The sequence below is a fragment of the Synechococcus sp. RC10B2 genome (assembly GCF_047502635.1).
Genome location: NZ_JANSHO010000068.1, coordinates 1 through 55749, shown reverse-complemented (window position 1 = coordinate 55749; position 55749 = coordinate 1). Strand labels below are relative to the sequence as shown.

Sequence of the window (55749 nt, the reverse complement as noted above, 5' to 3'; positions counted from 1 at the left end):
GTAGCCTTGCCATGGCCTTTGTTCCCTTGCACTTGCACAGCGAGTACAGCCTCTTGGATGGCGCCAGCCAATTGCCGCTTCTGATTGAGCAGGTGGTGGCGATGGGTTTGCCGGGGCTGGCCCTGACGGATCACGGCGTTATGTACGGGGCCATCGAGCTGGTGAAACTGTGTAAAAGCAAAGGGATCAAGCCGATCATCGGCAATGAGATGTATGTTATCAACGGCGATATTCGAGACAAAAGCCGCAAGTACCCCAAGTATCACCAAGTGGTTTTGGCCAAAAATACCCAGGGCTACAAAAACTTGGTCAAGCTGACCACCATTTCCCATCTCCAAGGCGTTCAAGGCAAGGGGATCTTCGCTCGGCCCTGTATCAACAAAGAGTATTTGGCGCAATACAAAGAGGGGTTGATCGTTACCAGCGGCTGCCTGGCCGGGGAGGTGCCCCAGGCCATTTTGCAGGGGCGGCCAGAAATTGCCCGCCAAGTTGCCGCCTGGTATCAGGAACAGTTTGGAGATGATTACTACATCGAGATTCAGGATCACGGCTATCGAGAAGACCGCTTTGTCAATGTGCAATTGGTGCGCATTGCTCGCGAATTAGGGATCCCGATCATCCTCACCAACGATAGCCACTTCATCTCCTGTTGGGATGTGGAGGCTCATGATGCTTTGCTCTGCATCCAAACAGGCAAATCCCTCACCGAAAAAAACCGCCTTCGCTACAGCGGCACAGAGTACTTGAAAAGCCCGGAGGAGATGCGCCGCCTCTGCCGCGATCACCTGGAGCAGGAGGTGATCGACGAAGCCATTGCCAACACTCTCAAGGTGCTGGAAAAGATCGAGGGCTATGACCTATTTGGGGAAACGCGCATGCCCGACTATCCGGTTCCGCCGGGCCATTCTGCCGATAGCTATCTCACCGAATTGGCCTGGCAGGGCCTGGCGAAACGCTGCGGCGTCGCCTATCCAGATCAGATTCCGGAAAACTATCAGGAGCGCCTGCGCTTTGAGCTGAATATCATCCAACAAAAGGGCTTCTCCAGCTATTTCCTGGTGGTCTGGGACTACGTTCGCTATGCTCGCGAACATGGGATCCCGGTGGGCCCGGGCCGCGGTTCGGCAGCCGGATCCCTGGTGGCCTATGCTTTGCAGATTACCAACATCGATCCCGTCAAATATGGGTTGCTCTTCGAGCGCTTTCTCAACCCAGAACGGCAATCGATGCCGGATATCGATACCGATTTCTGTATCGAGCGGCGGGGAGAGCTGATCGACTATGTAACCCGCAAATACGGCCAGGAGCGAGTGGCCCAGATCATCACCTTCAACCGCATGACTTCTAAGGCCATTCTCAAAGATGTCGGTCGGGTGCTGGATATTCCCTATGCCGAAGCCGACAAAATGGCAAAGCTGATCCCGATCTCGCGGGGCAAACCGGCAAAATTGGAGGAGATGATCGGCGAGAACACGCCGGCTCCAGAGTTCAAAGAAAAATACGAGAAAGACCCAACCACTCACCGCTGGATCGAGCTGGCCCGCCTGTTGGAAGGCACCAACAAAACCTTTGGGGTTCACGCTGCCGGCGTGGTCATCTCCAAAGATCCTCTAGATGAGATCGTGCCCTTGCAATACAACAACGAAGGCCAAATTATTACTCAGTACTCGATGGAAGATATCGAGTCTCTGGGCCTGTTGAAGATGGACTTTTTGGGGCTGCGCAACCTGACGATGATCCAGCGGGCCGTGGAGCTGATTCGAGAGCACAGAGGGGTCACTATCGACCTGGATAACCTGCCATTGGACGACGAGAAAACTTACCAACTTTTGGAAAAAGGAGAGCTGGAAGGGATCTTCCAACTGGAGTCTTCCGGCATGAAGCAGGTGGTGCGAGAGCTCAAGCCTTCCAACTTGGAAGATATTTCCTCGGTCTTAGCTCTTTACCGGCCAGGGCCATTGGATACGGGCATGATCCCGGACTTTATCGATCGCAAGCATGGCCGCAAGCCGGTAACCTACGCCCACGATCTCCTCAAGCCAATCCTTCAAGATACCTATGGCGCCATTCTCTACCAAGAACAGATCATGCGCATTGCCCAGGACATGGCCGGCTATACCCTGGGCCAGGCTGATCTATTGCGGCGGGCGATGGGAAAAAAGAAAGTTTCCGAGATGGAGAAACACCGGGAGCAATTCGTCCGAGGGGCAGTAGAGCGAGGTGTGGCCAAGGAAGTGGCTACGGAGCTATTTGACCAAATGGTTGCTTTTGCCGAGTATTGCTTCAACAAATCCCACTCTACGGCCTATGGACTGATTACTTTCCAGACAGCCTATCTCAAGGCCAATTATCCAACAGAATACATGGCGGCGCTGCTTTCTTCTGTGGGAGGGGATCAAGACAAGGTCCAGCGCTACATCACCTATTGCCTGTCGATCGGGATCCAAATTGAGCCGCCGGATATCAACCGTTCTGGCCTGGACTTTACCCCTCAGGGATCCAGCATTTTGTTTGGTCTAGGAGCAGTGAAGAATGTGGGCGAGGGGGCGATTCAAAACATTCTGGCTGCCCGCCAGGCCGGAGGCCCCTTCACCTCTTTGGCCGATTTTTGCCAGCGGGTGGATCTGCGCGTGGTCAACCGCCGCGCCATCGAGTCGTTGATCTGTGCGGGCGCTTTTGATGGTATTTCCGGCAACCGCAAACAGCTAATGGCGGATCTGGATCCCATCCTCAATTGGGCAGCGGAGCAGGCTAAGTCCAAAGCCATTGGCCAAGCCAGCCTGTTTGATTTGTTGGGCAACGACCAGGGATTTATTGAAGCTCCGCGGGGGCCTGCAACTGAAGATTTTCCACCGCAAGAAAAGTTAAGGCTAGAACGGGAGCTGTTGGGCTTTTATGTTTCGGATCACCCGCTGCGGCGGATTCAAGAGCAGGCGCGGCTGTTGGCTCCTGTTAACCTCTCCGATTTGAGCGGCTACGCAGCCGATACTTCTGTAGGCATTCTGGCCCTGCTGACCGCCATTAAAACGGTAACCACCAAGAGAGGGGATCGCATGGCCATTTTGCAACTGGAAGATCTCACCGGCAGTTGCGAAGCGGTGATCTTCCCCAAAACTTACGAACGTTTGCGCCATCGTCTGGAGGTGGATCAACGGCTTTTTATCTGGGCCAAGGTGGATCAGCGGGATGAACAGGTGCAATTGATTGTCGAGGACTTACAGCCGATTGAATCGGTGAGTTGGGTTACGGTGGAACTCCCTCTGGACTCGGCTGGGACATTGGAGGATCGATACCGTTTGCAAACATTGCTTGCCCGCCAACGTTCGGAAGCCAAGGAAGAAAATCGCATCCCTGTTGTGGCGGCCATCGTCGCCCCTCCCCACACGCTCTGGGTGAGGCTGGGATCCCAATTTTGGGTTAAAGATGCCGAGGCCACCGTGGCAGCTTTGCGCCAAGCTGGCTATACCGCCCGCAGCGAAGCGCTAGCCTCCCGATAGGCAACCCAACTGTTGTCCCAGCCAGGCGCGCAACTGCGCCGCCGTCAGCCGCGGCGAGGGGCGAGGCAAAAGCCGTTCGGGATCCCCGGCCACCTTCAGCACGGGAACCTCCAGGTGGTAGCGCTCCCACCAGGCGGGGTTGGCGGTGATGTCGCGGATTTCCAGCTCGCCGATTTCGGGGATCTGCCGCAATTTCTCCGCTAGGCCCTCGCAGAGGTGGCATCCGGGCTTGCTGTAGAGAATCAGCGGCGGCCAAGGCATAGGGGATCCCTAGGGAGTAACGGCACAGGCCAGCCGGCGGTGTTGCAGCGAGGGCATCTGCCGCCGGATAAGCTGTAGCCGCTCTGGGGCGATCTCGGCAATGGCCACTCCTGGTTTTTCGCCGCCGGCATCCGCCAGGATCGTCCCCCAGGGATCCACGATCATGGCGTGGCCATGACATTGTCGCCGCTCGTAGTGGGTGCCCACCTGGGCGGGGGCGATCACGTAGCAGGTGTTTTCAATGGCCCGACACTGCAGCAAAACCTGCCAGTGATCCCGACCCGTGTAGGCGGTAAAGGCGGCGGGGATCAACAACACTTCTGCCCCTCGATCCACCAAGGAGCGATATAGCTCAGGAAAGCGCACGTCGTAACAGACCGACAAACCAAGGGTGCCTAGCCGCTCCTCCTGGCAGACAACCACCTCGTTGCCGCTCACCACCGTGTTCGACTCGCGGTAGGTGTTGCCGTCGGGCAGGTTGACGTCGAAGAGGTGGATCTTGCGGTAGCGGGCCAGCTCCTTGCCCTCGGGGCTGTAGAGGGCCGCCGTGTTGTACACCTTGCCCTGTCCATCCGGCACCGGGTATCCCCCGCCCAGCACAAACACCTGGTAGCGCTGGGCCATCTTGGCCAAAAACTCTTCGGCCCGCTGCGCAATCTCCGGCGCAAGGCGGGCTTTTTCTTCCTCCGGCCCCATGAAGGCAAAGTTTTCCGGCAAGGTCACCAGCTCACAGCCCCGGCGCGCCGCAAAGTCAATCCACTCCTCTGCCTGTTGCAAGTTGCCGGCCAGATCGGGGGTGCTGGTCATCTGCAGGGCGGCTGCCAAGTAGGATCGCATAGGAAAACTCCAAGGAGACTCAAGGGATCCAGCCGGCTAGCCCACCAGGTGCCACCAGCCCAGGGCAGGCCCCACAAATCGCACCACCACCCAGACAATGGCCAGGAGAATAATGCCGGCCCAAGCGCCTCGAGTTGTCCAATTGTAGATCGTGCGGGCTTGGGCTTTGGTGAGAGGAATGTCTTTGAGCTGGGGAAAGAGCAGCTCTTGGTCGGGAGTCGGTCTGTTTCGGGTTTTGCGGCGCTTGGCTTCGCCCATAGGGTGGCCTCCAAGTTGGCTTTTGCTGTGCCGGGGTAGTGACCATCATCTTAATGCTGTTACGCTTCCGGTGCGCCCACAACTTTTCCCAACGGCAGGGTGGCTCGGGATCCCTGTTTTGCCGATCCACATCGGCGAGAGTGCTCCGCCAGTCGCTTAAGCAGAGGGATCCTGGCTAGATCCATGCCTTGCCTCCGCCGACGAACCTATGTTGGTTGGCCACTGCTCCCGCTAGCCGGAAATCCACAGAGGGGATCCCTGGTGCTCTTGGGGCCGGCTGCCGTCTTCTTCGGTAATGGCCACTGCCCGCACCCATTCTGTGGATGCGAACACCGGTGGCAAGCGCAGCTCCTGTTCTTGGTTTCCCGCCGCATCCACCCGGAAAGCTGTGGTGAGGATCGCCCCCGCCCTATCTTTGGTGAAGGGCGCTTCCGGCTCCAGCACCACCCAGAGCGCATAGACGCGGCCTTCCGGCAGCGGCGGCAAACCGCGGGCTACCAGCCTCCCCTGCAAGCGCTGCGGATCCACCTCCACCGTAACCGAGCCAGTCACGTTTTCTGCCGTCGGTTGCAATTCATATGTCACCACCTCGACCGGGATCCCTTGCGTCTGGGCCAGTTGCAGCCTGCGCCACAGGTAGAGATTCCCCAGTCCCAAAGCCACGATTAACCCTGCTGCCAATGCCGCCAGGCCCCGCCAGCGAGGGGATCCCTGAATTGTCGTGGAGAGGGGTTTGGGCGCCGGCTCTGTGTAGGCTTGCAGCAGAGAAGCCCGCAGCGCGGGGGGAGGTTGCTTCTCTTCGACGCCGTAGGCCCTTTCCAGGGTCTGTTGCAGGGCTTGCAGCTCCTGCTGCAGCTCCGGGCGCAGCTTGAGCACCGCTTCCAGGCGGTCGGCCTCTTCCGGGGAGAGATCCCCCAGCACGTAGCCGGCCAGCCACAGTTGCAGTTCTTCGGGAGACACAGACTCGGCTTTCATGGGGCGCCTCCCAGCAACTCGCGCAGCCGCAGCAAGCCTCGGCGGGCTCTGGCTTTAACCGTTCCCAAAGGCAGATTCAATTGCTTGGCAATTTCTGTTTGGCTCATGCCTTCGTAATAGGCCATTTTGAGGATTTGGCGTTGATGTTCAGATAGCTGGGCCAAAGCCGTTTGCACCTCGACCGCCTGCTCTGCCCCGGCCAACTGCTCCAGGGCCGGATCCTCGGCGGCATCGCCCTGTAATTCCACTCTGCCCCGTTCCAGGGATCGCTGTCGATTGCGCCAAGAGCGCAGCCGATCCAAACAGCGGGAGCGGGCCAAAATGCCCAGGTAAGTGCGCAGGGATCCCCGCTTGGGATCGAAGGAAGAACGGGCCAAACTCAAAAAAATGTCCTGCGTCAGATCTTCGGCCTCGGCAGAGTTGCCCAGCATCTTGCAGGCGATTCCGTATACCAAACCGGCGTGGCGGTCGTAGAGGATAGCCAAAGCTTGCGACTGGCCTGCCTTGAGGGCTGAAAATACCTCTGCATCGCTTCTCTCCTGCAGAGATCCCTCGGCTTTGTCATCCTCGATCTTCATGGGGGGAAGGAGAAAACAAAACGGCGACGAGAAAGCACTTAGTAAGAAGCAGGCCTTGCCTAAGGCAAGCCAGAAAGGACAGCGGCTCCCATAATCTATCGCCTGCATAGATGGAGGTCAACCCTACTTGAAGAAGTACAGAAGGCCCAATCCCGAGCTGGAATCGGGCCGAAACAAAACAGCAACAATTGGCCAGAAAAATGACTGGAATTGTAACAACCTGGCCGATCTAGAAGGCAGCCAAGCCAAAGAACGGCCCACCCGGCAGCGTGCCCACAGAGGTGGCGCGACCTGTATTCAGGTCAATTCGATACAGGGTGGAGCCGCCGATGGCAAAGCCGGTATCCACCCCGCCGACCGTGCGGATGTCAAACCCGCCCACCGGGCCGAAGTTCACGCCCAGGGGGCCAATCGGCATTTGCACCCCCTCGTTGGGCGGATTCTGGAACAGCAGCAGGTTGCGCTCGCCGTCGATGTTCAACAGCCGTGTGGATTGGGTGCCGGCCACGTTGTTGGTGTAGGCGGCGGCGGTAACAGCCGGTCGGGATCCCTGCAGTTCCATTGGGCCAAAGGCCAAAGGTCTATCTTGGATCACTTCGCCCGTGTCCACATTGATGCGGAAGTTCTGGCCGTTGGCTCCCACCAGGCGCAGCCGATCCGGAACGGGGTTGAAATCCATGCCGGACAGCGTACCCGCCGTAAAGGGAACCGACAGGGTACTGGCCACCGTAGCGGCGCCGGTCTGCAAGTTAAGGGTGTAGAGGATGTTGGCGTCGGTGAGGCCGTAGAGCAGGCGATTGGCAGGACGCACATCAATACCGATCAAACTACCACTCACCCCCGTCACCGTCAGGGATCCCTGTACCGAGGCATCGGTGGAGCGGATGAAGGTGAGGCGGTTGCCGCTGCCCAGGGCCACCAAATCTGCTTGGGAGGGGATCATCGCCATCGGAGAAGCATTGCTGTTGCTGCAGCCCAGCAGAGCTAAGCTACCGGCTGCCACAGATACGGCCACACACTGCAGGTGCTTGCGCATGGAAAATGCTCCTTAAAAAATTGACAAATTGTCTCAGTCGGTGTCAGGATTGTTGACAACAAAACACCCCTCTGCGCCACAAGACAGGTGGCTGCAGATTGCTGCGGCAAGCAGCACTCTCTTTTGCCGCTAGAAAGGCAGGCTAGAGGGATCCCATCCCCCAGCCGAGAATCCGCTTTTGCCCTTTCATTGAGGGGGAAGGCCAATTGTTCTTCCCAAAGGGGATCGCGTGGGGCGCTTCTGTAGCAATTACTCCCATCCTCCCTGCTTGGATGCTCAGGATGGAGAGGTTTGGACGGAGATTTTAACTAGAGGCGCTGGTGTAAAAGCGCAGGGCAAAGCGCCAGAACAAATGGGATCCCCACAGCAGCCCCGCCGCCAGCAGGGCGGATCCCACAAGCCAGGGCCACTGGATCCGACCCAGCAAGGCTTCTGCCGGCACGGTGGTCAAGAAAGCCACCGGCACGACGAAGGTAAAAAACAACCGATAGGCCACCGGATAGGCCACCAGCGGGAATCGCCCCGCCTCCACCAAGCCCCGCAACACCTCGGTGACGTTGTAGATCTTGACAAACCAGATGCTGGTGGCCCCCAGCATAAACCAGAGGCTGTAGAGGATGACCAACCCCAGCAAAAGGGGCACTAGACCCAGAACATAGGCCCAGGCCGGCAGCCGCAACTGGATCCCGGCGTAGAGAATCAACAACAGGCCACAGCCAATATCCACCAGGCCCCAGGGAGAAAACACCCGAGTTGACAGCCAAAACTGACTGCTGATGGGCTTGAGCAACACAAAATCCAGGGTGCCTTCCTGAACTTGTTGCACGATGCGGTTTAAGTTGACGTTAAAAAGGCTGGCCGACACCCCCTGCAAAATGGTGAACACCCCCAAGACGATGAGCGCCTCCGGCCAGCTCCAGCCCCCCAGGCGGTGCCCCTGCTGGTAGAACAGCGACAGCCCAAACAAAGCTGACCCCAGGCCGCCCAAGCTGCTGAGGCTGGCAAAGACAAAATTGGCCCGGTACTCCATTTCTGCAGCTACAGAAGTGCTCCAAAACAACCACAACACCTGCAAATAGCGCAGCACTTGGGTTTTCTCCCATCTCAGCGTTCATTCCACTTGCGGTAGCAGCGGGCAGTAATCAAATAGGGGTGAAACACTTCTAAGAAATGGCTTTGTAACACCTGAAAGAACTCCTCGATCCGCTGTGAATCGTCGAGATGAAAGGGAAATTCGCCGTTAAACCCCTTGAAAAAATACCAGTTAATCAAGAGCTTACCTGCCGGCTGGAGCCAGTCGTCAAATTGCCGCAACTGCGCCGCCGGATCCGGCAAATGTTCCACCACATCGAAGCAGATGACGGTGTCAAAACGGATCCCTTCCGGGAAGGTGTCTGGACAGTGGATGCGTTCGCTTAGGCCCAGCTTTTCCGCCCGCAGTTGCACAAACTGCCGATGGATGGGGTTGATATCCCAGAAGATCACCTGCTCCACCGCCGGGCAGAGGGCCGCCCCAATGGCGTGGGTGCCGATGCCGCCGCCAAAATCCAACACCCGCCCACGGGCATGGTCGGCCACCAGGCGCAGGGTATCGCCGATGTAGTCGGTGCTGCTCAGGTGCCAAGCTGCCAAGTCCAGCAAATAGGCGGATCCCACCCGATCCCGGTAAAAGATCTCCGCCTGATCCCAGATGAAGTCGCGCCGGCCCAGCTCTGCCAACTGTTGCTGGCCAAGCCGCAGCTTCTCCCGCAGCTCGGCGGCCTTGAGGCCGAGAAAGGATCCCAAGTGAGCTTCCAGGTCGAAGCCATTTTGCCAGTAGCCGCTCAGGGCAGGGGGAGTGGGAGTCACGGGAACCCAAAACTCGGCAGGGGGTTGGATTGAAAACCATTCACGCCATCAAGCGGCGGTGAAGTCGTCGTTCTCTCTGGGCGTCTCTTTCAAGGTTTCTCTCTGGGATCCGGTTGGGGTTACATTGTCGCCGAGGGCCGGCGGCCTCAACAGGGCTGCCAGCGTCTCCGGGCTGAGGCGGTCGGTGCTCTCCACGATGGCGGTTACATTGGGCCCAAACCCTATCTTGTCCAAAAGCTGTAGCCGATGAGACAAAACCCGCTTGCCGTTGACGAACAAACCATTGGTGCTGCGGCGGGATGCGGAACTGCCGTCAAAGATCATATAGCCGTACCCAGCCCGGTTCTCTTCCGGGATGCGGATGATCAGGGCGTGTTCGCGGGAAACACAAGAGTCGTAGAGGCGGATGTGGTTGCTGGCTGCCCGGCCCACCGAGTAGTAAATCTTGTCTAAGACAACGCCGCGCCGACCCATCCGATTCGTGAAGATCAAGACCAAGTGAGGAGGGCTGGGTTGGGCAGCAGGAGCGCTCATGCTCATCTGTGGATACGCCCGGAGCTGAGGTGGTCAGAAAGGGCAGACTGGGAACAGTCAGGCAATCAAGCCGCAAAATGCGGATCCCCCTCTCTTCTCACCCGCTATAGGCTTGAATCATACACTATCCTAGGTCAACCCATACCGACAGCGCCTCCTACCCCCTCTTTTTCTCAAGGGCAAACAGGCTGAGAAAATGGGTTCGTTGCAAAAACAACAACTGACCCAGAACAACTCGGTCTGACTTCTAATCTGGTTGGGGAACTCTCAAGAAGCGAGAAAGAGCGGGACAATGCCCAGCGCCTGCCGGATGTCGTCATCCAAGCCCTTGGCAAGGGTCAGAATCAAGCGCAGGAGGGATCCGGTTGCAGGTTTGCCCCAGACAGGAGATCATAGAGTCCTATCAAAGCAAAAAGCTCCCATTGACAGCGTGACGGTGGAACCTAAGCAGACTCAGCTAGACCCTCGGCCCGCCGGCCTCACCACAGCTACCGGAACCATCAAAGCCCAGTTGGATTTGCTGTTGCTGGGGCTGGAGTCCCTGAGCGGAGAAATTTCCGAGGCGGTTCTGGCTGCAGCCAAAGCCCTGAACTTGGAAAAGCAGATCGGCGATCGGGTGGCTCTCTGGCGGCTGCGCAACGCCAACCCTCTGCGCCGCAGCAGCGGTGGGCGAAAAGAAGTCGATATCGAAGAGGCGCGCGCCCTGGTGCTGGTGATTGCTCATCTGGCTGCTCAGCAGCAGGCCCGTATCCGCAGCACCTTGGAGCAACTGGAAGCTGCTGTTGAACAGGAGCTCAGCCCTTTCCGTCAGCCACTGGTGGGCGACTATCTAGATGAGTTTATCTCCCACTACCGCAGCCGCATGGTGGATGGGGATGTGCGTGACGAGAACAGCCTCGCCGAGCTGGCTCTGCGCATCTTGATCGAGCTGATGTTTTACAGCAGCCCAAGAGGGGCCCAGCGTCTATGGAAAGCCCTGCTCAACCGCCCTGAGATGGATCTGCCCGCCGGCAGCGACGAAGAAGGGGAGGTAGCCCATAGCTCCGGATCGGATGCTTTGCCCTCTTCCTGAAATAGGCTCCTTGCTTGTGTTGTTTGCCCGCCAGTTGCCATGCCCAGTCTCACCCTTATCAGTCATACCTATCAACAGCCCACCTCGACCCTCACGGTGCGGGGAGAGGCACCTGGCCTGCCCGAAGCTGCCGAGGGTTCCTCAACGCCGCCCCTGCGAGCCATCCAGCAGAACTTCGAGTGTCAGTTGGAAATTCGCCAGGGGGAGACCACCAAAACTCTGCAGGGGGACAGTGTTTGGCTCAGCGATTTGATCGCGGTGATCGACCGCTACGTCGGATCCCAGCTCAGCGGCGCGCCCAAGGGAACCTTCAGCGGTACTGTGGCCATCCGTCCGCTGGATTTTATTTTTCATCGCCTCACGGTGCGCCAAGGGGAGAATCAGATTGCCCAAGTGGATCTGTCGATGACCCAGTTGTACGACCTGTTGGAGAACCTCTCTCAGGTGGCCGATGACATTCCCCAACTGGCCAGCCTGGGAACGCCGGTAACGCGGGCTTGGTATCGACAGCCTGCCGGGATCGCTGCCCTGCTGGTGGGAGGGATCGCCCTGGTGGCCGGGGTCGGGATCTGGGCCAGCCGCACCCCGGAGAAGAGGGCTCCCACTGCTTTCAACTCGGCCCAGGAGCAGCTCACCGCGCCGGAAGCCTCTGGAGATCCTCTGCTGCGGCTGCAAAACACCCTGGCCCAGCAATGGCAGTCTCCTCCCGATTTGCAGGAGAGCTTGATCTATCGAGTAACGGTGGATGCGGCGGGATCCCTGCTGGCTGCCGAGCCGGAGAATGAGCTGGCCCGGGAACGCCGCGCCGAAACTCCTCTTGCCGACCTGCCGGAGTTGCCGCCGGATCCCTTGCCGACGGGTGCCAAACAGTTCCGCATCAGCCTAGGGCCAGAGAGCCGGGTAGAAGTGACCCAGATAGAGCCCCTCTGAAATCCGGGCTGAGGAGAACGTCACTCCAGACAGATGACCGGCCCCTCTGTGCCACACTGCTCGCCGTGCAGCCACTCTTCCTGGGGATCCGATTGAGCCAAAGACATAGCCGCCAGCAGAGCCAAAGCAGCGACTACCCCCGCGAGCCAGATGCTGCGCATGGTTTTCTCCCCATCTGCGATGAGTTCAATCTCTCGCTTTTCCGCCCGTGTCTTGGTGACCGGATGAGAGGTTCGAAGGCGATCCAAATCACAGTCAACGGCTGGCCGCTCGCCCTCTCCCCTTGCCGTCGCGGTAGAGTTTGGCAGTGATCTTAATCTGCAGGGATCCCCACTTTGCCCTCTTTCAGCGCAGATCCCGGCCAAAAGGCAACAAAGACAGGATGACCAGCTTCAGGTGCTGTTTGGCAAAGGGGATCCCAACGACGGTGACGGCCAGGATCACAGCCCAGAAGAGGTGGTTGAGCACCAGGGGCCAGCCGAAGAGCAACAGCCAGATCACGTTGAAGATCAGCAGCAGCGGGCTGTTGGCATCGGGATACTCCACCACTTCTTTGCCGAAGGGGGCAAGCACTGCAAACCCCAGTTTGAGGCTCTGCCAGCCAAAAGGAATGCCGATGATGGTCAGGCAAAGGCTTAGCCCCCCCAAGATATAGCCCAGACTGGTCAGCAACCCCCCGAAGATCAGCCAAATGATGTTGCCAATTAAGCTCATGATTCAGAACCTCTAGCGCTGAGCCCGGACTGCAGGGCAGGTTTCCGCTCCCCGCCCCCTGGACAAGCAGACGGGGCGGACCCCTTTTTATTGTTCCCATCGCCAAAGCACGTTCCCTTGAGCCTCGCCGAACTGCAATACTTCGTCAAGGTTTGCAACGCTTTTGGGGAGCTGTGGTAGGATGCCTGCTGTCTGACGAGCCGATCTACTTGCAGCGAGGAGAGCGCCTTGAGCCTGAGAGTTGCTGTTGTTGGGGGTGGCCCAGCCGGAGCCTCTGCCGCCGAAGTTCTAGCCCAAGCCGGAATCGAGACCTTTTTGTTTGAGCGGAAGCTAGACAACGCCAAGCCCTGCGGGGGCGCTATTCCCCTCTGTATGGTCTCAGAGTTCGACCTCCCTGAGGAGATTATCGACCGCAAAGTGCGCAAGATGAAGATGATCTCCCCTTCCAACTACGAGGTGGATATCGCCCTCGAAAAGGAAAATGAGTATATCGGCATGTGCCGCCGCGAGATCCTGGATGCCTTCTTGCGCAACCGCGCTCGCCAAAAAGGGGCGGAGCTGATCCACGGCAAGGTGATGCATCTGGAAATCCCCCAAAATGGCCGGGATCCCTACATCCTGCACTACAGCGATTTTTCCGACGGCTCAAATCGGGGAGTACCCCGTTCGCTGGCGGTGGATCTGGTGATCGGGGCAGATGGCTTTCACTCCAAGGTGGCAGAAGCCATCGGTGCCGGCGACTACAACTATGCTCTGGCCTTTCAGGAGCGGATTCGGCTCCCGGACGACAAAATGGCCTACTACGAGGAGCGGGCAGAGATGTACGTGGGGGACGATGTTTCTCCGGACTTCTATGCCTGGGTGTTCCCCAAGTGCGACCACGTGGCGGTGGGCACCGGCACCATGAAGGCCAACCAAGCCCAGATCCAAAAGTTGCAGGCCGGGATCCGCGCCCGCGCTGCCGAGCGGATTCGGGGCGGCCAGGTGATCAAGGTGGAAGCCCATCCGATCCCAGAGCATCCGCGTCCGCGCCGTGTGGTGGGTCGGGCAGCCCTGGTGGGAGATGCGGCAGGCTATGTAACCAAGTCCAGCGGCGAGGGGATCTATTTTGCCGCCAAGTCGGGCCGCATGTGCGCCGAGACCATCGTCGAGACCTCCGAGGGCGGGAAGCGCATCCCCAGCGAAGAAGATCTCAAGCTGTACCTCAAGCGCTGGGATCGCCAATACGGCCTAACCTACAAGGTTTTGGACATTTTGCAACGGGTGTTCTACCGTTCCAACGCCACCCGCGAGGCCTTTGTGGAGATGTGCGCTGACCGGGATGTGCAGCGGATGACCTTTGACAGCTACCTCTACAAGACGGTGGTGCCCATGAACCCTTGGGTGCAGTTCAAGATCACGGTTAAGACTCTAGGCAGCCTGCTGCGAGGGAACGCCCTGGCACCTTAGGGATCCCTACTGCCACTGGAAGGTGACGGTGACCCGATCCCAATTGGCATCGGTTTTCAGAACCCTAGCAGAGGCGCGTTGTCCCGGCGGCACGTCGCTGGGTTCAAACGCGACCACCCGCGTCTCCACCACCTCCTCTCCCCGGTAGAACGTGAAGCGAGCACGAGCGTTGAGGACGGTGCGGGTGCTGCGGTTGATCGCCTCTACGCTCAGGCGGCTGCCAGCCCCCACCCGTTCTTCCTGAATCGAGCCCACGATCACGAAATCTCCCGGGTTGGGTGCAGATTCGGCGGCAGCAGTCGGCGTTGGGCTGGCCGTCGGTGGGGCCGTCTCGGCCTGGCCGGGATCGGGCTGCTTCAAGAGCGCCAAGACGCGGGCCAGCTCCTGCTGAAAGAAGACAAAGGCTTCCCGCGATTGGTTGGCCACCTGGGCCAAGATCAGCCGATCCGACTCTTCCAGGGGGATCTCCAGGAGGGGGGCCGGCCCTTTGAGGGCGACCCGAATGCTGGCGACTTCTTGGTTGATGAATTTATCCAAGTAGGGAAAGATGTTGAGAATGCAGTCTTGAAAGGATCCCATTGGCATAACGCGATTGTTCGTCAGCACTAAGTCGGCTCGCTCACAGCTAGTTCGATCCTCCATATCGATTTCCAGCGGCACCCGAAAAGATCCCAGGCTGGTGTTGGTGATGGTGACGTTAATGCCGTCCACTTCCTGCCGCCAGCCGTGGATGATCTCCAGGCTAGGGCTGGTCACTTCCTCGGTGAAATACTCTCCGGCCCAGGCGGGGGATCCCCATAAAGCTAGGGCCGAGAGCAATCCAGGGAGATAGTAAGTCCGTCTCCAATTCACCTCAACTTTCCCTCCTTGAACTCGCAGATGTCGGGGTAGAGCCAAACCGCACCCAGATGTTGCCTGCTGCCCCGAGATGGCAATAGCCTAGCCCCAGGGCTAGCACAAACCAAGAGGAGACAGCGTTGGTTTAACGGCTTTCAACCTTCTCCTTACTCGGCTCGGCAGCCGAGCGCCCATCTTCTGAGAAACTCGCGGTTGTCTCTGCAGCAGCTCCCCAGAGACCCTACTTGGACGCTCCTGCCGCTGCCGTTTTCCGACTTGTCAGGTGAGGGATCCCGTGTGCGATAGGATCAAAAGGTGCCAAAATCCTGAAAGCCTCGGATCGAGTGCGCCCGTGTTCCTCACCCTTTCAGCAGTATGGCCAGATCTCCAGCTTTGTGGCTCAGTCGCCTCGCTGTTCTGCGAGGGCTGATCTTTATCTTGGCGGTGGTGGTTGCTCTCGTCTACTTGGGCTTCAGCCGCGAAGTTCGTCTTGGCCTTGACCTCAAAGGGGGGACGCAGCTCACCCTGCAGGCTTTGCCCACGGAAGAGGTGCCTGAGATTACCTCTGAGGTGATGCAGGGGGTAGAGGCGGTGATCCAGCAGCGGATCAACGGCCTGGGGGTGGCCGAGCCTCTGGTGCAGATCAGCGGCCAAGATCGCCTGTTCGTGCAGCTGCCGGGGGTGGCAGATCCCGATCGGGCCATTGCTCTTTTGGGCGATACGGCCCGGTTGGAGTTTCGCAAGGGCCTGGTGCCGGTCAGTGCCCTGCCCCGCAACGAGCGGGGAGAGATAACGGCGGGGGAGGATCCCGACGCCCTGTTTGAACGGGTCGGCCTCACCGGCGATCTGCTGCGCAACGCCTATCCCCAAGCCCCCCGCCGCGGATCCCAGACTTGGGAAGTGTTGCTGGAGTTTAAGCCGGCAGGGGCAGAGAAGTTTACTCAGCTCACCCGCGAGTTGGCCGGAACAGGGCGCCCGATTGGCATTTTTCTGGACGACGTGCTGATCAGCGCGCCAATTGTGGGGCCGGAGTTTGCCCGCACCGGCATTACCGGCGGGACGGCGGTGATCACGGGCAATTTCACAGTGGAAACCGCCACCGATCTGGCGGTGAAGCTCAAGGCGGGGGCGCTTCCCGTTCCCATTCGCGTCATTGAAAACCGCACCGTCGGGGCCACGTTGGGGGAAGAGAGCGTGCGCCGCAGCCTCTATGCTGGCATTGCCGGCCTGGTGCTGGTTTTCGTCTTCATGGTGGCCTACTACCGCCTGCCGGGGCTTGTTGCCGATATCGCCCTCCTCATCTACGCCCTCTGTACGTTTGCTCTGTTCCAACTGCTGGGGGTGACCATGACCCTGCCCGGGATCGCCGGCTTCATCCTCAGCATCGGCATGGCGGTGGATGCCAATGTGCTGATTTTCGAGCGCATCAAAGAGGAGCTGCGGGCCGGCAAGTCCATCTACAAGTCCATCTCGGAAGGGTTTAACCGCGCCTTCAGCAGCATCCTCGACAGCAATGTCACCACCCTTTTGGTCTGTGGCGTACTTTTCTGGCTGGGGATGGGGCTGGTGAAAGGCTTTGCGGTAACCCTGGCCATTGGCATTTTGGTGAGCTTTTTCACGGCCATCACCTGCACCCGCACGCTGCTTTTGGCGGCAATGGGGATCCCCGCCCTGCGCAAACCTGAGTTTTACGGCGTTCGCATGGAGGCGGCTCAATCATGACAGCTCAAGAGCTATCCCCCACCGATCCGGCGGTGGGATCCCGGCGGTCGCTTGACTACCGCTTCGACATCGTGGGTCGCAGCAGGCTGTGGTTTAGCTTGTCTCTGGCAGTGTTGCTGGTGGGGCTGGTCAGCATGGCTTTTTCCCTGGCCTCTCTGGGAACCCCCCTGCGGCTGGGGCTGGATTTTGCCGGCGGCACCTTGTTGGATCTGCGTTTTGAGCAGCCTGTCACCACCGACGAGCTGCGGCGGGCTCTGCAGGAACATGACCTGGGAACCAGCATCATCCAACTGGACACCCAGACGGGCCAAGAAGCCCTGATCCGCATGCCCCCTTTGACGGAGCAGGAGCGCCTGGCGGTAGAAGCCACGCTGCGGCAACAGATAGGCCCTTTTGAGCGCAAGCTGGTGGAGACGGTAGGCCCGACGGTGGGGCGTCTGCTCTTGCGCTCCGGCCTTGTGGCGGTGCTCATCTCCTTTGGGCTCATTGTGGTGTATCTGGCCCTGCGCTTCCAGTGGGATTACGCAGTGTTTGCCATTGTGGCCTTGCTGCACGATGTGGTGCTGACAACAGGTCTGTTTGCCCTTTTGGGCCTGACGGTGGGCATGGAGGTGGACAGCCTGTTTTTGGTGGCGCTGCTAACCATCATTGGCTTTTCCGTCAACGACACAGTGGTTATCTACGACCGCATCCGGGAAAATCTGCGTCTGGTCAGCCGCAAGGTCAGCTTTGCCGAGGTGGTGAACCTGTCGTTGAACCAGACTTTTGCCCGCTCTTTGAACACCACCCTGACGACGATGCTGCCCCTGGTGGCCATTGCCATTTTTGGGGGAGCCACCCTGAAGGGGTTTGCCATTGCTTTGCTCATCGGCTTCAGCTTGGGGGTTTATTCCAGCATCTTCATCGCCAGCCCCCTGCTGGTGTGGTGGCGGCAGCGGCGCTATGGCGCCAACAGGGATCCCAATCCCCTGCCTTCCGGCGCAGAGGGGTAGGATCTTCCCTAGCCCAGGGGTAAAGCGGCGGCAACGGCCTACCAGTGCAGTCGCTGGCCGTAGGCAACCAGGTAGCGCTGCAAATCGGCCATTTTGCCCTGGGGCACGATCTGGGCTGGGGTCAAGCCGGGATCCTGGCTGCGGAGCCAAGCCACGGTCAGCCCCGCTGCCGAGCCAATGGTCCACTCGCCGTAATGGGTGCGGGTGGCGGCGTTGACAATGTGGCTGGCGGCGATCCCCTTGCCGCCGATGAGCAGGTTATCCACCTTCTGGGGGATCAGGGCCTCTAGGGGGATGACGATGGGGCGGACGGAAAACTCGTTGACCGGCGCCGAGCTGGCCGACAGGGAAGGCTCCCAGTTGCGGTAGCGACAGCCGTGCATGTCGATGGCGTAGTGGGTGATCCCAACTGCTGTGGGGCTAAAGTCCCGTCCCCCGCTGGCGCCGACGCGAATATCCTGCTCCAGCATCAGGAATTCCGCCTGGCCGTAGGCGGCCCGCCCCAGGATACGCCGCCCCTCCCGGATGTAGGGGTAGAGGCTGAGGCCGGAGCGGGTGCCCAGCAAAGACTCTTCGCCAAACAGCAAGGAGAGGGGATAGCCGGCGCGGGACTGGGTTTCCATCAGCCATTCGGCAAACAGCAGGGCGTGGTTCTCCCCATCTTTGATGGCCGAGACATCCAGCCCCCCCAGCCAGTTGTGGCGCTGCCCTGAGGCCAGCAGCCGCTCTTCCGTTAGGATTAGGGGTGGGTTCATGATCCCCCAGTCGTTGCCGCGGTTCCAGTTCACCAGGGTGAGATCGCCGGGAAGCGGGGTGCCGTAAAAGGGATCCGTGCGGCCTTTGCTGACGATGCGGCGGTAGTTGAAAAAGCTCTGGCCGCTGAAGGTGGGAAACCCCTCCAGGTCGAACTGGCGGCGGTGCTCGGCGCGGGAGTAGCCCGGCTGCAACTGGGCCAGCTCGGCGCGGGAGCGCCCGCCGTCGTCGTGGATGGCCAGCACGAAGGGAAAAGTGAAAGCCTGGGTGCACTCCGGGTTGCTGGCCGGGGCGGCGTTGGGCTCCCCGGTTAGATCTCGCCCTTCTGAGCCCAGCCGGTAGGGGATCCCGGCCCAGCCCACCAGCTCGCCGGTGTCGGTGGCGTCGATCACGAACAAGGGGCGGCCCGGCGGCGCCTGCAGCCGCAGCACCCGCTTGGCAAAGACTTCCGTCTCCTGCCAGCTATACCAGCTCACCAATTCCCGCCACAGCCGCCCCGGCGGCACAAAATCGGGATCCCGCGGCTGCCGCTGCACCGCGTAGATGCTCTCGAGGCGGGAGCCGTCGGCGCTGAAGGTGGCCCCCTTAAAAGCGGTCTGGGTGGCCCAGCGACTGTGGGGGGCGCTGCGGGCGGCCTGTTGCAGCCAGGTTTCCACCGCCTGCAAACCAGCCTGGGGCGGAAAACACAGCCCCCCTACCCAGCAACTGTTGATTTCGGAGACACGGGTTCCCGGCGGGATCCCTGTCCAGGCGGGCAGATGCACCGGCTGGCTTTCGATGAGGGCCTTAAACTCCAGCCAGTGGCGGGAAAAATTGCCCCGCTGCCGCATGGGGAGCGACTCGTCGATGGCTGATACCCCCTGGGAGGTGATCTGGCCCCCCAGCCAAGGGGTGAGCTCGATGAGACAGGTTTGCACGCCCCCCCGCATGGCCTGGCCTGCCGCCGCCACGCCCCCCAGGGATCCGCCCACCACCACCAGCTCGCACTCCCAGATCTCGTCCGGCTGGGGCAGGGGATCCAGCAGCGGCCAGCCGTGGGCCGTAAAACGGGGCACCTCCGGCTCTGGAGCGGCGACGGGCGATCCCCCTTCCGGCTGGGAGAGGGCGGCAAACCCCATCCCCGCCACAAAGCCCAGCAGCGACAGGATCCCCAGCCCCAGAGCTTGTTTGCGCCTGAGTTGCTGCCGCGCCGCTGGGATCCCCTTACCGGCCGTCTTCACCTTAGTTTTGCCTCACACCCCAAGCTTTCTTCCGCAATGCTAGCGGGAGAACCCCTCTTGAGAATAGCTGATGAATAAGGCCCCCTTGAATGGCTGCGGGTGGCTCCGGATCCCCCAGATGGAAGTGCCGGACAAGGGGATCCAAGCAGGTGAAATCGGGCATAGGCAACCGTTGAGCCCTGGATGGCAAGGGCTGGGTCGTTGCCTGGCGTTGGATTGGGCTTTTGTTGGTATCCTACGCGATAGCCGGTCTCCGACTGCTGCTCCATGCTGACCTTGCAAACTGTGGCCGACCTGCTGCAAGCCCCTTTGCAGGGAGATCCCCACCTCTTGGGGTTGCCGGTTCAGGCCCTCTGCACCGACAGCCGCCGGTTGCAGCCAGGATCCGTTTTTGTGGCGCTGCGGGGAGAACGCTTCGACGGGCACGATTTTATTCCGCAAGCCCTGAGCAAGGGGGCCGTTGCTGTCATCAGCCAGCGGCCGGTGGAGGGTCCCCACTTCCAGGTTCCCGATACCTTGACTGCCTATCAGCGCATTGCCAGAGCCTGGCGGGAGCAATTTTCCATCCCGGTAGTGGCCATCACCGGCTCAGCAGGCAAAACCACCACCAAGGAAATGCTGGCGGCTGCTCTTTCGCGCTACGGCAGCGTTCTCAAAAGCGAGGCCAACCACAACAACGACATTGGGGTGGCGCAAACGCTGCTGCGGCTACAACCAGAACACCAGTTTGCCGTTCTGGAGATGGCCATGCGCGGCCCTGGTGAGATTCGCCGCCTTGCACAGATGGCTCGCCCCACCCATGCCTTGATTACCCACATCGGCACCGCCCACATCGGCAGGCTGGGATCCCGCGAGGCCATTGCTGCTGCCAAGTGTGAGCTGCTGCAGGAGTTGGGGCAGGGGATAGCTGTGCTCAATGGTGAGGATCCCTTGCTGTTGGCCACTGCCGCCAGCCTGTGGTCGGGAAAAACCCTCACCTATGGCCTCGCCCAAGGGGACTTGCGAGGAGAATGGGATCCCCAAGCCCAAACCGTAACCGTGGAGGGCTTGACCTTGCCGGTGCCCCTGCCAGGAAGGCATCACGCCCTTAACTGGATGGGGGTGCTGGCGGCTGTGCGCAGCTTGGGTCTGAATTGGGAGCGCCTGCAAGAGCCCCTTGACCTACCGCTGCCTCTGGAGGGGCGCAATCGCCATCTCAAGCTGGCTGGGGACGTGGAGATTTGGGATGAGACCTACAACGCCTCGCCGGAAGCGATGATCGCGGCTTTGCACCTGCTGGCTCAGACTGCGGGAAAACGGCGCTGGGCCATCCTCGGCCCAATGCGGGAACTGGGAGAGCATGCCCCACAGCTCTACGCAGAGGTGGGTCGGGCGGCTGCCTCCTTGAGACTGGAGCGGGTCTGGCTTTTGGATCCCGACGGGGAGATGCAGCCACTGGTTGACGAAAAGCCAGCCGCCGAGGTTGAACGCTTTGAGGAAGCTTCTGCCTTAGTGGAGGGTTTGCAGCAGCAGGTGCGGGCAGGGGATCGACTGCTGTTTAAGGCGGCGCGAGCCGTCGAGCTGGAGCGGGTGCTGCACCGCTTTTTGCAGGCTTGGCAGGGATAAGCTAAGCTAAAGGACAGTCGATAAGTAGCGCCCTATCGAGGCCATCGACCCGAAGCTTGCCCACACCTTCTTCACAGCTGCACTTCTTCTGGACAGCATGTACCACAACCCTTCTCTGCGGGAAGAACCTCGCGATCAGCCTCCAGTAGTGCTGCCCCTGCCCGGTAGCATTTCTATCCTCGACTGGTTGCGCCAGGAAGGCCGGCTGATCGAGCAGCCTCTTGAAGTCCCTGAAGCTGTTTTGGAAGAAGACATCGACGACATCGACGATTTGATCGGGGACGACTACGACGAAGACTTCGAGGCGGAAGAAGAGTAGGCATGCCTGCTGAGATCGCCAACTCGTTTACCCCTCTGCCCAGCACCGCAGAGGTGCCCACTTTGGCGATGCCAATGGAACGCTAACTTGAACAAACAATGTAAACAAACGTAACGATCCCTCAGCCTCAAGGGATCCTCATCGGGCGTGTTTTGGATGGTTCACCGCCATCCCGCGATGATTGTTGCAAATCTAACCTCAGCGGAGAGTAGCCTTGTAAGCCTTGTCAAAAAGGTATTTTGGGGTAGTAGAAATATCTTTTTCGGGGACTTTTTGCGATTTTGAGGAACCCGAGCTCTATCCCGTCCGTCACATAGAAATGTGAACCTACTCTTCACGGATGGTTACATTGCATGATTCGCAATCTCTTCGCTCTCTCCTTGGCTGTTGCCTCGGCCACCACGTTGGTTGCAGCCCCTGCGGTCATTGCCGGCAGCCACGGCGCGACTTCTGAAAGCGTGAAAACCGCTGCCCCTGCCAGCAAAACCATAGTAGATGTTGCTGCCGAGGCCGGCTCTTTCACCACCTTGATCCAAGCCTTGGAAGCTGCCGACTTGGTGAAGGTGCTCTCCGGGGAAGGCCCCTTCACCGTTTTCGCTCCCACCGATGAAGCTTTTGCGGCGCTGCCGCAAGGCACTCTAGAGGAGCTGCTGCAGCCGGAAAACCGCGAGAAATTGACCCGGATTCTCACCTACCATGTGGTGCCCGGCAAAGTCCTCTCCAGCGATCTAAAGGAAGGTGAAGTGACGACGGTCGAAGGATCTTCTGTGAAGATCTCCTTGAGCGACGGAGTCAAGGTCAACGATGCCAAAGTGACGCAAGCAGACATTGAGGCCTCTAACGGCGTCATCCACGTCATCGACAAGGTGATCCTGCCCCCGCAAAGCTAACTTGTCGGTGTTAAGGCTCTAGATCCCAGGGGGGTCTAGTCCGGCCCCTGCCCTCAGGGGTGGGGGCTTTGCGTTGCAACCCAGCCCGGCGACCCTGGCCTTGAGCTCTACAGGTCGATGCCGACGCTGGAAGTGTAGATCGCCTCCACCGACACGCCGGACACCCGCTGCGGACGCACGATCATGTACTCGTTGTCCATTTGCTTGGGCAATGTGATGAACTCGTCCCCACCCACCATCAGTTGGTTGATCAGCTCTGTGTATTCTCTAGCTTCCTTGACCCGTACCTGCATGGTTTGTCCACCTTCGAGCATGATGTGGACAAGGTATCCATCGGGTTTTCTGGCCATGGGTGCTCCTATTGGGTGCAGCGAAGGTCGATAAGGGGCGTTCTCATGAACATTATTCCCCCATCGGAGAGGCCTGGCCAACCCTTGCCCCCGCCAGGAAATCTGGAGTTGCGGCGCGACCAACCGACTTGAGGCAGTTTCCCGGGCGCCTCCCCGGCCCACAGCTCCCCTCCCAAAAAGAGAGGAAAGGCGAAGGAAGGCCAAAGCAAGTGGTTCCCCTGCGATTGGGGATGGCTATAGATTACTAGGATGTGCCTATTTTGGGCTTCCTACCCAACTTGCTCGATCTCCCCGCTGGCTGGGATAGCTGGAGTGACTGGCGCAAACTCCCTTCAACGGCTGGACTGGCGCAACCTCAACACCCTCTGGGGATCCATTTTGGCCGAGACCTTGAGCCGGCTGGGTTGTCGGGTGGCCGTGGTCTGTCCAGGATCCCGTTCTGCCCCCCTCACCTATGCCCTAGCCCAGCACCCTGAGATCGAGGCCATTCCAGCGGTGGACGAGCGGTCGGCGGCCTTTTTTGCCCTCGGCTTGGCCCAGCAAACTCGGCAGCCCATCCCTCTGGTGTGTACTTCCGGCAGCGCCGGCGCCCATTTTTTCCCTGCTCTCATCGAGGCGGCAGAAAGTGGTTGGCCCCTTTTGGTGTTGACGGCGGATCGGCCGCCGGAGCTGCGCCACTGCCGCGCCGGGCAGACCATTGACCAGGTGAAGCTCTACGGCCACTACCCCAACTGGCAGGCGGAGCTGGCCCTGCCCAGCGCCGACCTGGAAGCTCTGGCCTACCTGCGCCAAATGATCATCCACGCCTGGGAGCGTGCTCTCTACCCTTTCCCGGGTCCGGTGCATCTCAACGTGCCTTTGCGGGATCCCCTAGCTCCCGTTGCCGATGGCAGCACGGCGCCGCTGGTTCATTTGCAGGAAGATCCGGAGTTTGAGAAGACCTTTTTCCGCGGGGTTATCTCCCCATCTGGCCTGGTCACCCCGGCTGGCGGTTCTGCATTCGCGTCAACAGCTTCCTTTTGGCGGGAGTGGTGTGGCTGTGAGCGGGGGGTGATCTTGGCAGGGCCGGCCCAACCGGCAGACCCCCAGCGTTATGCAGAGGCGGTGGCCCGCTTGGCGCTGGCCCTGGGCTGGCCGGTGTTGGCGGAGGGACTCTCCCCTTTGCGCAACTACGCTTCCCTCAACCCCTACCTCATCACCACCTACGATTTTCTCCTCCAGGGAGAGCAACCTCCTCTTTGGCCAGAGCAAGTGATCCAACTGGGATCCTTGCCCACCAGCAAGGCGCTGCGGCAAACCCTAGCCCAAGCCCGACCCCGCACCTGGCTGCTCGATCCCCGGGCCCAGAACGCCGATCCCCTCCACAACCCCACCACCCACTTGCCCTTTGTCGTGGAGGAGGTGGCGGCAGGGATCCCGGCAGGCAAGGCCAAAGCAACCGCTTTTCTACAAACCTGGCTGCGGGCGGAAGCCAAAGCTCGGGCTGAGCTGGATCGGCTGCTGGCTGACCTGCCGGAGTGGTTTGAGGGCAAGCTTGCCTGGTGGCTGGCCCACCACCTGCCGCCGGAGACGCCGCTATTTATTGCCAACAGCACGCCGGTGCGGGATGTGGAGTGGTTTTGGCCGCCCAACGATCGCCGCATCCGGCCCTACTTCAACCGCGGCACCAACGGCATCGACGGCATCCTCTCGACTGCCTTTGGGGTGGCCTACCGCCATCGGCCAACAGTGCTGCTGACTGGGGATCTGGCCTTTCTGCACGACTGCGGCGGCCTGCGTCTTGCCCAATGCCTCCAGGGATCCCTGACCATTCTTCTCATCAACAACCAGGGGGGCGGTATCTTTGAGCTCTTGCCCATTGCCAAGGCGGGTCGCCAGGAGCCCAACCCTCCCTTTGAGCCCTACTTTGCCACTCCCCAGGCGGTGGATTTTGCCCTCCTCTGCCAGGCCCATGGCATCCCCCAGCAGCGGATAGAGACCTGGGAAGAGCTGGCCCAGGCTTTGGATCCCTTGCCCGCCCAAGGGGTGCGGGTGTTGGAGATCCTTACGGATCGGCGGGCGGACGCGCGGCGACGGCAGGAGTGGTTCCGGCGCTGGTCTGAGCTGCCATCCACGCCGTAACCCGCTTCCAGATCTGTTCGGGCAGATCCTCGGCCTCGCAGTCCAGCCACTGGATCCCTGGCATGGCCCGAAACCAGGTCATCTGCCGCTTGGCAAACTGGCGGGTGCGCCGCACAATCAGAGGCTGCAGCTCGGCTGCCGGGATCCGCCCTTCCAGGTAAGCGCCGATCTCCGCATAGCCCAAGGTCTGCAAGAGGGGCAGGTCTGGGCCGTAGCGCTGCCGCAGCGTTTTTACCTCCTCAATCCAGCCTGCCGCCAGCATTTCTGCTGTGCGCCGGGCAATGCGTTGTTCCAGACGGGGCATTGGGCAGTGCAACCCCAAGAGCAAAATGGGGTAGTCAGGAGGATGGGCCTGCCGCAGGTAGGAAGCCGGCTTCCCAGTGGTGTAGATGATCTCCAAAGCCCGCAGGGTGCGCACTTCATCATGAGGGTGAATCTGCCCCGCTGCCACAGGATCCAACTGCTGCAGCCAGGCGTAGCGGATCTCGGGCGGCCACGTCTCCAGTTGAGCGCGCAACTGAGGCTGGGGGGGAACTGCCGGGATCCCTAAGCCTGCCGTGATCGACTGAATGTAGAGCCCTGTGCCCCCCACCAGAATAGGAGTCTGTCCCTGCCGATGGGCTGCGGCAATGCGCGCCTGGGCCGCCTGCTGAAACTCGGCCACTGTATAGGTGTGGCGGGGATCCACAAAGTCAATCAACTCGTGGGGCCAGAGGGCCCGCTCGGCGGGAGTGGGCTTGGCAGTGCCGATGTCGAACTCCCGGTACACCTGACGAGAGTCGGCGTTCAACAGGGGGGATCCCAGCCGCTGGGCCAACAGCAGCGCCTGGCGCGACTTGCCGGTGGCCGTGGGGCCAGCGATGACGACAAGCCCCGGCCTTGCAGTCGAGGAGGGGGAGGGAGGTTCTCGACAGTCGCGCCCATTTGGAGACCGGTTTTGATCCATCCGCCGGCAAGAAAGTTCACCCAGGGCAGCAGATTAAAATTTTCAAAGAACCTTAGCGCTGTGGCTAGAATAGAACATCCATAGTCTCTATCGTCTTCCCAGCTCTTCGAATTTCCCCGTGATCTCATCTTATGTCCCTGCTTCCGTTGCCATGTGGGGCGGGGCACGGCCTCGGTTTAAACTGCCCCTTGTCAAACTGCTTTTCCTGTTGCTGCGGGCCTCGGCACGGCTAGGTCTGGCCGGCCTTGGCAGAGCCCTCGGAGCAGGAATCCTGGCGGCGTTGCTGGCGTGGGAACCGCGCCCTGCCTTGGCAGAGGTTTTGGTGCTCAAGCAGGGAGAAGTGCGAACTTTGCCCCTATTGCAAACAAGTGCCCGGCTGCCCCTGCAGATGGAAATGCTCTATTTGGGCATGGTGGAGGAGCGCTTCTTGAGCTACGCCCGCGCCAACAATTGGGAGACTATTTCCAGCGACCGGGAGGATCCCCGCTGGAGCCGCTGGCAACTGCGCCCGGGCGGTGAGGCCCTTTACCTGCCGGATGCCCCTTCGTCGCGGGATCCCTTAGAGCCCCCCCTCTATGCCCGTGGGTTTTATGTGGAGGCCTACTTCATGGGCGGGCGGCTGGCGGGGATGCACCTAATTGACAATCCAGAAGAGCCGGGCTTCAATTTAAGGCAACTGCAAAGGCTTGTTCGCGCCTGGTTCCCCGATAATCGCCTGATGGTGTACTACCAGGTGCTGCCGGAGGATCCGGACCAGCAGGTGCTGGGCGCCTACTGGGGCACTGTCCCTCCCCCTTACCTTGCCACCATTCAGCGCAACAGCCGCCTGCCCTTCTGCCAGACCTTTTTCAGCCCCACTTCGCCCCAGCCCATCACGCCTCCTTCCACACCTCCCCATTGCCTAGTCCAGGCCGCCGGTGAGGACGGTACCGTGCCTTTGGCTGCCCAGAAGAAGACCAACGCTCTGCGCTAGAATTTCGAGCCCATCCTCCCACCAGAAGGGATCCCTGCCGCTGAGCCGTGGCCCTTCCCAATGGGCTGAGGGTGAGGAGCGCCAGGCCTTCTCCCCTCTCTTTTGCGCCTTGGCCTGAGAGGAGTCCAAGGGCAGGGTTTTCCCAGATCAGCTCAAATCAAACCGTTACCAGCTCGGGGCGGCGGCTGTGGCGAATGGCACGAATGGCTTCCCCGTAGTCCTTGGCCTTGAACACGGCTGAGCCAGCCACGATGGCGTTGGCCCCCGCCTCGATCACCTGCCAGGCGTTGCTGGCCTTGATGCCGCCATCTACTTCAATCCAGGGATCCAAGCCGCGCTCGTCGCACAGGGCTCGCAACTGGCGAATCTTGGGCACCACCGCCGGGATGAAGCTCTGCCCGCCAAAGCCAGGGTTGACACTCATGATCAACACCAGATCCACCAGATCCAGCACGTACTGGATCAGCTCCAGGGGGCTGGCGGGGTTGAGCACCACGCCTGCTTGCTTGCCCAGATCCTTGATTTGGCCGAGGGTGCGGTGCAGGTGAATGGTGGAGCTGGACTCGGCGTGAACGGAGATGATATCGGCCCCCGCCTTGGCAAAGTCGGCCACATACTTCTCCGGCTCCACGATCATCAGGTGCACGTCCAGGGGCTTGGCCGTAACCGGGCGCAGGGCTTCTACCACCAGCGGGCCGATGGTGATGTTGGGCACAAAGCGGCCATCCATCACATCCACGTGGATCCAGTCGGCCCCTGCCTCGTCCACCGCCCGCACTTCTTCCCCCAAGCGGCTAAAATCGGCTGAAAGGATGGAGGGGGCGACGACGATCGGCTTTTGCCCAGAGGCTGCGGAGGGCTGAGTCATGGCGAGTACCCAAGGTGTAAACCGCAAAACAGGGGAGCCTGCTCCTCTATGGTACGGAGTTTGATCCCCTTTGCAAAGCACCACCCGGCTTCTAGGGGATCCCGACAAAGCCGGCCCTGGCCAGTTGCACCCTCCGGAAAACTTGGGCCAGAGGCTCTCAGCGATCCGGCGGCTGCGCGTTGCTCTGAGGCTCTGGAGAGGCTTGCTCTGAGGGAGCTGGCTTCACTTTTTCTTCTAGCCGCAGGGCAAGCTGCTGCAACTGCATATAGATGCTGTTGACGGCCAGCATGGCCAGGACAGTGCCGAAAAACTTGGTGCGGGATCCCATAGACCAACTCCTGGGTAAGAACCAAGATAGGACAAAGGTACGTTCCTCGCCGCTGCCCTAGCTCCAACTTAGCGCACAGGCGGAGCAGGCTCTTGGAGAAAATATGGTTTCCCTCGACAGATGCAAGCACTTTCCCGGAGCAATGTCATGACCGCCTCCCCAAAGCCCGCCTACCAGCACCTGCACACCGCCCTTTGGGTCAGCGATCTGGCCAGGGCCGAGCATTTCTACGGCACGGTGCTCGGGATCCCCAAGGCAGAACGGTTTCCCTTTGACTTTCCCGGCGCCTGGTACCAGGTGGGGTCTTCGCAGATTCACTTGATCGTCACTGAGGAGCCGCTTGACCAGGGGCAGCAAGCCAGTCGTGGCAGCAGGGCGAAGTGGGGGCGCCTTCCCCACGTGGCGCTGGGAGTGGAAGATCTGGAGGCGGTGAAAGCCCGCCTGCTGCAGGCAGGCTATGAGGTGCAGCCCAGCGCTTCCGGGCGGGCGGCTGTGTTTGTCCGCGATCCGGATGGGAATGTAATCGAGCTAAGCGCCATTGGCGCAACTGAGCCATGAACCCTCTCCCCCCAGCGATACCGCCTGTAACACCAGCGCGGCGTGGCGATAGGGATCCCCGCTGCCAGTTCGACCCGGCCACCGCCCTGGTCAGCGCGGCGCAGATGCAGCGCCTTGAGGAGGAGATCTTCGCTGCCGGCATGCCCGTGGCCGCCCTGATGGAAAAGGTAGGGCTGGCCGCTTTTGCCCAGTTGCAACAGGATTTTCCCCAGGCCCAGCGCATCGGCATCCTCTGCGGGACAGGGCACAATGGCGGCGACGGCTTGGTGGTCGGACGAGAGCTGCGGCTGGCCCAAAGGTCGGTGAAGGTGTGGCTGGGCAAGCCAGATCTCAAACCCCTGACCGCCGAGCACGCCCGCTACCTCAGGGCCCTGGGGGCGGAGTTTGTGGAGCGGGTGGAGGCGTTGGCCGACTGCGACCTGCTCATCGACGCCCTCTTTGGCATTGGCCTAAACCGGCCCCTGGGGGATCCCTGGGCGGAGGCGGTGGAGTGGGCCAACGGCAGCGGCATTCCCATCCTCAGCCTGGACCTGCCCTCCGGCCTCAACGACCAGACAGGCGAGATCTGGGGCTGCTGCATCCGCGCCAGCTACACCTATGCCCTGGGCCTCTGGAAGCGGGGCCTGTGGCAGGAGGCGGCTCTGCCTTGGGTGGGACGTCTGCGCCGCCTCGATTTCGGCATTCCCCCTTGGGCCTGGCCGGAGGTGGAAGTTCCCCAGGTGTTGCTGCACCCCTGGCCCCATTTCCCCCCCGATCCGCCTTTGGATACCCACAAATACCGCCAGGGATCCCTGTTGCTGGTGGCGGGATCGACAACCTATGCCGGGGCGGCGGTGTTGGCCGGGCTGGGATCCCGCGCCAGCGGCGTGGGCATGGTAACCCTGGCGGTGCCGGCAGAATTGAAAGGGCTCGTCCACAGCGCTTTGCCGGAAGTCTTGGTTCACGCCTGGGAAGGGATCCCCTCCCTGCTGGCCGAGAAACCCTTTCAGGCGGTGGCGGTGGGGCCGGGCGTGGGAGAAACCCGCCGTCTGCTGCTGGAGATCCTGCTGCAGGATTGGGCCGGGATCCCTTGGGTGATCGACGCCGATGGCCTCAACGCCTTGGCGGAAATAGGGGTGGAGCGCTTGCCAGAACACAGGATCCAAGCCATCCTCACCCCGCACCTGGGGGAGTTTCGCCGGCTTTTTCCGCACCTCCCGCTTTCAGATCGCATGGAGGCAGCCCAGAGAGCAGCAGCCCAGAGCGGGGCAGTAGTGGTCTTGAAGGGGGCGCGGACGGTCATCGCCTCTCCTACGGGGGAATGCTGGGTCAACCCGGAAAGCACACCGGCTTTGGCCCGCGGCGGCAGCGGCGATGTTCTGACCGGCCTGATCGGCGGCCTGGTGGCGCGCAGAAGGGCTCAACTGGGTCAGTCGATGGGGATCGCGGAGCTGCTCAGTTGCGCCTGTGCGGGGGTGTGGTGGCATGCTCAAGCAGCCATCCATTTGGCGGGGGAACGGGGTCTAACGGGCGTGGATCCGGCCCACCTGGCGGAGCACCTGCCGAAAGCGCTGCGGATTCTGCGGCAACAAAAGCCCACTTAAGGTTGCAAAAACCCCAGGGCCAGCCCCAGGAAAATGAACAGGCCAAAACCAATCCGATAGACAATGAACACCCAGGTGCTGCTGCGCTGCAAAAATCGAATTAGCCAGTCGATGGACCCGTAGGAGAAGACAAAGGCCGAGAGCGTCCCCAGCCCCTGCGACAGCAGCGCCTCTGCCCTGAACTCGGCGATAAACTCCGCCACCCCGGCCAAAAAGAGGGCCGGGATCCCCAGCAAAAAGGAGTAGCGGGCGGCAGCCGAGCGCTGCAAATCCAGCAACAGAGCCGCCGTCAGCGTCACACCAGAGCGGGATACCCCTGGGATCAGGGCCAAAGCCTGGGCCAGCCCCACCCAGAGCCCATCCCCAATGCCCAGGCTGTGCAGATCGCGCCGGCGCTTCCCCACCCGTTCTGCCCAGCCCAAAGCCAGGGCCAAGCCGATGGCGGCGGCGGCAACCACCCACAACTGCCGGGGCGGGGATCCCCAGATGGCCTTGACGGCCCAGCCCGCTATGACAATCGGCAGCGTTCCCACCAGGATCCCCATGAGCAGCCGCCAAGACTCCTCCTGGAAATCTCGCTTCTGCCAAGCCTTCCAGGAGCCGAGGAGCAACTGGCGCAGGTCAGAAGCAAAGTAGATCAACACCGCTCCCAGGCTGCCCAATTGGATCACCGCCGCAAAGGAAGCCCCCGCATCCGGCCAGCCCAGCAAAGCTGGAAACACCCGCAGGTGCGCCGTGCTGCTGATGGGCAGAAATTCCGTGATCCCTTGCACCATGCCCAAGACCAGGGCCTGCCACCAGTTGGGATACCAGATATCGGCCAGCACCAAAGAAAGCCTCTCCCAGTACGCCAGGCTACTGTCTGGAGGGGAGTTTCCCTCACCCCCAACCCCTCTCCCTTAGGGAGAGGGGAGATAGAGATGCCGCAGTACCTCACCAGCCTTGCCCTGTCTCTGAAAAGGGCTACGCCCGAAACCCCCTGTTCAGGGATCCACTCTCAAAACTCTCCCCCGCTCGAAGGGAGCTGCCCTTAGAAAGTGAGCCGCTCCGGATCGTCGATGGTGATGAGCCAGTTGCCCACATTGCGGAAGAGGGGGTTGGGCTCTGTCCCCCGTACCCGCGCCTCTACCCGGTAGATGCCGGCAGCGGAAGGATTGCGCACATTGGAGAGCACCAAGCGGATCTCCTGGCCGGCGGCAATGGGCTGACGGGCCACCACCTCCAAAGAGCGAAACTCCTCGTTCCAGTACACTTCCGCCAGCTCCACCGGCTTGCCCTCCACCTCTAGGCGCACGTTCTCCGGGTCGATGACGGCATCGAAATTTCTATCCCCGTTGATCTGCACCTCTGCCACCGCCACGTTCTGAGGCGGGATCGTCAGGCGATAGCGATCCAACCGACCGCGAATGCCGCGAAAATCCAGCCGATAGCTGAGGACAGGTACCCCTTCGCTGCCGGTGATCACCAGGCCCGACTGCGCCGCTGCCGAAGGGGACAGCACCCCTACCAACAAGCCTGCCAAAATCAGCCTCGTCCCCAGCCGGGCCAAGCGGAGGCTCCACGAACGCTTCACTGCTCTCAACACCCAAACCTCCCAAAAGACATCAGTGTAGGCACAACTTGCCGCTGACCTAGGGAGCAGCAAGGCCATGAGATTAAATTGCTATCCATTGTAAGGGGTGGGATCCCTTCTACCGAGAGCGCTCAAGGCCCACGCGGGTGCGGAGATGCGCAGTTTTCCCCGCCCCCAGAACCTTGCAGTCGCAACCCTGATGCTCTGCAACGTCCAGGAGCCTGGGGGATGGGCGTCGAAGGATATCACTTAAAGAAACTAAGTACCCCCACCCCGATCACCATCAGCACCCAGAGCAGGGATCCCACCAAAATCACATTCTTGGCCCGGCTCCAGTCGCTGGCCGAGCTGAAGAGCACCGGCACCGCCACCACCAACAGCAAGCTGTAAAGCACCAACACCAACAAAGCAATTTGGAAAATGAGCATCATGGTCTGGATCCCTCACAAAAGTCTTGTCTTGGATAAAAGCTCCCGACAACACCGGGCTGCCCAACCTGATCCGGCTCGCTGCGCACCGGCGGCAGGGTAGATAGGATAACGCTGTAAACTACCCGGCTCCGACCGCCCCCCCTTCCAGCCCCCCAACCCCCCGTATACGGGGGGCGGGGGGATTGAGGGGGGTACGGAGCGGGCTTTTGGTAGCCCTGCAGCTGGCAAGCCAACCACGAACCCCCCTCTTGTCCCCCCGCATGCGGGGGGATGTAGGGGGGCTGGTTTACAGCGACCCCCAAAAGTGCAATCCCGTTGGCACCGTTCAAATCTGCATCCCCTTCCCAACCACAAGCCGGGTTCACACAGCGAAAATGCTTCCCTTCCCGTTGCCCAATCCACAGGCACTGGTGGCAGGTCTGCGAGCTGTAGGCCGGCGAAACCACCACAACCTTCACCCCTGCCCGCATCGCCTTGTAGTGCACAAACTGCCGCAACTGGTAGAACGCCCAACTGTTTGCCCGCCGCCGCTCCGTCTTGCTGCGCGGCTGCCGGTTGACCCGCTCCCGGATCCCGGTCAGGTCTTCCAAGGCAATAAAACGGTGAGTGGCCAGTGCCCTAGCAACAATCGACTTGGAGATGCAGTGGTTCACCCAAGTTTGAAAGCGTCTCTCCCGACCAGACAGCCGTTGCAGCAGTTGCTGACACCGACGTCGTGTACTGCGTGTGCCCTTGCTGGCCTTGCGTTGGAGAACCCCTCTCAAACGGGAGTAGTGGTCTCTGACCTGGTTCAACTGCTGTCCATTCCAGTTATCTCCCTCAGAGGTGTGGGCAATATCTCTCCTACCCAAGTCCACACCAATGGCCTTGACGGCGTGCTCCGGCTCCGGCACCTCAGACTCCACGCCAATCTGGATGGAGTAGGAGCCGCCTTGGCGCTTGACCAACGTGGCTGCTTTGGGATTTGAACCCGCTAGCAGGCCGCGCTGGTAGTGACCTATATCCAGTTCAAAGCGTTCCCGTCCCTCAACGGTGGTCAGCGACACCGTCCAGTCCTTCTCACGGAACGAGAAGATGCGGGCATCGTAGGTAACAAAGCCAGACTTGAACGCCTTGACTGGACGGTTTTTCTGCTGGGCAACCTTGCGGGCACCGGCTAACCTTCTGCACACCTGTTGTGCCAGGTTGCTGGATAGTCCGAAGCGGGTACGAATCTCGCGGTAGCAGAGAGATTGGAGCTTGACGGCGTTGACTATCTTCTCTGGTGTGTTCTCATTCACGCAGTTCAGTGCCTTTGCGAAGGCATCCAGGGTCGCATCCAGCTTGGCGGCTTGCGACACAGACACCTTGAGTTTGCAGGAGATAGTCAGGACTTGGGCCATGTCACGATTATACGTCGTCCGCATTCCTCCCGACCCTGACCGGCACGGCCCCCGGCCCCCCAGTCCCCCCGTATACGGGGGGATATAGGGGGGTACAGGGCGGGGCTCCTGCGGTTTCTAGCTGACTATACCAAAACTGGGATCCCTCTTTTGGCCATATCCGTCGGGGCAGCCATGGACGAATGAACTACCCAGATACGGACTGCATTCGGAAAGGGTTGAAGTCGGTTGCCACGTCAAAGTAGTCTTCCTGTTCTTGCTGCTTCAGCCAGCCGGTGATGACATAGGTCAGGGGCGTACAGACCGCCTCAACGGCACACTTGAACACGTAGTTGGAGACAATGAGGCTCATCAGACCGGGAAACACCCCCCAGAAGGCGATGAGAATAAACAGGCCCGTATCCACCGCCTGGCCCACCAGGGTGGAGCTGATGGTGCGTGTCCACAGCCAGCGTCCCCGCGTCCACACCTTCAGGCGGGCCAGCACATAGGCATTGGCAAAGCTGCCGCTCCAGTAGGCAATTAGGCTGGCCAGTACAATGCGCGGGGTAAGGCCGAGAATCTGTTTGTAGGCTTCCTGGTAGGGCCAGTCGGGGGCTGCCGGCAGGGATCCCACGATCATCAAGGTCGCCGACATCAGGGCCGCCGAGATAAATCCCAGCCAGATCACCCGCCGCGAGCGGGCATAGCCGTAGACCTCCGTGAGGATGTCGCCGAAAATGTAGCTGAGGGGAAAAAGGACGGTGCCGCCATCGAACGTAAACGGCCCCAAGAGCACGATCTTGGTGGAGGCGATGTTGGAGATCAGCAGCACAGCCACAAACAGGGCCGTCACCGCATCCAGGTGCCGATAGGCGCGCTCAAAAACCCTCTCAGACATCAGGATCCCCCCAACAGCTTGCGGATGTGCTTTAGCTCCTTGACGATCAAGGCCAAGCCCTGGCTGTGCCGTTCCACCTCGCTGGTGAGCTTACGGATCTGCTCTTCCAGGTTAGCGCTGTGGGATTCCTGACGCTCCAGGCGCTGGTTGAGATCAGAAAGCCGCGTCACCACTTCCCGCTGGATCAGGTTTTCCGTGCCTTGGATGAGCAGCGTCTCGATGGCGGTGAGCTTGTTCAAGAGCAACTGGGTGTTGGTTTCCGATCCCGGCTCTGCTGCCGCCGCAGGGGCTACTTGCAGGGCCTTTTGAATGCGAGCCAGAAGAGCCTCCGCCTCAAACGGCTTTTCAATAAAATCGAAATCGACAAAAGGCTCAGGGACGCGGGCTGTTACCTGCTCTTTCATCCCCGACATGATGATGACAGGGGTATTCTTCAGGCTCTCTTCCTGCCGGATGGCCTGCAATGTGTCATAGCCGTCCATCTTGGGCATGACAAAATCCAGCAAGATCAGGTCGGGGTGATGTTTTTTGGCAGCCTCCAGGCCCGCTAGGCCGTCTTTGGCCTCCAGCACCTGAAACTGGTCAGCCAAGATGCTGGCCACCATCTTGCGGATCATGATGCTATCGTCAATGACCAACACCGTCTTGGCTGTCATGCTCGGGCGCCCCCTTTTCCCAATCTACTCGACCTGCTCAGCCTCTTCCTCCAGCGCATGAAGCATCAGAGGCGTCCTTCCTGGGACACCAATAGAGTACTCTCCCTCTCAGGGAAGTGGAGTGTTTACAGCTCCAATTTCGCCGACTCTCCCAAGGCCCAGAACTTGCCGGTTTCGCATCGCTGCCTTGCTATAATCTAACGTAAACAAACATTAAGCATTCGCACCTTGCAGGGTTATGAGCTTACAGTTGAGCTCCGAGCTGTCGCTGCCGATCCCATCTCCAGTCGGAGAAGCTGCTTACCGCGCTTTTCAGTGGGGCAAAAATCTCTTTGGCTTTGCCCACAAGGCTCTCTCCACCCAGGCTTTGGAGCTGATGCTCTCTGTGCTCAGGGAGCTGCAAAGTTTTTCCTCTGGGAAGCCCCTACCGCCGCGGGAGCGGGTGAAGGTCAGCCCAGCTACTTTGCAAGAGTTGCGGGCTCGTTACGAACGGCTGCTACAGGTCGATTGGCAAGACGCCGAGGCAGGTTACTACCCTCACGCCCTTCTTTTCGATAACCCCTGGCTGGACTTTGCCCGCTACTACCCGCAGGTATGGCTGGATCTGCCGCAGATCACTCAGCGGGTACACAGCCGGCGCTACCAAGAGTTTTCTCCAGACATCTCCACCGAGGGCTATCCAAAATACTACCTGCAAAATTTTCATTACCAAACCAACGGTTACCTGAGCGACAGCTCGGCTGAGCTCTACGACCTGCAGGTGGAACTGCTGTTTGGTGGCGCGGCAGATGCGATGCGGCGACGGGTGATCCGCCTGCTCAAGGATGGTTTCGATCCTGCTCTATCCGACCCCCACATCCTCGACGTAGCTTGTGGCACCGGGCGCACGCTGCGCCTGCTGCGGGGATCCCTGCCCAAAGCGGCGTTGTACGGCCTGGATCTTTCCCCTGCCTATCTGCGCAAGGCCAACCGGCTGTTGCAGGAGTTGCCCGGGGAGCTGCCCCAGCTCATCCGCGCCAATGCCGAGGCCATGCCCTACGCCGACGCCACCTTTGATGCGGTTGTCAGCGTGTTTCTCTTCCACGAGCTGCCCGGCCCGGCCCGCCAAAATGTCATCAACGAGATGAGCCGGGTGGTGAAGCCGGGGGGCGCCATTGTCATCTGCGACTCGGTGCAACTGCTGGACTCGCCCGAGCTGGAGGAGACGATGGAAGCTTTTGTGCAAACCTTCCACGAACCCTACTACCGGGACTACATCCGCGACGACCTGGGGGTGCGCCTGCAGCAGGCAGGCTGTGAGGTGTTGCGCCGAGAAACCCACTACGTCAGCACTTATATCTTGGCCCGTAAGAGTTGAGCGCCCTTGCCAAAAGCTTAAGAGGGTAAGGAGATTCGCGGTCGCCTGGCCAAAGGCTGTATAGTAGTATCAGACACGAAACCTCGGATAAAAAGCTAGGTCATCAACGCCCTTAAGTGCAAGGCGTCAGAATCTTTTCTATACTTAGGCTCATGTCCCCTCCGTATGGATCCCTTCGTGCCGGCATCACTGCTCTCAAGCAGGAGCGCTACTTAGAGGCGATCAACCTCCTTGAGTCTTTCTGCTACTGCTGCTCGATTCACGAGAGCTCGCCCCGCCAGAAGGAGCGCAACGGTTCCAGGATAAACCCTGAGGAATGCGCTTTGGCGCGGGTAGCCCTGGTCATGGCCTATCAGGGCAGCGGCGACTTGGAGCGCTCGACCGCGCTCTGTCAGGAGCTGTTGGAGCAGGGGGAACCCTCCTCAACAACACCCCTCTGGGCGCAGGAATGGGCAGCTCAAGCTCTGCCCACCCTCAGGCAGGCTTCAGAGCAGTCTATGCCGCCTGAGGAGGTGATGGCGCGGCTGCCCGTCCCCCGGCAGTTGGAAGACTGTCAGACCCTGTGTAGCTCCCGCGATCCCGCCCCGCATTTACTCAAGTCTGCCAACTAATCCTGCCAGTAGGCTGAAGTTGGCAACTCTGGGTGAAGAGCCGACAGGAGAAGTTGTGTTTTCGCCAGGAGCGCGCCTCTAGGTGTTCGAGTCTCACATGTTAATCGTAGAGTATGCCTGCTGCTGAGCCCACCACCTACCACTTTATTGTTGCCAGTCTGTCTTTTTTGCGCTCTGAACCTCTGGAGGAAGTGCTGGAGGAGCGTCGCCGACACTACGAGGAGCACCATCGCTCCATCGATTTCTTTTGGGTGCCCCAGCCGGCTTTCATGGAAGCTCCAGAGCTGCGTCCCCTGCGCCACAAGTTAAAGGAGCCGCTGGGGGCAGTGGTCTCGACCAATGAGGATTTCATCCGTTGGCTGGCGGTGCGCCTCACTTTTGTGGAAAAGGGCAGCTTCGTGGCCCCCAGCGAGTCGATCCCGGATCCCTTGCGCTCCCTGTCCTTGGCAGAGGGTTGATGAGATCCTGCCGGCGCGACCGATGGGAGGTGTCGCCCCCTCCTCGAGACGGGCGCGCAAGTTTGATTGCGGGATGGGCCAAGATTAAGATCAGGGCACCTCTCTCCGTCCAGCAGCAGTGGCGGCACGAGCCGGCATGAAAAGCACCTGTCAGGGCCAAGGCGGGGGAGGGAGAAAGGTTACACGGGGCACTATGACTTTGGAGCGACGAGGGGATTGGCCGGAAGGGGAGGCGGAGGTCTGCCAGCGGACTCCTCATCTTCGGGATCTTCCTCCCACATTTCCTTCAACTGAGGTGCTAAAGTCGGAGGCCCCCCCACTTGAGCCGCCGGCAAGTCCTCCCTCCGGCTCGCTGGCGTGTTCGTCCGGGAATCCCTTGCCGGAGCCGCTCCCTGAGGATCCCAAAGACGACGGCCCAACCGAGAAGCTGAAGCAGGAGGATGCTGCTCTGGCCGGGCCAGGCCTGAGAAATTTCCTGGCCGTGCTGCGCCGACGCAATTTCCTGCTGCTGTGGATAGGGCAGGTGTTTTCCCAGTTGGCCGACAAGGTGTTGTTGGTGCTGCTGATTGGGTTGATCTCGAGGCAGTTTCAGCCGGAAGGGGCCTCCATCAGCGGCTGGGTGGCGGCGATCATGCTGGCTTTTACGCTGCCGGCGGTGTTGTTGGGCAGCCTGGCGGGGGTATTTGTGGATCGCTGGCCCAAGAAGGGGGTGCTGGTGCTCTCCAACGTGGTGCGCGGGATCCTGGTGCTGCTGTTGCCGCCGCTGCTCTGGCTGACGGCGGGGCGCAACCTTTGGCCAGGGATCCCTTTGGGCTTTGGCGGGCTGCTGTTGATTAGCTTTGCCGTGTCTGTTTTGACCCAGTTTTTTGCCCCTGCCGAACAGGCCACTCTGCCCCTGATCCTGCCCAGGCGGGAGCTGTTAGCGGCCAACTCCCTCTACACCACGACGATGATGGCTTCGCTGATCGCCGGCTTTGCCATCGGCGAGCCGCTGCTAACGCTGGCGGATCGTTGGGGGCGTGCGTGGTTGCCCGGCTGGGAGGTGGGGCCAGAGCTGTTGGTGGGGGGAGCCTACCTGTCGGCGGGAGCCCTGCTGCTGCTGTTGCAACCCCACGAGAAGCTGGAGCCCAGACCTTGGGAGGCTCCCCATCTCTGGGAAGATCTCAAGCTGGGCCTGGAATACATCGGGCAAATGCCCTTGATCCGCGCGGCCCTGCTGCAAATGGTGGTGCTCTACTCGCTGTTTGCGGCGCTGGCGGTCTTGGCGGTGCGCATGGCCGAGGTGACGGCGGAGCTGGAGGCAGATCAGTTTGGGGTGTTGCTGGCGGCTGCCGGCCTGGGCATGGCCATTGGGGCCTTTTGGGTGGGGCATACGGGCCGGCAGGTGAGCCGTCGCGCCTGGAGTGGGCTGGGATCCCTGTTGCTGTGTCTGTCCTTGGCGGCCTTGTCCTGGACGGAGGGGAAGCTGTTTCCCAGCTTGGCTTGGATTGCCCTGCTGGGCTGTGGAGGGGCGTTGGTGGCGGTGCCCATGCAAACCCTGCTCCAGGAGGAGACCCCCGAACATCTGCGCGGCAAGGTTTTTGGACTGCAGAACAATGCGGTCAACATTGCTCTCAGTTTGCCGCTGGTTTTGGCGGGGGTGGCGGAAACCTATTTCGGCCTTGCCTGGACGTTTCTCGGCCTGGCGGCCCTGACCGGGTCGGCGGGGCTGTACCTCTGGGGTCTGCTGGGCAGAGAGGGGCACAGATAAGTTTTTCTGCTGGATAGCTGCGACGTAGGGCTGGGTATCTGTCAATGCCTTGTCGGTCTGGGTTTCTCCCCTGAGAGGGGAGGAGCGGGCCGAGGTGGGATGCGAGTCTGCTACCCTTATAGAGGCTTTGGAATCGCACATCCCCTTGTAGATCAGCGTTCTGGCGCTGTAGGGATCCGCCCATGCACATCGCCTGGATAGGCAAGAAGGCACCTTTCTGTGGCAACGTCACCTATGGCCGTGAGGTGACCAACGGCCTCTTGGAGCGGGGACATCAGGTGAGCTTTTTCCATTTCACCAACGAAAGCCCCTCCCCCAGCCTGGAGGCGCCTGCTGTAGAGGGATCCCGTCCGGGGAGCCGTTGGCGTGCTGAGCTGGCGGGGCGGGATGTCTCCCTGCCCTGTCTGTACAAGTCGCAGATTTATACGATCCCAGCTCCCAACGCCAGGCGGCTGCTCACCCAGGCGCTGCGGGAGTTGCAGCCGGATCTGGTGCATGCCTCGCTGACGATTTCTCCCATCGACTTTGTCTTGCCGGAGATCTGTGCGGAGCTCAACCAGCCGCTGGTGGCCACCTTCCACCCGGCCTTCGACCGGCGGCGGCGCAACATTGCCTCCCGCACCCAATACCTGGCCTACCAGCTCTATGCTCCTTGTTTGGCCCACTACGACCGCACCATCGTCTTCTCGGAAACACAGCGGCAGATCTTGGTCAGGCTAGGGGTGAGCCGCGAGCAGGTGGTGGTCATTCCCAACGGCGTCGACGTGGATAAGTATTCGCCGGGGCCCTCCACCCTTAAGCAACGGTTGGGGCTGGAGCGGATCTTCGTTTACCAAGGGCGGATCTCGCCGGAAAAAAATGTGGAGGCCTTGCTCAAAGCCTGGAAGCAAGCTCAAATGGGCGAGAAGTGCGGCCTGCTCATTGTGGGGGATGGGCCGCTGCTCAATACCCTCAAGCCCTTCTACACCCGCCAGCACGGGATCCACTGGCTGGGCTACGTTGCCGACGAGCAGCAGCGCATCGAGATCCTGCGCGGATCCGACGTGTTTATCCTGCCCTCTTTAATCGAGGGGCTCTCTTTGTCGTTGCTGGAGGCGATGGCCTGTGGGGTGGCGGCGGTGGCCACCGACGTCGGGGCCGACGGCGAGGTTTTGGCCGATGGAGCCGGGATCCTGTTGGATCCGGCTCGGGTGGCGGTGGAGCTGCAAACGCTGCTGCCCCTGCTGCGGGATCAACGGGAATTTACGCAACTGCTGGGGATGAAAGCCCGCCAGCGGGTGCTGGAGCGCTACACCCTCAGCCACAACCTCAGCCGGTTGGAGCAGCTCTACCAGGAGCTGTGCCGGGGATCCCGTCAGCGCCGCCGCGCGTAAGGAAGACTATTGGGATTGGGCTGAAACTTTTGCGACAAAGCTTTTGATATTTTTGCTAAACTGCATCGTTATGTTTCCAAGGGATTGCCTCTAAGTTCCCGATGGATGAGTACGGCCCGCAAAAAGCCTTTCCGGCGCAGCCCCCTGCCGGGCTGTCGGGTTCGTCCTGGACGGAGTCTTTGCTTGCCCAAGGCGCGGACAGAAACTCCTTTCCCGCCAACGTTCCGGCTGCGTCGCTGCCGCCCACCGACGAGCAGGGCGATCTGCGCTCGGCCCAAGCTGGCCCAGATGGGGATCCCGCCGGTGCGCCCAAGGCGGCCTCGGAGGAGAGAAAGCTGACGGAAGTGAAACCGGCCATCTTGCCCGCCCCGCCGAAGCCGGAGCCGGTGGCAGAGCTGGGGACAGACCAGCAGCCGATGCTGTATTTGCTGGGGGGATTGGCCTTTGCCCTGCGCTCCTTCAACAACCTGAACCAGATCCTAGAGCTCACGGCTTTTGTGGCCAGCCAACTCACCGCTGCCGACGGCGGCGCGCTGGTGTTGTTCAACCCCAACGGCACCATCCAGCTAGATCAACTGCATTGTTCGGACCTCGACCGCCGCGAGCAGATTCGCGCCGAGATGGAGCAGATCGCCCAAGCTCTGTCTGCGCAGGAGCCCATTTTAAAAACCGAGGGATCCCTGTCTGTGAAGATCCCAGCCCTGGAACATCTCTTGGACGAGCGCCTGCGCCAGAGTCTGGGGCCAGATGTCCGCCTGTTCGGGACGCCGCTGTTGATTCGCAGCTCCGTCCAGGGGCGCCTGTACGTCTTCAGCCGTCAGCCCGGCTACCAGTGGAATGAACGTCGCCAACAACTGCTGCGGTTGGTGGCTGACCAAGCGGGCGTGGCCATCGAGAACGAGCGCTTGACGGCGGCCTTGCGCCGCAAAATGGCCCTGGAAAAAGAAATGGAGATCGGCTCCTACATCCAGACCCAACTGTTGCCCCGCCAGTACCCCCAGGTTCCAGGCATTCGGCTGGCAGCCCGCTGCCGTGTGGCCAGCAAGGTGGGGGGCGATTACTACGATTTCATTAAGATCCCCAGCGAGCGACCGGAAAACTCTAGGGCCGCCGCCGATGAGCCGGTTGGATCCCTGGCCCCTTCCCCTGAGCCATCCGAAGACTTTCGCCTGGCCATCGTAATTGGGGACGTGATGGGCAAAGGTGTCCCTGCCGGCATGTTGATGAGCATGACCCGCGCCATGGTACGGGCAGAAGCCCTCAACCGCCACTCGCCGGCCCGCGTTCTCCAACATCTCAACCGGGCCATGTACAGCGATCTGGAGAACTCCAATCGCTTTATCAGCCTGTTCTACTCAGAGTACGATCCCCGCTCCCGTCGCCTCTGTTTCAGCAACGCCGCCCACAACCCCACCCTCTGGTGGCGGGCCCGCAGCCGCGACATCCAGCCCCTCGACACAGAGGGAGCGCTGATCGGCTTGGAGGAACACAGCCAATACTCGGAAAGCTGCGTGCACCTGCAGCCGGGAGATGTTGTAGTTTATTATACCGATGGCTATGTCGAGGCCGCCAATACCCGCGGGGAGCGGCTGGAGACTTCAGGTCTGATGGAGGCCATCCAGCGGGCTGCCAGTCGCTACGAGTCGCCCGAGGAGATCCTGGAGAACCTTTTTGAGCAGATGGACGCCTTCCGGGGCCGCCAGGGATCCCACCCTGTTGTCCCAGGGCCGCCAGTGGATGCAGGGCTCTTGTTTCAGGATGAGATTTCCCTGCGGCCTGAGCCGGTGGACGATACGACGCTGGTGGTGTTGAAAGTACTGCCCGATTCTGAGCCAACCTAGCTACGAAGGTTCAAACTAAGGGTACCCTCTAGCTAGGGAGGCCACTTAGGTGGCGGCCCGCTTTCCCAGTTGACCTTTGCCTGAGGTACATGCATGCACTCCACTGCTTCTGGCTCTGAGCCCTCCTTAGTTTACTTGCCGGCCTCGCCGGCCTTGCAGACGGAAGCGATCGTCGCCCAGGTGTTCCGGCAGGACGTGCTGGGCGATATCCGCAAGGGCTGGAACAACTTCGTGGAATCGGGCCAAATTTGGGCCCTTTTGATAGGGATCGTGGCAGGCTACATGCTCAAGAGCATCACCAGCTCTCACTAAAGGCGGTGGCGCCCGGATTCCCTGGCCCCAAGGTGGCGGCGTTTTGGCTGTCGTTGCCTTGCTTGCTCTTTTCCGCCTCAACTGCAGCCAAGTCTTTCTGTGGTGGTCATCTCTCTCCCCGTTCCAAGCCCATGGCTAAGCCGACGGCACCTTCCACCCCGCGCCCCTGGAGCGGACGCTTTGCGGGATCCCTCCACCCTAGGATTGCCCGCTTCAACGCCAGCATTGGCTTCGACATTCGCCTTTTGCCCTACGATGTGGCCGGATCCCTGGCCCATGTGCAGATGCTGGGGGCCTGCGGCATCTTGAGCCGCGAAGAGGCAGAGCAAATTCGGCAGGGGCTGGAGCAGATCGAGAAGGAAGTTGCCGAGGGCATCTTCCAGCCTGACCCTGAGGCGGAAGATGTCCACTACGCCGTCGAGCGCCGTCTGGTGGCCTTGGTGGGGGAAGTGGGCAAAAAACTGCACACGGGGCGCTCCCGCAACGACCAAGTGGCCACCGACCTGCGCCTCTACCTGCGGGATGAAATCGACACCATCCGGCAGGCTCTCTGGGAGCTGCGGGGGGTTTTGTTGGACTTGGCCAGCCAGCATGTGGAGACAATCCTGCCCGGCTACACCCACCTGCAGCGGGCCCAGCCCATCAGCTTGGCCCACCACCTTTTGGCCTATGAAGAAATGCTCTGGCGGGACTGGCAACGGTTGGGACGGGTGCGGGAAGAGGTCAACGTCTGTCCCCTGGGCTCCGGGGCCTTGGCCGGCACTTCCTTGCCCATCGACCGGCAACTGGTTGCTCATCTGCTGGGCTTTGAGCGCATCAGTGCCAACAGCCTAGACGCCGTCAGCGACCGGGACTACCTGGTGGAGTTCCACGCTGCCGCCAGCCTGATCTTGGTGCATCTCAGCCGTCTCTCGGAAGAGCTCATCCTCTGGGCCACCCAGGAGTTTGGCTTTGTCGCCCTCACCGATGCCTGTGCCACGGGCTCCAGCCTCATGCCCCAGAAGAAGAATCCCGATGTGCTGGAATTGGTGCGGGGCAAGACAGGGCGGGTGTTCGGCCATCTCCAAGCTCTGCTGGTCACCTTGAAGGGGCTGCCCCTGGCCTACAACAAAGATTTGCAAGAGGACAAAGAGGGGCTCTTCGATACCGTCGATACTGTGAAGGCTTGCTTGGAGGCGATGACCATCCTGCTGCGGGAAGGGATCCAATTCCAAACCCAACGCATGGAGGCCGCGGTGCAGGAAGACTTCTCCAACGCCACCGACGTGGCCGACTATCTGGTGCGAAAAGGGATCCCCTTTCGCGCCGCCCACGATCTGGTGGGTCAGATCGTGCGTACCTGTGTGGCAGAGGGAATTCTGCTCAAAGATCTGCCCCTGGAGCGGTGGAAAAGCTTTCATCGAGCCTTTGAGGAGGATATCTTTGCGGCCATCGATCCCCGCCAGGTGGTGGCCGCGCGGCTCAGCGCTGGAGGCACTGGCTTTGCGGTGGTGCGGGAAGCCTTGCAACGGGCCCAGGCCCGCTACCAACAGACAGAGCCGGCAGAAGAACCCCCGCTGCCCCCCTCCTCACCTGGCTCTGGGCTGCCCTTGGAGAGCTGAGCAGCGGCCCTGCCTCCATTCCCGCTTGCCCCCTCTGTCCGCGACCCCAGAGCGACCTCCCAGCCATTGGCCTTGAGAAAGCGGAGGAAGGATGCGATCCCAAGCCATCTCCCCACCCCCCTCTGCCCTGGGAGAAGTGGTGGAGGCCAACACCACCACCCTTGTGGCCCAGTGCCTAGAGCCAGAACGCCTGAGCTTCCCGCCCCTGCCCGCCCTCGGCAGTTGGATCCGCTCGCAAGACGAGGAGACCGGCAACTGGATCTATGGAGTGGTCTGCTATGCCGCCATCACTCCCATCGACACCGTTCACCGTCCCAGGGCCTTGGGCCTCTCCCCCCGGGAACTGCGGGAGCAGCAACCCCAGATTTTCGCCATGTTGCGCAGCGATTTCCGCGCTGCCATTGTCGGCTTCGTTGGCGGGGGGCGGGTTTATCAGTATCTGCCGCCGCGCCCGCCCCAGATCCACCAGCCAGTTTACCCCTGCTCTGAAAGCGAGGTAAGGGAGTTTTGCCGCTCTTTTGAGTTTTTGCGCACCCTGCTGCGTGTCAACGGGATCCCCAGCGACGAGTTGGTGGCCGCTGTCATCCGTCAGACTTACCGGATCTTGAACCGGGATCGCCACTGGTTGGTGCAAGCAGGGCGGCAGTTGAGCTCGCTGTTGCGGGACGACTACGAATACCTTAGCGCAATTTTACGAAAGATTGAAGCCTAAGCGAAGAAGTATTGAGAATAGTCCTGAATCCCGCCGAAATTTCATCTGAGAGTGATAGCCTGAGGCGAAATCCTTGTGAATCATCCCTTTTGTACCCCATTGCTTGCGTCAAAATGTTTAACAAATTTAATCCCTCTGACAAACCCTCCAAAGGCAACTGGGCAGGTCGCACTTTTTCTGCTGCTGTGGGCGCTTCGCTGGCAGCGGCTGTTTGCATGGCTCATGGCCAGCCGCCCTTTATATCGCTGCTAGTGGCCAGTTGTGCAACGGTGTTTACCCTCGTTTGTGATGAGATGGGCTGGATATAGGCTCGGGGTCAGCTTTGGGCTCTCAGCCCCTCTGAGGCAACCATCGAACGACATGCAAGATACCCACGGATCAAACGCCGCTAAGAGTCTCTCCGCCCCTGCGCAATTTGTTTCGGCGAGCCATAGCCCTCGGCAAGCTATTGGAGGGCAGTAGAAGAGGGCGGATACGGATTCCTGTCTCTCCAGGCTTTTGGCTGGATCTAGAGGCCCTGGTAACTGTCCCCGGCCCGGCAGCCTCTGGGCCCACTTGGGCGAGGTGGGCAGGGAGCGAGCAGCGCTGTTTGGTTTTGATGTTTTTTGCCGGATCCCTGCCCAGGGCTGGCTTCGGCGAAGCAAAAGGTAGAGCAATCGGGGGTTAAGATCGGGGGGAGCGCCCTCTGCTGGTTTCTCTTTGCCTATAGTTGGCCCCGGAAACATCCCCATCTACAGAGGCTGTGCTGCCGTAACTTGAGAACCAGGCAGGCGGGAGCCTCCGATCCCAGTCAGGGCCTTTCCAAAACCCGATTTGACGGCCGATCTGTCTGGAGCGGGGCCAGAGTTGCTCGCTTCCCCCAGGCGCCGATGCCCTTGAGCCTATGACCTCCCTTCCTCTGGTTTCTGTGATCTTGGGCACGCGGCCCGAAGCCATTAAGCTGGCTCCGGTAATCCAGGCCCTGCGGGCCAGTCCCCACCTGCGCACCGAGGTGATCCTGACAGGGCAACACCGGGAGATGGTGGATCAGGTGATGCGGCTCTTCGGCCTACGGGCGGATCGGGATCTGGAGATCATGCGTCCCCGCCAAAGCCTGACCGACATCACCGAAGCCACCCTGCGGGGTCTAGAACCCTACTTGCAGGCGCAGCGGCCCCAACTGGTTTTGGTGCAGGGCGATACCACCACCGCCTTTGCCGCTGCCCTGGCTGCTTTTTACCAACGCATTCCAGTAGGCCATGTGGAAGCCGGCCTGCGCACCGACGATCTCTACCACCCTTTTCCCGAAGAGGCCAATCGCCGTCTCATTTCTCAGTTGGCCAGCCTGCACTTTGCTCCCACGCCGCAAGCGGTGGATAACCTGAAGCAAAGCCGCGTGATCGGCTCTATCTATTGCACGGGCAACACCGTCATCGATGCCCTGCTACAGGTAGCTGCGCTTGGGATCCCCTGCCCCATCCCTGGCTTGGACTGGGGGCGCTATCGGGTTTTGTTGGTTACTGTGCACCGGCGGGAAAACTGGGGGGATCCCTTAATAGCCATCGGCCAGGCTCTGCTGCAGATTTTGGCGGAGTTCCCCGACACGGCCCTCCTCTTGCCTCTCCACCCCAACCCCGCGGTGCGAGAGCCCCTGCAGGCCCTGTTGGGATCCCGGGAGCGAGTTTTTCTTACCGAGCCCTTGGACTATCCCTGCTGGGTCAGCGCCATGCAGCGCTGCACTCTCATCCTCAGCGATTCCGGCGGCATTCAAGAAGAGGCGCCAGCTTTGGGCAAACCGGTGCTGGTGCTGCGGCAGACCACCGAGCGCCCTGAGGCGATTGCTGCCGGCACCGCCCGCCTGGTGGGCGCCCATCCCGAAAAGATCCTGGAGGCGGCCCGAGAATTGCTCACGGATCCCCAGGCCTACGCCCGCATGGCCCAGGCTCAAAACCCCTTCGGCGACGGCACCGCTGCCAGGCAAATTTGCCACATCATCGAGAGGCAGTTTAACTCGCCCAGCTCACCAGAATAAGGCCCGCAGAGACTCAGACTGGGGTGAGAAAACCGTTGCCTGCTCCTCCCTTTCTTCGGCTGCCCCGAAAAAAACTAGGATCGACTGCTGGTACACCGGCAAAGCCGTCATCCGCACCGCCAAGATCCTGCCCGGCTACCCGGCCGTGCTCTGCCGGAGCGCCACCTGCGTATGTGTTTATAGCCTTGGGACAGGAGCCATTCATCATGGTCATGGCTCCCCCCAAAACCCTCCCCGACCTAGACAAAGTGCAAGCCCTGCGCTTCCCCCCTGGGCACGGGCTGCTGCTGCACCGCGGCACCTGGCACGCTTTCCCCCTCGCCTGCGAGCGCCCCGTTGTGGTGCTGACTGCCAACTCCGACGAAGTGGTAGAGGCCCTGGCCAGCAGGACGACGGCGCAGGATCAGGGGGATCCCTGTGCCAGCGGCTGAACGCCGAGATCCATTTGCAGCCGCTCTAAGCCCATGGCGCGGATCCCCGACGGCACCCCCCCACCGGCTCTTTCGGCGCAGAAGCCTTCGGCTTTAGCCGTGGGGTAGTTTGCAGAATACCCAAACCTCAGCATTAAAAATCGGCAAAAATTGGCGGTTGGTCTGCCAGGCTCGAATTGGGAGGGGTGAGTATTCTCGAATACTCCGAAAAGAAAACGCAAAGTTAGCTTTTAGGCAAGCGCAAGCTCAGCTCCGACCGAAGCGCGCTGGGGGCAACAGTTCGTCCTAATTTGGGCTCTATCTACTAGGTGTTCGGGAATACGTACCCTTCGATAGGAACCTCGCTTGTACAAAAGAGGAAGCTTAACTGCGAGAGAAGATTCATAGGCAAAGTACGAAACATGAAAGCGCCCAGATTATCCGGATGAGGCTCTTTTTGGGGGCTGCATTCGCCTAGCTAGAAGATCCGCAAACGTCTTCACCGTTGGCATCTGAAGAGAGTTGCCTTATATTAAATCAGCTAGCATGTTCGATATTTGCCAGAATTAAGCTATCTTGAGGGCTGACATGCCATCTAACCATTGGTCAGACTTCCATCCTCCCAGTCCTGGGCAAGGCTTGGAGCAAACTCAGTCAACGCCTTCCCATTGGAGTGAGCGCTACACGGGGGAGGACTCTCAGGTCGAGTATGAAAGAAACGGAGCCCAGACCAAGGCAGCGGCTCATCCAGAGGAGAACATGCTGAGCAATGCCGCGAAAATTAAGGTGGTGGGCGTGGGGGGTGGAGGTGGCAACGCGGTCAGTCGGATGGCGGCCAGCAACCTCAAGGGTGTTGAGTTTTGGAGTATCAACACGGATGCTCAGGCCCTTGCGCAGTGCTCGACATCAACGGTGAACCGCCTGCAAATCGGGCAAAAGTTAACCCGCGGGCTGGGGGCAGGCGGCAACCCGGCCATTGGTCAGAAAGCCGCCGAAGAGTCCAGCGAAGAAATTGCAGCGGCTCTCAAAGGGGCAGATTTGGTCTTTATTGCCGCCGGCATGGGAGGGGGCACGGGCACCGGTGGAGCCCCTATCGTCGCCCAGATTGCCAAGGCCAGCGGTGCCCTGACGGTGGGGGTGGTGACGCGGCCTTTTTCCTTTGAGGGCAAGCGGCGCACCAAGCAGGCCGAAGAAGGGATCCAAGCGCTGCAGGAGGCGGTCGATACCCTGATCGTGATCCCCAACGACAAGCTGCTCTCGGTGATCTCTGAGCAAACTCCTGTGCACGAGGCTTTTCGCGTCGCGGACGATGTCTTGCGTCAGGGGGTGCAGGGCATTTCGGATATCATCCTCATCCCCGGCATGATCAACGTGGATTTTGCCGACGTGCGCAGCGTGATGGCCGATGCCGGCACTGCCTTGATGGGCATTGGCATGGGATCCGGCAAGTCCCGCGCCCGCGAAGCTGCCATTACCGCCGTCTCCTCTCCCCTTTTGGAAACTTCCATCGAAGGGGCCAAGGGCGTGCTCTTCAACATCACCGGCGGGCTGGATCTGTCGTTGCACGAGGTCACGGTAGCCGCTGAGATTATCGCTGAGGCAGTGGATCCAGAAGCCAACATCATCTTCGGCACCGTCCAGGACGAGCGCATGCAAGGGGAGGTGCGCATCACCGTCATCGCCACCGGTTTTGACGGATCGCGGTCGGCTGCCGCTTCTGGATCCAAAGCCTCGGTCGCCAACAAGGGGGGGGTGGGGACGCGTAGGACCACTGCCTCTGGCTCTGAGCCACCGCCTCGACAGCCCCCTGAGCCTGAGCCCCCTGCATCCGGGGGCTTGGACATTCCCGAGTTTTTGCGCCGCCGCCGTCCTCCTTCGTAGGTTAGAGTGAGGGAATGCGGCTATCCTGGTGCCGGTTGCTGGGAGTGGGGAGTGCTTTGGGGTTAAGCCATGAACATTGTTATCTTGGCAGGGGGTCGTTCGGCAGAACGTCAGGTTTCTTTGGTAACGGGCAAAGCCTGTAAGCGGGCGCTGGAGGATCTGGGGCATCGGGCGAAGTTGATCGACCCCGAGGAGGATCTGCCGCTGCGCCTTTGGCAGGAACGGCAGGCAGGCTGCGACTTCGTCTGGATTGCCCTGCATGGCCCCGGCGGTGAGGATGGGGTAGTGCAGGGGATGCTGGAGTGGCTGGGCTTGCCCTATCAGGGATCCGGGCCGTTGGCCAGCGCTCTGGCCATGGACAAGCTGGTCTCCAAGCAGATCTTTCGGGCCGAAGGGATTCCCACTCCTGAGTGGCTGGTCTGGGATGAAGCGCAGCCGCTCTCCTGGGCCGAGTGTGTGGCGCGTTTGGGATCCCCGCTGGTGGTGAAGCCCAGCAACAGCGGCTCGACGGTGGGGATTAGCCTTGCGCGGGATGAGGTGTCGTTGGCTCAGGGGCTGGCGTTGGCCAGCTCGGTCTCCTCGCGGGTCTTCCTGGAGCGCTACATTCCCGGCAAGGAGATCACCCTCTCCATTCTCTCCGGCCAGGTTCTCCCGGCCATTGAGATCATCCCTGCCCAGGGAGATTTTTACGATTACGAAGCCAAGTACGCCCCCGGCGGCTCACGGCATTTGATCCCCTGTTCCCTCAGCGCGGCAGGGCTGGCCCGCTGCGAGGCGGCAGGGCTAAGGGCCTATCGGGTGTTGGGATGTGAAGGTCTGGCGCGGGTGGATCTGCGGGTGGATGCCGACGAGAACCCTTGGGTGCTGGAGGTGAACACCCTGCCCGGGATGACCCCCACTTCGCTTTGCCCAGAGGCGGCGGCAGCTCTGGGCTGGACGTTTACGGAGCTGGTGGAGCGGATGCTGCAGGATGCCCTGCAGAGGGCGGCATTGACTCGCTCGGCCCCGTCTGGATCCCGGCCTTCGCCACAGCCGGCCTGATCCCCAGCCAGACTGCTTTCTAGAGAAAGAAAAGAAGCAAAACCGCCACCGCCATCCCGACCATCAGCACTGCTCCTGCCGGCCACAGCCAGGCAATAGGGGATCCGCCTTTGCCAGCAGCTTTTTGGCCGGGACCCTTTTCTTTGGGCTCAGGCTGGGGGCCGGCGGAATCGGGAGCAACCAGCGTTAGATCCTGCAGCAGCCGGTTGCCTTGCTTTTCCAGCACGAGCGTGGTCTCCTCAGCGCTCAAGAGAGGATCCCGCAGCGGCTGGGTTTGCTGCCACTCGTATTCGGAATGTCCTGACGCTCGCCCATAGACCGTCACCTGCTCCAGGCCGGATAGGCCCAACGCCTCCAGCGCGGCTCGCACCTGTTGGGTGAGATGGGGATAGTCGAGCTGGGTTTGCGGGGAGCGGTTGAGGAGAACGTGCAGGTGAGCCTGGCGACGCTTGACGGCGATCTTGACAGGGACGGCCAAGCGAGCCTGCAACGCCTGGGCAATCTCAGCTTCCGTCATTGAGTTTTATTCCAGTGAAGGCAAGTTAATTCTAATACAGCCATGGGACAGGCGCTGGGAGTGGCGGCAGCGGCTTCGGGGTAGAATGTATCCGCATCGGCAAGGAAGGCCCCTGAGGAGGTCGTGTAGCTGGAAGTTCTATGCAAGAAAAAGCCATTGTCCGCAATTACTTCAACACCGTCGGTTTCGAGCGCTGGCGGCGCATCTACGGCAACGAGGAAGTCAATTTTGTCCAGAAAGATATTCGACTGGGCCATGCCCGCACAGTCGAGACGGTGTTGCAATGGCTGGGGGATCCCTCCGGTCTGCGCATTTGCGATGCCGGCTGCGGAGTGGGCAGCCTTAGCTTGCCTTTGGCCGCCCGAGGGGCGCAGGTGTTTGCCAGCGACATTTCCGAGCAAATGGTCAACGAAGCGCGTCGCCGCCAACAGATGGAGCTGGGATCCACAGACAACCCCCAGTTTCAGGTTTTGGATTTGGAGGAACTGACGGGGGAGTACGATGTCGTCGTCTGCCTGGATGTGATGATCCACTATCCCGAAGCCGACGCCCTGCGCATGCTCAACCACCTAACTTGCCTGGCCCGCTCTCGCCTGATCTTCAGTTTTGCTCCCAAAACCCCCTGGCTGACGCTGCTGAAGAAAGTAGGGGAGTTCTTCCCTGGCCCCAGCAAAACCACCCGCGCCTATCAACACCGCGAGGCGACGTTGGTGGGCCACCTGGCCGAGTGGGGCTGGAAAGTGCAACAACGCCGAACCATTCGAAGCCGCTTCTACTTTGCCTGGCTGCTTGACCTGGTTCGCTGAAGCCGTCGCTCCTAGCTTGCTCTGGGGCCGAGCTGCCTGGGCTCGACCAGGTCAGTCGAAGTTACCCAGTTTTTCCAGACAAATCCGGATCTGCCAGCTTTTGCAGGGCAAGTCGCGCATCATCCTGGACTCCCCAGTCAGGGTCGCCGCTGGCGCTGGCCAGCAACTGCTTGGTGAGCATTTGATAGAGAGCTGTATAGGGCGTCGCCGGCTTCAGATGTTGCCCTAGGATCCCTAGGCTCCAGGCGCAGTTGCCGCGGACTGCCGCCACCGGATCGTGGGCCAAGCCCCGACAGAGGGCTGCCGCCACCTCTTGCAAGGCCGGGCCGGGCAACACCTGAGCTTGGGCCAATTGTCCGAGGGCGCTGGCCGCCCACAGTCGCACGGCTGTGATATCTCCGGCCAATACTTCCAGCAACACCGGATAGGCCCGCGGATCCTTGGCATTGCCCAGGGCCCACACCAACCCTTTGCGCACATAGCCATTCCAATCCCGGCGCAAGCTGTCGATCAGCAGCTCCACCTCACAGGGATCCGAATTTCGACCTAGGGCATAGGCCGCCCCTACCCGCACCAATGGGCAGGGATCCCTGAGCAGAGCCAACAGGGACGGCACGGCACGGGGCTCTTCGATCTCACAGAAGGCGCGGGCCGCCTGCATCCGCAAACGGGGATCCGGATCCTGCAACTGCTGCAGCATCCGCTCCACATCTACCTCCGGCGGCGAGTGAGGTGGCAGCTCGTCTAGGGGAGAAAAGGCATCTTGGTACATGAAGGGGCGCGGGCAGATTGGTGCCGTTGGCGGGGAGGGCAGGAGCACGAAAATCTCTTCTCCCCAGGCAAAAGGCCAGAATGAAGGCGGAAAAAGCAGCCAAGCAAGCAAATCCTGGCTGCAGCCCATCATAAGCCGCCGAGGTCCCTAGTTTGCAGTTGAATCTGGAGATCCGGGAACCTGCAGCAAGTCCGCTCCTTCCAGCACCCGCGCCGAGCGGATCACATCCCCCACCTGCAGGCGCTCCACCCACTCCATGCCACTGGTGACATAGCCGAACACCGCATAGCGCCCATCCAGGATCGGCAGAGCAGAGAGGGCGATGTAAAACTGGGAAGAGGCCGAATCCAGCGGGCTAGAACGGGCCATGGCCACCGCGCCCAAGCGATGGGGCAAGGCCAGCTTGCTCAGGGCGATGGGATCCTCAATCAAGGTGTTGTAGCGGGGGTGAGGCTCCCCACGCACCTGAATCTCCAAAGGGATGGTGCGCAGGCGGTTGCTGCCCGGCTCGGTAGCGCCACCGGTGCCATCTCCCCGCGGATCCCCTCCTTGCACCACAAAAGGTTGGGGATCTTTCTCCACTCGATGGAAGGTGAGACCGTTGTAAAAGCCCCGCTGCACCAAATCCACAAACTGGCCAGCCGTGAGGGGCGCCTCCTCCCCGTGAATCTCCAAGATCACCTTGCCCGCTCCCTCAGCAGTTTGCACCTCTAGCTCCACCAGCGCCTTGCCCTGCAGTTGCGGGCGATGGGCGTAGGCCGGTGGGATCCCCGATGGAGAGCCAGAGGAGGGGAGCGCACGGCGACAAGCGAACAGACCAAGACAGAGGTACCCCAAAGCCAAGCCCAACCCCACTCTGCAGCGGCTCATTCGCCCCAGCTTGGTAAATTGCATCTGCCCCTTCTCCCTTTTTCGATTTGATCCAACTTTCCACAGGGATCCCTCTCCAGATGTCAAGAGAGATATCTAGAGCCGTTGCGACAACCCCAATTGCAAGGTGACGCTTTGAGCGCCATTGCTTACCCTCACCCCGTAGGGGCTGATGGAGGTGACCCGCCACTCTGCTTTCACCGCCTGGCCAACCGGCACCTGTCGCACCACGTTGTCGATCAGAATCAGAGCCTTGGGATCGCCCGGATCGTGGATCAACCCCACCAGCTTCATCTGCGGCGGCGGTTGAGGCGGGATCCGCACCGGCGCAGACCTGAGGGAGGGAGGAGAAGCGCTGGTTGCCGCTGCAGGGGTAGGAGCGGTGGCCGCTGGCGGCCTTACGGGGGTTGTTTTCGCCTCTGGCTCGGCTAAGGTGATCCTAGGTGGCTCCTGAGACGAAACTTCCTCAGAGGGATCTCGAGGAGTTTTACCTCCCGCCTCTGGGGGCCGAGATGGTTCCTGTTCCTGGGCCAGCCGGAAATCCGAGTTGGGAGAATCGGAGGCCTCAGTCACAGGATCCCTCAGCCAAGGAGAATTGGCCTGAGAAAAGACTCCCGCCCGGCGGCGCAGGGTCGTCCAGAAGGCTAGCCCTGCTACCAGAGTGGCCGCCAAGGCCAAACCCAGTAGGATCCCTGAGGCCATAGAAGAGCGCCGCAAAGGCAGCGGCGGGCGCGTGCCCCAATAGGGGTACTCTTCCACCAGCCCTTCTTCAAGGCTGTGCTCCAAATCCTCAAGCAGCTCATCCAGCAGGGAATCTGCTTGACTCTTGTAACGCAATACAGCCCAAGGAGAACGACGGCTCCTGTCTGCCGAAGCATCAAACCCGGACATAGAACCTCCCTTGGCGGCGAGACCCCTAGCCGACAGCAGCCGTCTCCTCACTCCAGCGCTCTCACAGGAGCCGCATTTCCGGGTACTCGGTCAACAGCGCCTCTGCCGACAGGGTGTCTCCTTCCAACTGCGGCGTCCACAGCACTTCGATCGCCACAATTCGCTCCGCCGGAATGGAGGCCAACTGCAGCAGGCACTGCCGCAGATCCGCCGCAGATTTAACTACAGGTAGTGTACCTAAGTTGCCGCGATACGCAACTAGTAGAGTAACGACCAGATACTCGCCGACATCCGGGATCCCGGCAGCAGCGCGTTTAAGGACCGCTTGGGGAACCTGTTGGATTTGGTTGTTGCGGTTGCTGAGGGTTTCGGCGCTAAACTTGCTGCGCTCTTGCAAAGAGGCTTGGTAGAACAGAGACTCGGCGCGGGAGAGAGGCAGCTTCTCTGCTTGGGCATGGCCATAGGCCCAGTAGTCGCTGTAGCGCATCAAGCCGAGGGTGACCTCTTGCAGGAGTTGGCTCAGCCCTTCCGGCGATTGGGTATCCGCTTCCAGAGCCAGGGCGTTCATGTCTTTTTGCAGTTGCCGGGCGCTGGCCAGCAGGCCCACTTTCACCTGAGCCAGGGTTACTGGCGGGTCAGCAACCCCCTCGTCGCCATCTTCGGAAACAGCCGAGCGCAGGCTGCGCACCAGAAAGCTACCTGCCCCGATGAGCAGCAGCAGTGTCAGCAGGCCGCCACCACCACCCCAGAAAAAGGGCACCACCAGGGGAAAGCCGAACCCCCCTCCATAGCTGGGGTACACCGGAGCCGAGCGGGGGCCAACAGAGCGGGGGGCAGAGAAGGTCGGAGAGCGGAAAGAGCCACCGCCAATGCGACCACCACTGCGCGCCCAGACGGCACTGACGGGGGCCAAGGCCAAGATCAAAGCCAGGGCAATGGCCAGCAGGGGCCGGCAGCTTCGACTGATTCGTTTCAGCATGTTCACGTGTCCATCACGGGGCTAGTCTTCCTCAATTGTATGCTCTTTCCTTAGACAGCAGAGGGCAGGGATCCGAACCTTTTAGCGGGCTATTTGAGCCATTGCTTGTGAATCCCCACCGATTTACTCCTCAGCATCCAACTCAGGATTACTTCAATCTGGCCCATCGAGACTATCGACGGAGGCGACCGCAGTCTTGACACTCCCACCGCCTGAAGGCGGGGGATTCTTACGCAGTCCACAAAAGAACCCGTAACGGCGTTGTCAAAGCGCCTCTAGACAGTTCCTTCACGCAAAGCCCCAAGGTTCTGCTGACTTTCTTAAGCAGGTTGGCGGCAGCATTTGCCTCAGCGTTGACCAACCACCCCTTTGCCGTTTGGTACAGGCCCCGCTTGACACGCTTTCCAGAGGGTCTCCACCCGTCGGGTTTTTCACCATAACTAGGTAGCCCATCTCCATCTAGGAAGCTTGCCTGCGAGCTGTACGCCTCCTCTACCTCGATAAACTCAATGCCATAATGCTGACATACAGCCTGTTAAGGGCTCAAGGGGTACAATAGCAGCACTTAGCAAACCAACTT

At 60.7% G+C, this 55749-nt stretch carries 56 protein-coding genes; 27 read left to right on the top strand and 29 right to left on the bottom strand.

Going from position 1 to position 55749, the window contains the following annotated elements; all coding sequences use genetic code 11:
- Positions 1-11: 11 nt before the first annotated feature.
- Positions 12-3497 carry a DNA polymerase III subunit alpha gene (locus NW855_RS10245; RefSeq protein WP_414402506.1) on the top strand — a complete coding sequence of 1162 codons (3486 nt, stop codon included), beginning with the start codon at positions 12-14 and terminating at the stop codon, positions 3495-3497.
- Here NW855_RS10245 and NW855_RS10240 read toward each other — a convergent pair.
- From NW855_RS10240 to NW855_RS10200, 9 genes are all read right to left on the bottom strand, one after another.
- Positions 3483-3758, bottom strand: coding sequence for a glutaredoxin family protein (locus tag NW855_RS10240; protein WP_011428981.1), 276 nt, complete (start codon positions 3756-3758; stop codon positions 3483-3485). The genes NW855_RS10245 and NW855_RS10240 overlap by 15 nt on opposite strands.
- Before the next feature lie 9 nt (positions 3759-3767).
- Entirely contained in the window at positions 3768-4595 is an 828-nt protein-coding gene (locus NW855_RS10235) for a carbon-nitrogen hydrolase family protein (protein ID WP_011428982.1), read from the bottom strand.
- Between the two features lie 36 nt (positions 4596-4631).
- Positions 4632-4853: a DUF2839 domain-containing protein gene (locus NW855_RS10230; RefSeq protein WP_011428983.1), complete on the bottom strand. Its 222-nt coding sequence runs from the start codon at positions 4851-4853 to the stop codon at positions 4632-4634.
- A gap of 231 nt (positions 4854-5084) precedes the next feature.
- Positions 5085-5828 carry an anti-sigma factor gene (locus NW855_RS10225; RefSeq protein WP_011428984.1) on the bottom strand — a complete coding sequence of 248 codons (744 nt, stop codon included), beginning with the start codon at positions 5826-5828 and terminating at the stop codon, positions 5085-5087.
- Positions 5825-6406 (bottom strand): sigma-70 family RNA polymerase sigma factor, encoded by a 582-nt coding sequence (locus NW855_RS10220; RefSeq protein WP_011428985.1) that lies wholly within the window; start codon positions 6404-6406, stop codon positions 5825-5827. The genes NW855_RS10225 and NW855_RS10220 overlap by 4 nt, the downstream gene beginning before the upstream one ends.
- 229 nt (positions 6407-6635) lie before the next feature.
- Positions 6636-7442 (bottom strand): DUF4394 domain-containing protein, encoded by an 807-nt coding sequence (locus NW855_RS10215; protein WP_414402505.1) that lies wholly within the window; start codon positions 7440-7442, stop codon positions 6636-6638.
- A gap of 304 nt (positions 7443-7746) precedes the next feature.
- Positions 7747-8529: an ABC transporter permease gene (locus tag NW855_RS10210; RefSeq protein WP_011428988.1), complete on the bottom strand. Its 783-nt coding sequence runs from the start codon at positions 8527-8529 to the stop codon at positions 7747-7749.
- 17 nt (positions 8530-8546) lie between these two features.
- On the bottom strand, positions 8547-9290 hold the full coding sequence (locus tag NW855_RS10205) for a class I SAM-dependent methyltransferase (RefSeq protein WP_099812623.1): 744 nt from the start codon (positions 9288-9290) through the stop codon (positions 8547-8549).
- A 48-nt stretch (positions 9291-9338) separates the two neighbouring features.
- Positions 9339-9830: an FHA domain-containing protein gene (locus NW855_RS10200; protein ID WP_414402504.1), complete on the bottom strand. Its 492-nt coding sequence runs from the start codon at positions 9828-9830 to the stop codon at positions 9339-9341.
- 424 nt (positions 9831-10254) lie between these two features.
- Here NW855_RS10200 and NW855_RS10195 point away from each other — a divergent pair, with 424 nt between their 5' ends.
- Together NW855_RS10195 and NW855_RS10190 are read left to right on the top strand one after the other, a co-directional pair.
- Entirely contained in the window at positions 10255-10896 is a 642-nt protein-coding gene (locus NW855_RS10195; RefSeq protein WP_011428992.1) for a DUF3038 domain-containing protein, read from the top strand.
- A 39-nt stretch (positions 10897-10935) separates the two neighbouring features.
- Positions 10936-11826, top strand: coding sequence for a DUF4335 domain-containing protein (locus NW855_RS10190; RefSeq protein WP_011428993.1), 891 nt, complete (start codon positions 10936-10938; stop codon positions 11824-11826).
- Between the two features lie 20 nt (positions 11827-11846).
- On the opposite strand, the gene NW855_RS10185 is transcribed toward NW855_RS10190, so the two are convergent.
- Together NW855_RS10185 and NW855_RS10180 are read right to left on the bottom strand one after the other, a co-directional pair.
- Positions 11847-11987: a hypothetical protein gene (locus tag NW855_RS10185; RefSeq protein ID WP_168173324.1), complete on the bottom strand. Its 141-nt coding sequence runs from the start codon at positions 11985-11987 to the stop codon at positions 11847-11849.
- 184 nt (positions 11988-12171) lie between these two features.
- Positions 12172-12540: a YccF domain-containing protein gene (locus NW855_RS10180; protein ID WP_414402503.1), complete on the bottom strand. Its 369-nt coding sequence runs from the start codon at positions 12538-12540 to the stop codon at positions 12172-12174.
- Between the two features lie 228 nt (positions 12541-12768).
- Between NW855_RS10180 and chlP the strand changes: the two genes are divergently transcribed.
- Positions 12769-13989 (top strand): geranylgeranyl reductase, encoded by a 1221-nt coding sequence (chlP, locus tag NW855_RS10175; RefSeq protein WP_099884389.1) that lies wholly within the window; start codon positions 12769-12771, stop codon positions 13987-13989.
- 6 nt (positions 13990-13995) lie between these two features.
- Here the strand turns inward: chlP and NW855_RS10170 are convergent, their stop codons facing one another.
- Complete coding sequence (locus tag NW855_RS10170) at positions 13996-14841, bottom strand: hypothetical protein (protein ID WP_011428995.1); 846 nt, start codon at positions 14839-14841, stop codon at positions 13996-13998.
- Positions 14842-15201: 360 nt separating this feature from the next.
- Here NW855_RS10170 and secD point away from each other — a divergent pair, with 360 nt between their 5' ends.
- Together secD and secF are read left to right on the top strand one after the other, a co-directional pair.
- Positions 15202-16548 (top strand): protein translocase subunit SecD, encoded by a 1347-nt coding sequence (secD, locus tag NW855_RS10165; protein WP_099812619.1) that lies wholly within the window; start codon positions 15202-15204, stop codon positions 16546-16548.
- Complete coding sequence (gene secF, locus NW855_RS10160) at positions 16545-17540, top strand: protein translocase subunit SecF (RefSeq protein ID WP_011428997.1); 996 nt, start codon at positions 16545-16547, stop codon at positions 17538-17540. Before secD ends, secF begins: the two co-directional genes overlap by 4 nt.
- Before the next feature lie 38 nt (positions 17541-17578).
- Here secF and NW855_RS10155 read toward each other — a convergent pair whose 3' ends face one another.
- Positions 17579-19513, bottom strand: coding sequence for an FAD-dependent oxidoreductase (locus tag NW855_RS10155; protein ID WP_240530353.1), 1935 nt, complete (start codon positions 19511-19513; stop codon positions 17579-17581).
- Positions 19514-19780: 267 nt separating this feature from the next.
- On the opposite strand from NW855_RS10155, the gene NW855_RS10150 reads away from it, so the two are divergent.
- From NW855_RS10150 to NW855_RS10140, 3 genes are all read left to right on the top strand, one after another.
- Complete coding sequence (locus tag NW855_RS10150; RefSeq protein ID WP_011428999.1) at positions 19781-21118, top strand: UDP-N-acetylmuramoyl-tripeptide--D-alanyl-D-alanine ligase; 1338 nt, start codon at positions 19781-19783, stop codon at positions 21116-21118.
- A gap of 97 nt (positions 21119-21215) precedes the next feature.
- Positions 21216-21437 carry a DUF3134 family protein gene (locus tag NW855_RS10145; protein ID WP_011429000.1) on the top strand — a complete coding sequence of 74 codons (222 nt, stop codon included), beginning with the start codon at positions 21216-21218 and terminating at the stop codon, positions 21435-21437.
- Between the two features lie 353 nt (positions 21438-21790).
- Positions 21791-22327 carry a fasciclin domain-containing protein gene (locus NW855_RS10140; RefSeq protein WP_011429001.1) on the top strand — a complete coding sequence of 179 codons (537 nt, stop codon included), beginning with the start codon at positions 21791-21793 and terminating at the stop codon, positions 22325-22327.
- 107 nt (positions 22328-22434) lie between these two features.
- Here NW855_RS10140 and NW855_RS10135 read toward each other — a convergent pair whose 3' ends face one another.
- Positions 22435-22677 (bottom strand): hypothetical protein, encoded by a 243-nt coding sequence (locus tag NW855_RS10135; RefSeq protein ID WP_041438020.1) that lies wholly within the window; start codon positions 22675-22677, stop codon positions 22435-22437.
- A gap of 312 nt (positions 22678-22989) precedes the next feature.
- Between NW855_RS10135 and menD the strand changes: the two genes are divergently transcribed.
- On the top strand, positions 22990-24798 hold the full coding sequence (menD, locus tag NW855_RS10130; RefSeq protein ID WP_414508726.1) for a 2-succinyl-5-enolpyruvyl-6-hydroxy-3-cyclohexene-1-carboxylic-acid synthase: 1809 nt from the start codon (positions 22990-22992) through the stop codon (positions 24796-24798).
- Here the strand turns inward: menD and miaA are convergent.
- Complete coding sequence (gene miaA, locus NW855_RS10125; protein ID WP_011429004.1) at positions 24722-25744, bottom strand: tRNA (adenosine(37)-N6)-dimethylallyltransferase MiaA; 1023 nt, start codon at positions 25742-25744, stop codon at positions 24722-24724. The genes menD and miaA overlap by 77 nt on opposite strands.
- A gap of 208 nt (positions 25745-25952) precedes the next feature.
- Here miaA and NW855_RS10120 point away from each other — a divergent pair, with 208 nt between their 5' ends.
- Complete coding sequence (locus NW855_RS10120; RefSeq protein ID WP_414508725.1) at positions 25953-26717, top strand: hypothetical protein; 765 nt, start codon at positions 25953-25955, stop codon at positions 26715-26717.
- Between the two features lie 157 nt (positions 26718-26874).
- Here the strand turns inward: NW855_RS10120 and rpe are convergent, their stop codons facing one another.
- Positions 26875-27585 (bottom strand): ribulose-phosphate 3-epimerase, encoded by a 711-nt coding sequence (rpe, locus tag NW855_RS10115; protein ID WP_011429006.1) that lies wholly within the window; start codon positions 27583-27585, stop codon positions 26875-26877.
- A 157-nt stretch (positions 27586-27742) separates the two neighbouring features.
- Complete coding sequence (locus NW855_RS10110) at positions 27743-27913, bottom strand: hypothetical protein (RefSeq protein ID WP_414405389.1); 171 nt, start codon at positions 27911-27913, stop codon at positions 27743-27745.
- Between the two features lie 147 nt (positions 27914-28060).
- Here NW855_RS10110 and NW855_RS10105 point away from each other — a divergent pair, with 147 nt between their 5' ends.
- Both NW855_RS10105 and NW855_RS10100 read left to right on the top strand, forming a co-directional pair.
- Entirely contained in the window at positions 28061-28471 is a 411-nt protein-coding gene (locus tag NW855_RS10105; RefSeq protein ID WP_011429008.1) for a VOC family protein, read from the top strand.
- Positions 28468-30054, top strand: a complete 1587-nt coding sequence (locus tag NW855_RS10100) for a bifunctional ADP-dependent NAD(P)H-hydrate dehydratase/NAD(P)H-hydrate epimerase (RefSeq protein WP_011429009.1) — start codon at positions 28468-28470, stop codon at positions 30052-30054. Before NW855_RS10105 ends, NW855_RS10100 begins: the two co-directional genes overlap by 4 nt.
- On the opposite strand, the gene NW855_RS10095 is transcribed toward NW855_RS10100, so the two are convergent.
- The 6 genes from NW855_RS10095 to NW855_RS10070 all read right to left on the bottom strand — a co-directional run bounded on the left by NW855_RS10095 (position 30051) and on the right by NW855_RS10070 (position 34976).
- Positions 30051-30881 carry an undecaprenyl-diphosphate phosphatase gene (locus tag NW855_RS10095; protein WP_011429010.1) on the bottom strand — a complete coding sequence of 277 codons (831 nt, stop codon included), beginning with the start codon at positions 30879-30881 and terminating at the stop codon, positions 30051-30053. The two genes, NW855_RS10100 and NW855_RS10095, sit on opposite strands and share 4 nt — an antisense overlap.
- Before the next feature lie 203 nt (positions 30882-31084).
- Positions 31085-31639, bottom strand: a complete 555-nt coding sequence (locus NW855_RS10090) for a DUF2808 domain-containing protein (protein WP_228375387.1) — start codon at positions 31637-31639, stop codon at positions 31085-31087.
- A gap of 233 nt (positions 31640-31872) precedes the next feature.
- The gene (psbZ, locus tag NW855_RS10085; protein WP_011429012.1) at positions 31873-32058 is read right to left on the bottom strand and encodes a photosystem II reaction center protein PsbZ; all 186 of its coding nucleotides are present in this window, start codon (positions 32056-32058) and stop codon (positions 31873-31875) included.
- A complete protein-coding gene (locus NW855_RS10080) occupies positions 32055-33440 on the bottom strand; it encodes an RNA-guided endonuclease InsQ/TnpB family protein (protein ID WP_414508724.1) in 1386 nt (461 codons plus the stop codon). The genes psbZ and NW855_RS10080 overlap by 4 nt, the downstream gene beginning before the upstream one ends.
- Positions 33441-33627: 187 nt before the next feature.
- A complete protein-coding gene (locus NW855_RS10075) occupies positions 33628-34320 on the bottom strand; it encodes a queuosine precursor transporter (RefSeq protein ID WP_011429014.1) in 693 nt (230 codons plus the stop codon).
- Positions 34320-34976 (bottom strand): response regulator, encoded by a 657-nt coding sequence (locus NW855_RS10070; protein ID WP_011429015.1) that lies wholly within the window; start codon positions 34974-34976, stop codon positions 34320-34322. The genes NW855_RS10075 and NW855_RS10070 overlap by 1 nt, the downstream gene beginning before the upstream one ends.
- A 238-nt stretch (positions 34977-35214) precedes the next feature.
- On the opposite strand from NW855_RS10070, the gene NW855_RS10065 reads away from it, so the two are divergent.
- From NW855_RS10065 to NW855_RS10015, 11 genes are all read left to right on the top strand, one after another.
- Positions 35215-36333, top strand: coding sequence for a class I SAM-dependent methyltransferase (locus NW855_RS10065; RefSeq protein ID WP_414508723.1), 1119 nt, complete (start codon positions 35215-35217; stop codon positions 36331-36333).
- A gap of 152 nt (positions 36334-36485) precedes the next feature.
- Positions 36486-36944, top strand: coding sequence for a hypothetical protein (locus NW855_RS10060; protein WP_049749696.1), 459 nt, complete (start codon positions 36486-36488; stop codon positions 36942-36944).
- 113 nt (positions 36945-37057) lie between these two features.
- Positions 37058-37402: an MgPME-cyclase complex family protein gene (locus NW855_RS10055; protein ID WP_011429018.1), complete on the top strand. Its 345-nt coding sequence runs from the start codon at positions 37058-37060 to the stop codon at positions 37400-37402.
- 193 nt (positions 37403-37595) lie between these two features.
- Positions 37596-39152, top strand: a complete 1557-nt coding sequence (locus NW855_RS10050; protein WP_099812612.1) for an MFS transporter — start codon at positions 37596-37598, stop codon at positions 39150-39152.
- Between the two features lie 182 nt (positions 39153-39334).
- The gene (locus NW855_RS10045; protein ID WP_414508722.1) at positions 39335-40525 is read left to right on the top strand and encodes a glycosyltransferase family 4 protein; all 1191 of its coding nucleotides are present in this window, start codon (positions 39335-39337) and stop codon (positions 40523-40525) included.
- A gap of 101 nt (positions 40526-40626) precedes the next feature.
- Positions 40627-42366, top strand: coding sequence for a PP2C family protein-serine/threonine phosphatase (locus NW855_RS10040; protein ID WP_228375389.1), 1740 nt, complete (start codon positions 40627-40629; stop codon positions 42364-42366).
- Positions 42367-42459: 93 nt separating this feature from the next.
- Positions 42460-42678: a hypothetical protein gene (locus tag NW855_RS10035; protein ID WP_099812611.1), complete on the top strand. Its 219-nt coding sequence runs from the start codon at positions 42460-42462 to the stop codon at positions 42676-42678.
- A gap of 131 nt (positions 42679-42809) precedes the next feature.
- Positions 42810-44279 (top strand): argininosuccinate lyase, encoded by a 1470-nt coding sequence (gene argH / locus NW855_RS10030; RefSeq protein ID WP_011429025.1) that lies wholly within the window; start codon positions 42810-42812, stop codon positions 44277-44279.
- 91 nt (positions 44280-44370) lie between these two features.
- Entirely contained in the window at positions 44371-44991 is a 621-nt protein-coding gene (locus tag NW855_RS10025; RefSeq protein WP_011429026.1) for a hypothetical protein, read from the top strand.
- 883 nt (positions 44992-45874) lie between these two features.
- Positions 45875-47002 (top strand): non-hydrolyzing UDP-N-acetylglucosamine 2-epimerase, encoded by a 1128-nt coding sequence (gene wecB, locus NW855_RS10020; protein ID WP_011429028.1) that lies wholly within the window; start codon positions 45875-45877, stop codon positions 47000-47002.
- A gap of 206 nt (positions 47003-47208) precedes the next feature.
- Positions 47209-47433 (top strand): ureidoglycolate lyase, encoded by a 225-nt coding sequence (locus tag NW855_RS10015; RefSeq protein ID WP_206336818.1) that lies wholly within the window; start codon positions 47209-47211, stop codon positions 47431-47433.
- On the opposite strand, the gene NW855_RS10010 is transcribed toward NW855_RS10015, so the two are convergent.
- Entirely contained in the window at positions 47406-47567 is a 162-nt protein-coding gene (locus NW855_RS10010; RefSeq protein WP_168173323.1) for a hypothetical protein, read from the bottom strand. The two genes, NW855_RS10015 and NW855_RS10010, sit on opposite strands and share 28 nt — an antisense overlap.
- Positions 47568-48171: 604 nt before the next feature.
- Here NW855_RS10010 and ftsZ point away from each other — a divergent pair.
- Both ftsZ and NW855_RS10000 read left to right on the top strand, forming a co-directional pair.
- Complete coding sequence (gene ftsZ / locus NW855_RS10005; protein ID WP_011429031.1) at positions 48172-49293, top strand: cell division protein FtsZ; 1122 nt, start codon at positions 48172-48174, stop codon at positions 49291-49293.
- A gap of 69 nt (positions 49294-49362) precedes the next feature.
- Entirely contained in the window at positions 49363-50334 is a 972-nt protein-coding gene (locus tag NW855_RS10000) for a D-alanine--D-alanine ligase (RefSeq protein ID WP_011429032.1), read from the top strand.
- A gap of 19 nt (positions 50335-50353) precedes the next feature.
- On the opposite strand, the gene NW855_RS09995 is transcribed toward NW855_RS10000, so the two are convergent.
- Positions 50354-50851 (bottom strand): hypothetical protein, encoded by a 498-nt coding sequence (locus NW855_RS09995; RefSeq protein ID WP_041438022.1) that lies wholly within the window; start codon positions 50849-50851, stop codon positions 50354-50356.
- A 140-nt stretch (positions 50852-50991) separates the two neighbouring features.
- Here NW855_RS09995 and bchM point away from each other — a divergent pair, with 140 nt between their 5' ends.
- Positions 50992-51657: a magnesium protoporphyrin IX methyltransferase gene (bchM, locus tag NW855_RS09990; RefSeq protein ID WP_011429034.1), complete on the top strand. Its 666-nt coding sequence runs from the start codon at positions 50992-50994 to the stop codon at positions 51655-51657.
- 61 nt (positions 51658-51718) lie between these two features.
- Here bchM and NW855_RS09985 read toward each other — a convergent pair whose 3' ends face one another.
- The 4 genes from NW855_RS09985 to NW855_RS09970 all read right to left on the bottom strand — a co-directional run bounded on the left by NW855_RS09985 (position 51719) and on the right by NW855_RS09970 (position 55169).
- Complete coding sequence (locus NW855_RS09985) at positions 51719-52477, bottom strand: HEAT repeat domain-containing protein (protein WP_414402754.1); 759 nt, start codon at positions 52475-52477, stop codon at positions 51719-51721.
- 99 nt (positions 52478-52576) lie between these two features.
- Complete coding sequence (locus NW855_RS09980; RefSeq protein ID WP_011429036.1) at positions 52577-53323, bottom strand: peptidylprolyl isomerase; 747 nt, start codon at positions 53321-53323, stop codon at positions 52577-52579.
- 72 nt (positions 53324-53395) lie between these two features.
- Complete coding sequence (locus NW855_RS09975) at positions 53396-54190, bottom strand: hypothetical protein (protein ID WP_011429037.1); 795 nt, start codon at positions 54188-54190, stop codon at positions 53396-53398.
- Positions 54191-54251: 61 nt separating this feature from the next.
- The gene (locus tag NW855_RS09970; RefSeq protein WP_041438024.1) at positions 54252-55169 is read right to left on the bottom strand and encodes a DUF1517 domain-containing protein; all 918 of its coding nucleotides are present in this window, start codon (positions 55167-55169) and stop codon (positions 54252-54254) included.
- Positions 55170-55749: the final 580 nt, after the last annotated feature.

What these genes read in the sequence shown, in the direction of transcription:
- NW855_RS10245 (WP_414402506.1), top strand. Translation starts at nt 12, where the DNA reads ATGGCCTTTGTTCCCTTGCACTTGCACAGCGAGTACAGCCTCTTGGAT.
- NW855_RS10240 (WP_011428981.1), bottom strand. Translation starts at nt 3,758, where the DNA reads ATGCCTTGGCCGCCGCTGATTCTCTACAGCAAGCCCGGATGCCACCTC.
- NW855_RS10235 (WP_011428982.1), bottom strand. Translation starts at nt 4,595, where the DNA reads ATGCGATCCTACTTGGCAGCCGCCCTGCAGATGACCAGCACCCCCGAT.
- NW855_RS10230 (WP_011428983.1), bottom strand. Translation starts at nt 4,853, where the DNA reads ATGGGCGAAGCCAAGCGCCGCAAAACCCGAAACAGACCGACTCCCGAC.
- NW855_RS10225 (WP_011428984.1), bottom strand. Translation starts at nt 5,828, where the DNA reads ATGAAAGCCGAGTCTGTGTCTCCCGAAGAACTGCAACTGTGGCTGGCC.
- NW855_RS10220 (WP_011428985.1), bottom strand. Translation starts at nt 6,406, where the DNA reads ATGAAGATCGAGGATGACAAAGCCGAGGGATCTCTGCAGGAGAGAAGC.
- NW855_RS10215 (WP_414402505.1), bottom strand. Translation starts at nt 7,442, where the DNA reads ATGCGCAAGCACCTGCAGTGTGTGGCCGTATCTGTGGCAGCCGGTAGC.
- NW855_RS10200 (WP_414402504.1), bottom strand. Translation starts at nt 9,830, where the DNA reads ATGAGCATGAGCGCTCCTGCTGCCCAACCCAGCCCTCCTCACTTGGTC.
- NW855_RS10190 (WP_011428993.1), top strand. Translation starts at nt 10,936, where the DNA reads ATGCCCAGTCTCACCCTTATCAGTCATACCTATCAACAGCCCACCTCG.
- NW855_RS10185 (WP_168173324.1), bottom strand. Translation starts at nt 11,987, where the DNA reads ATGCGCAGCATCTGGCTCGCGGGGGTAGTCGCTGCTTTGGCTCTGCTG.
- NW855_RS10180 (WP_414402503.1), bottom strand. Translation starts at nt 12,540, where the DNA reads ATGAGCTTAATTGGCAACATCATTTGGCTGATCTTCGGGGGGTTGCTG.
- secD (WP_099812619.1), top strand. Translation starts at nt 15,202, where the DNA reads ATGGCCAGATCTCCAGCTTTGTGGCTCAGTCGCCTCGCTGTTCTGCGA.
- secF (WP_011428997.1), top strand. Translation starts at nt 16,545, where the DNA reads ATGACAGCTCAAGAGCTATCCCCCACCGATCCGGCGGTGGGATCCCGG.
- NW855_RS10150 (WP_011428999.1), top strand. Translation starts at nt 19,781, where the DNA reads ATGCTGACCTTGCAAACTGTGGCCGACCTGCTGCAAGCCCCTTTGCAG.
- NW855_RS10145 (WP_011429000.1), top strand. Translation starts at nt 21,216, where the DNA reads ATGTACCACAACCCTTCTCTGCGGGAAGAACCTCGCGATCAGCCTCCA.
- NW855_RS10140 (WP_011429001.1), top strand. Translation starts at nt 21,791, where the DNA reads ATGATTCGCAATCTCTTCGCTCTCTCCTTGGCTGTTGCCTCGGCCACC.
- NW855_RS10135 (WP_041438020.1), bottom strand. Translation starts at nt 22,677, where the DNA reads ATGGCCAGAAAACCCGATGGATACCTTGTCCACATCATGCTCGAAGGT.
- miaA (WP_011429004.1), bottom strand. Translation starts at nt 25,744, where the DNA reads ATGGATCAAAACCGGTCTCCAAATGGGCGCGACTGTCGAGAACCTCCC.
- rpe (WP_011429006.1), bottom strand. Translation starts at nt 27,585, where the DNA reads ATGACTCAGCCCTCCGCAGCCTCTGGGCAAAAGCCGATCGTCGTCGCC.
- NW855_RS10110 (WP_414405389.1), bottom strand. Translation starts at nt 27,913, where the DNA reads ATGGGATCCCGCACCAAGTTTTTCGGCACTGTCCTGGCCATGCTGGCC.
- NW855_RS10105 (WP_011429008.1), top strand. Translation starts at nt 28,061, where the DNA reads ATGACCGCCTCCCCAAAGCCCGCCTACCAGCACCTGCACACCGCCCTT.
- NW855_RS10100 (WP_011429009.1), top strand. Translation starts at nt 28,468, where the DNA reads ATGAACCCTCTCCCCCCAGCGATACCGCCTGTAACACCAGCGCGGCGT.
- psbZ (WP_011429012.1), bottom strand. Translation starts at nt 32,058, where the DNA reads ATGATGCTCATTTTCCAAATTGCTTTGTTGGTGTTGGTGCTTTACAGC.
- NW855_RS10080 (WP_414508724.1), bottom strand. Translation starts at nt 33,440, where the DNA reads ATGGCCCAAGTCCTGACTATCTCCTGCAAACTCAAGGTGTCTGTGTCG.
- NW855_RS10075 (WP_011429014.1), bottom strand. Translation starts at nt 34,320, where the DNA reads ATGTCTGAGAGGGTTTTTGAGCGCGCCTATCGGCACCTGGATGCGGTG.
- NW855_RS10070 (WP_011429015.1), bottom strand. Translation starts at nt 34,976, where the DNA reads ATGACAGCCAAGACGGTGTTGGTCATTGACGATAGCATCATGATCCGC.
- NW855_RS10065 (WP_414508723.1), top strand. Translation starts at nt 35,215, where the DNA reads ATGAGCTTACAGTTGAGCTCCGAGCTGTCGCTGCCGATCCCATCTCCA.
- NW855_RS10060 (WP_049749696.1), top strand. Translation starts at nt 36,486, where the DNA reads ATGTCCCCTCCGTATGGATCCCTTCGTGCCGGCATCACTGCTCTCAAG.
- NW855_RS10055 (WP_011429018.1), top strand. Translation starts at nt 37,058, where the DNA reads ATGCCTGCTGCTGAGCCCACCACCTACCACTTTATTGTTGCCAGTCTG.
- NW855_RS10050 (WP_099812612.1), top strand. Translation starts at nt 37,596, where the DNA reads ATGACTTTGGAGCGACGAGGGGATTGGCCGGAAGGGGAGGCGGAGGTC.
- NW855_RS10045 (WP_414508722.1), top strand. Translation starts at nt 39,335, where the DNA reads ATGCACATCGCCTGGATAGGCAAGAAGGCACCTTTCTGTGGCAACGTC.
- NW855_RS10040 (WP_228375389.1), top strand. Translation starts at nt 40,627, where the DNA reads ATGGATGAGTACGGCCCGCAAAAAGCCTTTCCGGCGCAGCCCCCTGCC.
- NW855_RS10035 (WP_099812611.1), top strand. Translation starts at nt 42,460, where the DNA reads ATGCACTCCACTGCTTCTGGCTCTGAGCCCTCCTTAGTTTACTTGCCG.
- argH (WP_011429025.1), top strand. Translation starts at nt 42,810, where the DNA reads ATGGCTAAGCCGACGGCACCTTCCACCCCGCGCCCCTGGAGCGGACGC.
- NW855_RS10025 (WP_011429026.1), top strand. Translation starts at nt 44,371, where the DNA reads ATGCGATCCCAAGCCATCTCCCCACCCCCCTCTGCCCTGGGAGAAGTG.
- wecB (WP_011429028.1), top strand. Translation starts at nt 45,875, where the DNA reads ATGACCTCCCTTCCTCTGGTTTCTGTGATCTTGGGCACGCGGCCCGAA.
- NW855_RS10015 (WP_206336818.1), top strand. Translation starts at nt 47,209, where the DNA reads ATGGTCATGGCTCCCCCCAAAACCCTCCCCGACCTAGACAAAGTGCAA.
- NW855_RS10010 (WP_168173323.1), bottom strand. Translation starts at nt 47,567, where the DNA reads ATGCTGAGGTTTGGGTATTCTGCAAACTACCCCACGGCTAAAGCCGAA.
- ftsZ (WP_011429031.1), top strand. Translation starts at nt 48,172, where the DNA reads ATGCTGAGCAATGCCGCGAAAATTAAGGTGGTGGGCGTGGGGGGTGGA.
- NW855_RS10000 (WP_011429032.1), top strand. Translation starts at nt 49,363, where the DNA reads ATGAACATTGTTATCTTGGCAGGGGGTCGTTCGGCAGAACGTCAGGTT.
- NW855_RS09995 (WP_041438022.1), bottom strand. Translation starts at nt 50,851, where the DNA reads ATGACGGAAGCTGAGATTGCCCAGGCGTTGCAGGCTCGCTTGGCCGTC.
- bchM (WP_011429034.1), top strand. Translation starts at nt 50,992, where the DNA reads ATGCAAGAAAAAGCCATTGTCCGCAATTACTTCAACACCGTCGGTTTC.
- NW855_RS09980 (WP_011429036.1), bottom strand. Translation starts at nt 53,323, where the DNA reads ATGCAATTTACCAAGCTGGGGCGAATGAGCCGCTGCAGAGTGGGGTTG.
- NW855_RS09975 (WP_011429037.1), bottom strand. Translation starts at nt 54,190, where the DNA reads ATGTCCGGGTTTGATGCTTCGGCAGACAGGAGCCGTCGTTCTCCTTGG.
- NW855_RS09970 (WP_041438024.1), bottom strand. Translation starts at nt 55,169, where the DNA reads ATGCTGAAACGAATCAGTCGAAGCTGCCGGCCCCTGCTGGCCATTGCC.